Raw genomic sequence first — 55489 nt, 5'->3', positions numbered from 1 at the left:
CGCCCGCGCACCGCGGTGGGGAAGACCTCGCTGATATAGACCCAGATCACCGCGCCCGTGCTCGGCGCGAAGAAGGCGATGAAGCCGATCAGCGCGGGCAACACGATCCAGCCCGGCAGCGACCCGCCCAGCGCCAGCCCCGCCACGGTGAGGCACGCCGCCATACCGGCCGAGCCGACCATCAGCAGCGTCTTGCGCCCGAGCCGGTCGATCAGCAGCATGCCGACCGCGGTGAAGATGCCGTTGACGACGCCGATGATGATCGCCTGCACGTCGGCCGAGAGCGCACCGCCGGCCGCCGCGAAGATGTCGTTGAGATAATAGAGCAGGGCGTTGATGCCCGAGAGCTGGTTGAAGCCCGCCACCAGCAGCGCCAGCGTGATCGGCTTGCGGTGGCGCCGCCACGACAGTCGCTCGCCGCTCGGCTGGGCGGCGAAGCCGGCGTGGATCGCGGCCAGCTCGGTCTCGGCCTGCTCCTCGCCCATGCCGACGCGCGCGAGCGCGTCGCGTGCCTCGGCGGCGCGGCCCTTGGCCATCAGCCAGCGCGGCGAGTGCGGGATGCGCAGCAGCAGCAGCAGGAAGACGATCGCGGGCGCGGCCGAGACGCCGAACTTCCAGCGCCAGTCGTCCGCGCCCAGCGCGAGCGCGGCGATGATCGCGTTGGAGACATAGGCCAGCAGGATGCCGAGGATGATGTTGAACTGGAACGCCGCGACCAGCCCGCCGCGGCGCGCCGGCGGCGCGATCTCGGAGATATAGACCGGCGCCAGCACCGACGAGCCGCCCACCGCCAGCCCGGCGATCACGCGGAAGAAGACGAGCGACTCCCAGCTCCACGCCAGCCCGCAGCCGATCCCGCCCGCGACATAGAAGAGCGCGAGCACGCGCAGCGTGTCGCGGCTGCCGAAGCGGTCGCCCGGGATGCCCGCGAACAGCGCGCCGACCAGCGTGCCCCACAGCGCCGAGGAGACGGTGACGCCGAGCCAGAAGCTGTCGAGCCCGTACTCGCGCGTCAGCGACACGGTGGTACCCGAGATCACCGCGGTGTCGAAGCCGAACAGCAGCCCCGCCAGCGCGGCGGTGATGATGCAGGCGAGCAGCCCGGCGTTGAGCGGCGGCGCGCTGCCGCCGGTGTGGTCCGGGCCCATCGCCGTCACCGCCATACGTCCTGTCCTTCCATCACGTCGCGAACCCGCTCAGCAGGCTGGCGACATTGGCACCCAGCGCGTCCACCGCATAGCCGCCTTCCATCACGATCGCGCATGGCAGCCCGGTGGCGGCGATATCGCCCGCCAGCACCGCGTAATCGGCGGTGGTGAGGCGGAAGTGGCTGATCGTGTCGCGCTCCCAGGTGTCTGCCCCGAAGCTGAGCACGAGGAAGTCGGCGCCGAACGCCGCGATCGCGTCGAGCGCGCGCGCCTGCGCGGCGCGGAACGCGGCCAGCGCGGTGCCGCGCGGCAGCGGCAGGTTGAGCGTCGCGCCCTCTCCCTCGCCCGTGCCGCGCTCGTCGGCATGGCCCCAGTAGAAGGGATAGTCGCTCGCCGGGTCGGCGTGGACCGAGGCGTAGAAAACGTCGCCGCGCGCGTAGAAGATGTCCTGCGTGCCGTTGCCGTGATGATAGTCGATGTCGAGCACCGCGACCCGCGCGCGGCCCGCGGCGCGCGCCGCCTGCGCGGCCACCGCGGCGACGTTGACGTGGCAATAGCCGCCGCAATAGTCGCGGCCGGCGTGATGGCCGGGCGGGCGGCACAGCGCGAAGGCGACCCGCGCGCCATCGAGCACCGCGTGCGTGGCGGCGAGCGCGGTCTGCGCGCTCCAGTACGCGGCGTCCCAGGTATGGTCGGTGATCGGGGTGGTCGCGTCGAAGGCGTGCGCGCCGAGCAGCGCGTCGATGCGCGACAGCGCCAGCGGGCGACGGCCGACGATCGGGAAGGCGTAGGGGATGGCGTCGCCGGGCCGGCCCGCGGCGCGCCACAGCGCGGGCGCGTCGCGGAGGAAGTCGAGGTAGCGCGCGTCGTGCACCGCGGCGATCGGCGCGCGGCCGCGGTCCGGCGGCGGCTCCGCCCCACCGATGGCGGCGAGGATCATCGCGGCGCGCTGCGGCACCTCGGCATAAGCGGTGAAAGCGCCGTTGTGCAGCTCCAGCGCGGGCGCGTGCAGCGCCTGTCGCGGCGCGTAGAAGCGCCTCATCGCGGGCGTTCGTGGCTGACGGTCAATCGGACTCTCGCGCGACCTTCGGACGAGCTCCACGCCGTGCCGCCGGTACCGCGTCCGCGTCAAGTCGGTGGGAGGAATGTCCCAGATCCGATCCACTTCCGTTACGATCTCGTTTGACGGCGGCAGGGCGCTCGACGAGATTCCGCCGCGGCCCGCGGGGGCGGGCCGAAACGGGGGGTTCACATCATGATCTATATGTACGCCGCGGCCGCGGCGCTGTTGCTCGTGGGCGGCGCCGCCGGCGCGCAGACCGTCGCCGCGCCAGTGCAGCCGGAAGCCGTCGCGCCGATCGCCGCGCCGGTGACCGGGCAGGCGGTGCTGCGCACCGGCACCGAGGTGCCGCTCAAGCTCACCGAGGAGCTCACCACCAAGGGGAAGAAGCTCAAGATCGGCCAGCGCGTCCATCTCGAGACCGCCGAGCCGCTGCTGGTGCAGGGCACCACCGTCGTCCCGGCGGGCACGCCCGCGATGGGCGAGCTCACCGAGGTGCGCAACAAGGGCATGTGGGGCAAGTCGGGCCATTTCGCGGCGCGGCTGCTCTATCTCACCGTCAACGGCCGCCAGGTGCGGCTGTCGGGCGGCTTCGACGACAAGGGCACCGCCGGGGGCATCGGCGCCACCGCGGTGTCGGCGCTGGTGTTCCTGCCCGCGGGCTTCTTCATGACCGGCACCAGCGCGCATCTCGCGATCGGCACGCCGGTGAAGGGCTTCGTCGACGAGGACGTGCCGCTCGCCTTCGCCGCGGCGGGGCCCGCGCCGCTCGCGGTCACGCCGGCTGCCGCCACGCCGATCGTCGCCGCCGCGGCGGCCGCGCCGGTCGCCGCCGCGGTGCCCGTCGCCGCGGTCATGCCCGCCAAGTGAGTCGCGCCCGCGCCGCCTGGCTCATCCGGGCGGCGCGGGATACCGCCGCGCTTCCCCGCGGCCGCGACGCGGCCTAAGGGACGCGCCATGGACCAGCCGACCAGCGCCACCTCGCTCGCCGCGGCGCGCGCGCACCCGGAGACGGGCGCGGCGGCGTTCGTCGCGCTCGTGGTCGCCAACAGCGCGCTGGCCTTCGGGCCGCTCTTCGTCCGGCTCGCCGACGTCGGCCCCGTCGCCGCCGCCTTCTGGCGCATGGCGCTCGCGCTGCCGCTGCTCGGCGGCGCCGCGCTCATCGCCTCGCGGCGCGCGCGGGGGGCCGCCGCGCCCGGTCGCGCACCGGCGCGGCGCTGGTGGCTGCTCGCGCTCGCCGGGCTCGCCTTCGCCGCCGACCTCGGCACCTGGCATGCCGGGATCCTGCAGACCACGATGGCCAATGCCACGCTGCTCGGCAATTCGGCGACCTTCCTGTTCCCGCTGTGGGGCTTCCTGGTGGCGCGGGCGTGGCCGACGCGGTGGCAGGGCCTGGCGCTGCTGCTCGCCGCCGCGGGCGCGGCGCTGCTGATGGGGCGCTCGTACCAGCTCGACCCGCGCCAGCTCGGCGGCGACCTGCTGTGCGTCTGCGCCGGGGTGCTCTACGCGCTCTACTTCATCCTGATGTCGGACGTGCGCCGCGCGATGGCGCCGCTGCCCGCGCTGGCGCTGTCCTCGGCGGCGTCGCTGCTGCCGCTGCTGGTGTTCGCGCTCGTGCTGGGCGAGCGGATCGTGCCGGGGAACTGGACCCCGCTGCTGGGCGTCGCACTGGTGAGCCAGGTGATCGGCCAGGGCTGCATGATCTACGCGCTGGGACGCGCCGCGCCGCTGGTGATCGGGCTGGCGCTGCTGATCCAGCCGATGGTCGCCGCGGCGGTGGGCTGGGCCTGGTTCGGCGAGACGCTGGCCGGGCCCGACCTGGTCGGCGTGGCGATGATCGCGGCGGCGCTGGTGCTGGTGCGGCGCGAGCGCGAGGGTCGCGAACCGGCGGAGACGCTGCCGGCGGGCAACCCGGTGACGGAGGAAGCGTGATGAGTGACGACGCCGCGGCGACCGCGCCGCAGGACCTGACGCTCGACGAGGTGCGCGCGCTGCTCGCCCCCGCGATCGCCGCCAACGCCGCCTTCGACGGTTGGGGCGACGCCGCGCGCGACCTGGCCGCCGAGAGCCACGACGTCGACGCCGACGTCGCGCGGCTCGCCTTCGCCGACGGGCCGGTGGCGATGATCGACGCCTGGTTCGACCAGGTCGACGCCGCGATGGCGCGCGCGCTGCCGCCCGAGCGGCTCGGCGCGATGAAGGTGCGCGAGCGGGTGACCGCGCTGGTCGAGGCGCGGCTGGCGGTGCTCGCCCCCGAGCGCGAGGCGCTGCGGCGCGCGCGCGCGGTGCTGGCGCTGCCGCAGAACGTCGCGCGCGCGGCGCGACTCGGCTGGCGCAGCGTCGACCGGATGTGGCGGCTCGCGGGCGACCGGGCGACCGACTACAACCATTATACCAAGCGCGCGATGCTGCTGGCGGTCTATGCCGCCACCACCACGGTCTTCCTCGACGACGAGAGCGAGGCACATGGCGACACCAGCGCCTTCCTGGCGCGACGGATCGACGGCATCATGCGCTTCGAGAAGGGCAAGGCCGCGTTCCAGCAGCGCGCCCGGCACCGCCCGAGTCTGAGCCGCTTCGTCGGCCGGCTGCGCTACCCGGTGGTCTGACCCGGCGCGGCGATAGGCGACGGTGCTTATTGATAATCAGTTGCATGCGCCCTATACCGATGCGGTGACCTCGCCCCGCTCTCCTTCCCGCGCCCGCCACGAGGCTGATTCGCTGACGCTCGAGACGCTGCCGCGCCGCCGCGCGGCGACGGTGGGCGCGATCGAGTGGGCGCGACTCGCCTCGCCCGAGGCGCGCCGCCTGCGCGAGCTCGGCTTCGACGAGGGCGTCGCGGTGGAGGTGCTGCACCGCGCGCGGCTCGGCGGGGGGCCGATCGCCTGCCGCATCGGCCGGATGACGGTGGCGCTGCGCCGCGCCGTGGCGCGCGCGATCAGCGTCTCGCCCGATCCGATGCCGGCGGAATGACCCGCCGCTCCTGATGGAACTCCCGCCGCTGGTCGCGATGGTCGGCAACCCCAATGCCGGCAAGAGCGCGCTGTTCAACGCGCTGACCGGCGCGCGGCAGAAGGTCGGCAACTATCCCGGCGTCACCGTCGAGCGCCACTCGGGCCGGCTCGCGCTCGACGACGGCCGGCCGGTGGAGCTGGTCGACCTGCCCGGCGCCTACAGCCTCGACCCGGCCTCGCCCGACGAGCGCGTGACCCGCGACGTCGTCACCGGTGCGCAGGCGGGCGAGCGGCTGCCCGACGCGCTGCTGGTGGTGGTCGACGCCTCCAACCTCGACAATCACCTGCGCTTCGCGATGCAGCTGATCGCGCTGGGGCTGCCGGTGGTGGTCGCGCTCAACATGGTCGACCTCGCCGAGCGCGACGGGCTGGTGCTCGATCCCGCGGTGCTCGAGCGCGAGCTCGGCGTGCCCGTGGTGCCGACCGTGGCGGTGCGCCGCCGCGGCATCGACGCGCTGCGCGGCCAGCTCACCGCGCTGGTCGGCGGCTCGCCCGCGGCGGCGGGGCTGCGCCGGCTGCGCGCCTCGGACGGCAGCGTCGATGACGACATCGTCACGCTCCAGCGGCGCGCGCGCGTGATCGCCACCGCGGCGACGGTGAGCGAGACGCCGGTGCGACGCTGGAATCACATGCTCGACTCGGTCGCGCTCCATCCGTTCTTCGGCCCGGTGCTGCTGGTCGCTTTGCTGTTCGTGATGTTCCAGGCGGTGTTCAGCTGGTCGGAGGCGCCGATCGGCTGGATCGAGGGGGCGTTCGCCGCGCTGGAGGCGTGGCTCAAGGGCGCGCTGCCCGACGGCTTCCTGCGCTCGCTGCTGACCGACGGCGTGATCGCGGGGGTGGGGGCGGTGGTGGTGTTCCTGCCGCAGATCCTGATCCTGTTCCTCTTCATCCTGGTGCTCGAGGCGAGCGGCTACATGGTCCGCGCCGCCTTCCTGATGGACCGGGTGATGGCGCAGGTGGGCCTCTCCGGGCGCGCCTTCATCCCCCTGCTCTCCAGCTTCGCCTGCGCGGTGCCCGGGATCATGGCCACCCGCACGATCGAGGACGAGAAGGACCGGCTCACCACCATCCTGATCGCGCCGCTGATGACCTGTTCGGCGCGGCTGCCGGTCTACACGATCATCATCGGCGCCTTCATCCCCGCGCGTCAGGTCCTGCCCTTCGTCGGGCTGCAGGGGCTGGTGCTGTTCGCGCTCTACCTGCTCGGGATCGTCGGCGCGTTCGTCGCCGCGCTGCTGCTGCGGCGGACGGTGACCAAGGGCGAGTCGTCGGGCTTCATGATGGAGATGCCCAAATACCAGATGCCGCGGCTGCGCGACGTCGGGCTGGGGCTGTGGAGCCGCACCGAGATCTTCCTCAAGCGCGCCGGCACCACGATCGCGCTCACCACGGTGGTGCTGTGGGCGCTGCTCAGCTACCCCCAGGCGCCGGCCGGGCAGAAGCAGGTCGACTATTCGATCGCCGGGCGCATCGCGAGCGGGCTGGAAGTGATCGTCCGCCCGATCGGCTTCAATCACGACATCGCGCTGGCGCTGATCCCGACGATGGCGGCGCGCGAGATCGCGGTCGCGGCGATCGGCACCGCTTATGCGATCGACGACGTCGAGGATGCCTCCGGCGAGAAGGGGCTGGTCGACCAGCTGCGCGGGCGCTGGTCGCTGCCCACCGCATTGGCCTTCCTGATGTGGTTCGTGTTCGCGCCGCAGTGCATCTCGACGATCGCGGTGACGCGGCGCGAGACCAACGGCTGGCGCTGGCCGCTGTTCATGATCGGCTATCTCTTCGCCGCCGCCTATGTGATGGCGGGGATCACTTATTGGCTGGCGGTGGCGGCGGGGCTGTGACTATCTAGCCCATCGGTCGTTGACCCGCCGCGCGCGGGGACGCCGCGGGACGCCGGCGTCGGCCGGCAATCATGAGCATGCGCCGGCACCCCCGGCGGGCAGAGGATTCGATGGCAGGCAGCGTCAACAAGGTCATTCTCGTCGGCAATCTCGGGCGCGACCCCGAATCGCGCTCGTTCCAGAACGGCGGCAAGGTGGTGAACCTCCGCATCGCCACGTCCGAATCGTGGAAGGATCGCAACACCGGCGAGCGCAAGGAGAAGACCGAGTGGCACTCGGTGGCGATCTTCAACGAGGGGCTCGCCAACGTCGCCGAGCGGTTCCTGCGCAAGGGCAGCAAGGTCTATATCGAGGGCCAGTTGCAGACGCGTAAGTGGCAGGATCAGCAGGGCAACGACAAATATTCTACCGAGGTGGTGCTCCAGGGCTTCAACTCGGTGCTGACGATGCTCGACGGCCCGCAGGGCGGCGGTGGTGGCGGCGGCGGCCGCGACGACTTCGGCGGCGGTGACGACTTCGGCGGCGGCGGCGGCGGCGGCGCGCGCGGTGGCGGCTCGCGCGGCGCCGGCGCGGGCGGCGCCGGCGGCAGTCCGGGCGGCGGCGGCGGTGGCAGCCGCGGCGGCGGCTTCGGCGGCGGCTTCGCGGACGACCTCGACGACGACGTGCCGTTCTAGGCGCCGGGCCCATGGGCGAGCGCAGCGCCGACGCGGGTCAGACCGGCGTCGTCCACCCCGCACCGGCCGCGGCGGTCGGCGCGCGCGGGTGGCAGATCGACGAGGCGCGGCGGCGCGCCACGATCGACTCGCTCAATCTCGCCTCGCTGCGCCGCTCCGCCGCGCTGCGCCAGATCACCGACTTCGCCGCGCAGCTCTGCGCCGCTCCCGTCGCGCTGATCACGCTGGTCGAGGAGACCGACCAGGCGTTCCTCGCCGCCACCGGCACCGCGATGGAGGGCACCAGGCGGACCGATTCGTTCTGCTCGCACGCGATGTGGGAGGAGGACGTCACCGTCTTCCCCGACGTGGCGGCGGACGAGCGCTTCATCGGCAACGCGCTGCTGCGTGACCCCGGGGTCCGCTTCTACGCCGGCGCGCCGCTGGTGGCGGACGACGGCGTACCGCTCGGTGCCTTGTGCGTGCTCGACATGGCCCCGCGCCCCGAGGGGCTCACGACGCTCCAGCGCGACGGGCTGCGCGTGCTCGCCAGCAACGTGATGGCGCGGCTGCGCGGCTCGCGCGACGACGCCGCGTGGCGCGAGGCGGCGGGCGAGGCGCGCCGTGCCGCCGCGGAGAGCGAGACCCGCTTCCGCACGCTGGCGGACACGATGCCCCAGATGGTGTGGTCGACGCTGCCCGACGGCTACCACGATTATTACAACGCGCGCTGGTACGAGTTCACCGGCATGCCCGAGGGATCGACCGACGGCGAGGCGTGGAACGGCGTGTTCCACCCCGACGATCAGGCGCGCGCCTGGGCGGTGTGGCACCACTCGCTCGAGAGCGGCGAAGCCTATCAGATCGAGTATCGGCTGCGCCACGCCGACGGGACCTACCGCTGGGTGCTCGGCCGCGCGCTGCCGATCCGCGACCGTCACGGCGCGATCACGCGCTGGTTCGGCACCTGCACCGACATCCACGAGCAGAAGCTCGCCCTCGAGGAACGCGAGGTGGTCAGCCAGGAGCTGAGCCATCGCATCAAGAACATCTTCTCGGTGATCTCGGGGCTGATCCACTTCGCCGCGCGGGCGCATCCCGAGCTGGCCACGGTGGCCAACGACCTGCGTCAGCGCATCATCGCGCTGGGTCGCGCGCACGATTTCGTTCGCCCGCACAGCGCGGAGTCGCGCCCGCAGCTGGCGCAGAACAGCCTCCACGGCCTGCTCGCCGAGCTGTTCGCGCCCTATCAGCGCGCCGTGGGCGAGCGGATCGCGGTCACGGGCGACGACGTCGCGATCGACGACCGCGCCGCCACGCCGCTGGCGCTGCTGTTCCACGAGCTCGCCACCAACGCGAGCAAATATGGCGCGCTATCGGTCGAGCGCGGTCGGGTCGACCTCGCGGTGGCGCGCGGCGCCGGGACGGTGCGGCTCGAGTGGCGCGAGCGCGACGGCCCCCACCTCGACTCGCCCCCGCCGGGCGGCGGCTTCGGCAGCCAGCTGATCGAGCTGAGCGCGGTGCGCCAGCTCGGCGGCGCGGTGGCCCGCAGCTGGCACCATGACGGGCTGGAGCTGGTGGTGACGGTGCCGCTGCCGGCCTTCAGCCGCGCCGCGGCCACCTGACGAAGTCGGCGGGCGACGCCGCGTCGGCCGGCGCCATCTCCGCCGCGGTCAGCGCCGCGCTGAGGATCGCCTCGTCGTTGAACGGCTTGCGAATATAGCCGAGCGCGCTGCCGGGGTCGGTGATCTGGCCTGGGTTGGCGGTGACGAAGACGACCTTCACGCCGTGCTCGCGCGCGATCCGCTCGGCGATGACGGGGCCAGTCGCACCGTCGCGGAGGTTGACGTCGACGAAGGCGAACTGACAACCGGGGGCGGCGCGATAGGCGCTCTCGGCGTCCGCCGCGATCGCCGCCACGATGAACCCGGCGTCCTCGAGGATCCGCTCCAGGTCGAGCGCGACGAAGATCTCGTCTTCCACGATGAGCGCGGTCTTGGCCATGATCTCGGGTCGATTATTCCCTCGGGTTGGCTCGGGTTAACCCCGATCAATCGGCCGAGTTCCGGCGCAGCAGGAAAACCGCGTGCTCGGCGAGAAAATTGGCGGCGCCGCCGCCGGTGCGCTTGTCGCCCGAGAGGAACCAGGCGTTCTCGGTCGCGACGCCGCGCTCGGCGAGGTGCGCGCGGAAGTCGTCGACGGTGAGATGGTGGATGTTGGGCGTGTCGTACCAGCGCTCGGGCAGCAGCCGGGTCACCGGCATCCGCCCGCCCCACAGCAGCGACAGCCGCACCCGCCAGTGCGCGAAATTGGGGAAGCTGACGAAGGCGTGGCGCCCGATCCGCAGCAGCTCGTCGAGCACGCGGTCGGGCGCGCGCGCGGTCTGGAGCGTCTGGCTGAGGATGGCATAGTCGAAGCTCTGGTCGGGGTAGCCCGCCAGATCGGTGTCGGCGTCGCCCTGGATCACCGACAGCCCGCGCGACACCGCCGCGGCGACGTTGCGCGGGTCGAGCTCGAGCCCGCGCGCGTCGACGCCCCGGGAGTCGCGCAGCGCCTTCATCAGCTCGCCGTCGCCGCAGCCGACGTCGAGCACGCGCGCGCCCGGCGGCACGTGCGCGGCGATGATCGCCAGATCGGGGCGCAGGCTCACGCGCCGGTCCCGAGGAAGCCGGCGACCACGCGGTCGAGCTCGGGCGAGTCGAGCAGGAAGGCGTCGTGGCCGTAGGGGCTGGAGAGCTCGACGAAGCTGGCGGGCGCCCGCGCCGCCACCAGCGCCTGGACGATCGCGCGCGACTCGGCGGTGGGATACAGCCAGTCGGTGTCGAAGCTGACCAGGCAGAAGCGCGCGCGCGCGGCGCGGAAGGCGTGGGCGAGCAGCCCGCCATGCTCCTCGGCGAGGTCGAAATAGTCCATCGCGCGGGTGATGTAGAGGTAGCTGTTGGCGTCGAACCGGTCGGTGAAGGCGAGTCCCTGGTGGCGAAGGTAGCTCTCCACCTGGAAATCGGCGTCGAAGCCGAACGATTTCTGCTCGCGCGCCTGGAGCCGCCGGCCGAACTTCTCGGTCAGCCCGGCCTCGGACAGATAGGTGATGTGCGCCGCCATCCGCGCCACCGCGAGCCCCGCGGCGGGGGGGCTGCCATCATAATAGTCGCCGCCCGCCCAGTTCGGGTCGGCCATGATCGCCTGGCGCCCGACCTCGTGGAAGGCGATGTTCTGCGCGGTGTGGCGCGCGGTCGAGGCGATGACAAGACAGGCGTCGAGCCGCTCGGGGAAGGTCGCCGCCCAGCTCAGCGCCTGCATGCCCCCCATCGAGCCGCCGACGACCGCGGCGAGCCGCGCCACGCCGAGATGGTCGAGCAGCAGCGCCTGCGCGCGCACCATGTCGCGGATCGTGATGACGGGGAAGGCCATGGCATAGGGCCGCCCGGTCGCGGCGTCGGCGCTCGCCGGGCCGGACGTGCCCATGCAGCTGCCCAGCACGTTGGCGCAGATCACGAAGAAGCGGTCGGTGTCGATCGGGCGGCCCGGGCCGACCATGCGCTGCCACCAGCCCGGCTTGCCCGTGCGCGGGTGCGCCGAGGCGACGTGGTGGTCGCCGGTGAGCGCGTGGCAGATCAGCAGCGCGTTGTCGCCGTCGGGCGCGAGCGCGCCATAGGTCTCATAGGCGATCTCGACCGGCGCGAGCAGCGCGCCGCCGTCGAGCCGCAGCGGCCCCGGCAGCACGACGTGGCGCGACAGGCCGAGTCGCTGGTCGAGCGAGGAGGGCGTGGTGAGCATCGCGCCGCCGCTTTACGCGCGCGCCCCCGCCCAAGTCGAGCCGGACCCGCGCGCGCCCGCGCGGCGTTCTCGGGGATCAGGCGCCGCGCCCGGCGCGTGGGAGACACAGGCATGGCGGACGACGCCGAGGCGCGCGAGCGCGACATCGACCTCGACCCCGACGAGCGCGCCGCGGTCGAGCAGCGCCAGGCCGCCAGCCCGCGCGTGATCCACGAGGTGATCCGCCGCGCCGGCGACGAGGAGCTGGAGCGGCCGGGCTGGTCGCTGGTCTGGTCGGGGTTCGCGGGCGGCGTGGCGATCAGCGCCTCGGTGCTGGGCAAGTCGCTGATCGCGCGCGACCTGCCCGAGGCGGCCTGGGCGCCGCTGGTGACGAGCGTCGGCTACACGCTCGGCTTCCTGGTGGTGATCCTCGGCCGGCTCCAGCTCTTCACCGAGAGCACGCTGTCGGCGGTGATCCCGGTCGCGACCCATCCCAGCCTCGGCAACCTCGCGCGGCTGCTACGGCTGTGGGGGCTGGTGCTCGGCACCAACCTGCTCGGCACCTTGCTGATCGCGGGCCTGGTCCACTACCGCCTGATCGGCTCGCCCGAGGGCGGCGCGGCGATGCTGGAGACCGCGCGCGAGCTGCTGGCGCACGATTGGTGGGCGACGCTGCGGCTGGGCATCCCCGCCGGCTTCCTGATCGCGGCGGTGCCCTGGGCGCTGCCCTCGTCGCGCGGGCAGGAATTCTGGGTGGTGTTCGTGCTGACCTATTTCATCGCGCTCGGCGGCTTCGCGCACGTCGTCGCCGGCTCGGGCGAGGCGTGGCTGCTCGCCTTCGCCGGCGAGGTCTCGTTCGGGGGGGCGCTGGGCGGGCTGATCCTGCCCGCGCTGATCGGCAACGTGATCGGCGGCACCGGGCTGTTCGCGCTGCTGGCGCACGCGCAGGTGCGGCAGGAGCTGTGAGGGCGCCGCCCCCTTCCCCAGGCGCGCCACACCCGCTACCCGATCCGGCATGACCGACGCGCCCAGCCCCAAGCCCTGGATCATGGACATCGCCCCCTACGTTCCCGGGCGTTCCACCACCGACGACGGGCGCACCGTCGCCAAGCTCAGCTCGAACGAGAACCCGCTCGGCACCTCGCCCGCGGCGCGCGCCGCCTTCGCCTCGGCCGCCGACTCGCTCGAGCGCTACCCCGACGCCGGCGGCACCATCGTGCGCGAGGCGATCGCGGCGCGCTTCGGGCTCGACCCGGCGCGGATCATCTACGGCAACGGCTCGGACGAGATCCTCCACCTCGCCGCGGGCGCCTTCGCCGGACCGGGCGACGAGGTGATCTTCGTCCGCTACGGCTTCGCGGTGTACGAGATCGCGACGCGACGCGTCGGCGCGACGCCGGTGATCGCGCCCGACCGCGACTATGCCACCGACGTCGACTCGATCCTCGCCTCGGTCACCGAGCGCACGCGGATCGTCTATGTCGCCAACCCGAACAACCCGACCGGCACGTTCGCGCCGCGCGCCGAGATCGCGCGGCTCCATGCCGCGCTGCCGGCGACCGTGCTGCTGGTGCTCGACCAGGCCTATGCCGAATATCTCGCCGACGGCGACGACGACGGCGGGCTGGAGCTCGCCGCCACCGCGCGCAACGTGCTGGTGACGCGCACCTTCTCCAAGATCCACGGGCTCGCGGCGGAGCGTATCGGCTGGGGCTACGCGCACCCCGACATCGTCCAGGCGCTGCACCGCATCCGGCTGCCGTTCAACATCACGATCGGCGGCCAGCGTGCCGCGGTCGCCGCGATCGAGGACCGCGCGTTCGTCGCGCACACGCGCGCGCACAACGCCACCTGGCGCGCCTGGTTCGCCGACGAGATCGCCAGCTTGGGCAATGCCGGGCTGCGCGCGATCCCGAGCGAGGCCAATTTCGTGCTGGTGGTGTTCGAGGGTAAGCTGATCGCGGAGACTGCCTACAAGGGGCTGATGGACGCGGGCTATATCGTCCGCTGGCTGCCCGGCCAGGGGCTGGCGCAGGGCCTGCGAATCACCGTCGGGACCGAGGCCGAGACGCGCGGGGTCGCCGCGGCGCTGCGCGCGCTGGTCGAGCGCGGCGCGGCGCCGACGCACGCCGAGCCGGCGGACGCCGGGATCGAGCGCGGCTGATGCTGCCGTTCAGCCGCGTCGCCGTCATCGGGCTGGGGCTGATCGGCTCGTCGGTGGCGCGCGCGGTGCGCCAGTATCTGCCGACGGTGCGGCTGACCGGGCATGACTCGAGCGCCGCGGTGCGCGAGACCGCGCGGCGGATCGAGCTGGTCGACGACGTCGCCGACAGCGCCGCCGCGGCGGTGACCGACGCCGACCTCGTCATCCTGTGCGTGCCGGTCGGTGCCATGGCCGCGGTCGCCGCCGAGATCGCCGAGGAGCTGCCCGCCGACGCGATCGTCAGCGACGTCGGCAGCTGCAAGACCGCGGTGGCCCAAGCGCTCGCCGCCGCGCTGCCACCCGAGCGCGTGGTGCCCGCGCACCCGGTGGCGGGGACCGAGCAGAGCGGGCCCGAGGCGGGCTTCGCCTCGCTGTTCCGCGGGCGCTGGTGCATCGTCACGCCGCTGGCGGAGAGCGACGCGCTCGCGGTCGCGCGGGTCGAGGAATTCTGGCACCGGCTCGGCGCCGACGTCGAGCGGATGGCGCCCGACCATCACGACCGCGTGCTGGCGGTGACGAGCCACCTGCCGCACCTCATCGCCTATACGATCGTCGGTACCGCGGACGACCTCGGCCAGGTGACCGAATCGGAGGTGATCAAATTCTCCGCGGGCGGCTTCCGCGACTTCACCCGCATCGCCGCGTCGGACCCGGTGATGTGGCGCGACGTGTTCCTCGCCAACAAGGAGGCGGTGCTGGAGATGCTGCAGCGCTTCAGCGAGGACCTCAGCCAGCTCCAGCGCGCGATCCGCTGGGGCGACGGCGATGCGCTGCACGACCGCTTCGCGCGCACCCGCGCGATCCGCCGCTCGATCGTCGACCAGGGGCAGGACGACGCCGCCGCCGACTTCGGCCGCCGGCACGACTGAAAGCGCCCGAGGAGCCGCGCCAGCGCGCCGTGTGCGTCGACACTAAGTGACTGTCGCCGCGCCCGAACCGCATTTACTAAGCGTTTAACCATGGGCAGAGGCGGCGCATGCCCGCCTCCCCCTCGCGCGCGCTCGTCGCGCCCCTCGCCGCACTCGCGGCCCTCCTCCCCGCGCCCGCGCTCGCCTGGGGCAAGACCGGGCACCGCGTCGTCGCGCAGATCGCGGACGCGCGGCTCACCCCCCGCGCGCACCGCGCGGTGAAGGCGATCCTCGGGGTCGAGACGCTCGCCGAGGCGTCCAACTGGCCCGACACGATGCGCTCCGACCCCGCGCCCTTCTGGCAGCGCGAGTCGACGCCGTGGCATTATGTCACCGTGCCGCCGGGGAAGCGCTACGCCGAGGTCGGCGCGCCCCCGGAGGGCGACGCGGTCACCGCGCTCACCCGCTTCGGCGCCACGCTGCGCGACCCGCGCGCCTCGCTCGCCGACCGCCAGAGGGCGCTGCGGTTTGTGGTCCACATCGTCGGCGACCTCCACCAGCCGCTCCACGCCGGCGACGGCAGCGACCGCGGCGGCAACGACCGCAAGGTCACCTTCTTCGGCCGCGCCACCAACCTCCACTCGGTGTGGGACTCGGCGCTGGTCGACGACGAGCAGCTGTCCTTCACCGAGATGACCGCCTGGCTGAGCGCGCGGGTCACGCCCGTGCAGGCGCGCGACTGGGCGGTGACCGACCCGCGGGTCTGGATCGCGGAGAGCAGCGCGCTGCGCGACCGGGTCTATCCCGCCGCGGGCGAGGACGCTCTGTCCTACCGCTACGTCTACGAGAACACGCCGCGGATGGAGCTGCAGCTGGAGAAGGGCGGGGTGCGGCTCGCCGCCTATCTCAACGAGCTGTTCGCGGCACGGCGGCGCTGAGTCACAGCAGCGCCAGCGCGCTCAGCTCGGCGGCGAGCGCGGGCGGCAGCGCGGCGATCCCCTCGCCCGCCGCGCCCCCGAGATCGACCGGCGCGTCGCCCGCCTCGAGGTAGCGCCAGCCCTGGTGCGCGCGGCGCGGCAGGGCCAGCACCAGCCGCAGCTCGGGATCGATGTGGATCGCGACTCGCCCGCCCTCCGCCTCGCCGAAGCGCAGGATCGGCGAGCGCGCCACCAGCTGGTGCTTGATGATCCAGTAGAGCGAGCCCTGCCCCGCCACCTCCTCGTGGCGCTTGGGCAAATAGCGCGTGGTGAGGAACACGGGGCCGGCGGCGGCGCGCGCGCGGAGGCGCTCGGCGAGCAGGTCGACGCTCGCCGCGCCGAACGCGACCTTGGTGAGATGGAGCGGCATTCGGTCGCCGATGTGGGTCAGCCCCCCAGGCCCCACAAGGTGGCGAGGCCGAGGAAGGAGAGGAAGCCGCCGGTGTCGGTGAGCGTGGTGACGAACACCGCCGACGACACCGCGGGGTCGACGCGGAAGCGGTCGAGCGTCACCGGCACCAGCACGCCGCCCAGGCCCGCCAGCAGGTTGTTGATCACCATCGCCAGCGCCATCACCAGCGAGAGCTGCTCGTCACCGTAGACGACGTAGCTGCCCAGCCCGACCAGACAGCCCAGCGTCAGCCCGTTGACCGCGGCGATGCGCAGCTCGCGCACGATCATGCGCGCGGTGTTGCTGTCGGTCAGCTGGTTGGTCGCGATCGCGCGCACCACCACCGCCAGCGTCTGCGTCCCCGCGTTGCCGCCCATCCCCGAGACGATCGGCATCAGCACCGCCAGCACCGCGTAGCGCGCGATCGCGCCCTGGAAGAGCCCGACGACCGACGCCGCCAGCATCGCGGTGGCGAGGTTGACCACCAGCCAGGTCAGCCGCGTCTTCACGGTGAGCCGGATCGGCTCGTTGATGTCGCCCTCGCCCGCGCCCGACAGCAGCAGCGTGTCCTCGCCGGCCTCCTGCTGGATGATATGGACGACGTCGTCGACCGTGATCATGCCGACCAGCCGGCCCGCGCCGTCGACCACCGCGGCCGAGATCAGCGCGTATTTCTGGAAGCGGAGCGCGACCTCCTCCTGGTCCATGTCGACCGGGATCAGCGTCTGCTCGCGCTGCATCACGTCGGCGATCGCGACCGCGCGGGGCGCGCGCAGCACCCAGCTCAGCATGCAGGTGCCGACCGGGCGGTGCGCCGGGTCGACGACGTAGATCTCCCAGAAATCGGTGGTGAGCCCGTCGTCGCGGCGCAGATAGTCGAGCGCGTCGCCCACGGTCCAATGCTCCGGCACCGCGATCAGGTCGCGCTGCATCAGGCGGCCGGCGGACTCCTCGGGGTAGGACAGCGCCTCCTCGATCGCGGCGCGATCGTCCGGCTCCATCGCGCGGAGGACCTCGCGCTGGTCCTCCGGCTCCATGTCCTCGATGATCGCGACCGCGTCGTCGGTGTCGAGCTCGCTCGCGATGTCCGCCACCTGGCGCGCGTCGAGCGCGTCGATCAGGCTCTCGCGGACATAGTCGTTCATCTCCGCGAACACGTCGGCGTCGACCAGGTCGGCGATCGCGGCGGCGAGCTCGCGGCGGCAATTCTCGGGCGTCAGCTCGAACAGGTCGGCGATGTCGGCGGGGTGGAGCGGTTCGACCAGGGCGTGCGCCGCCGCCACGTCGCCGTCCTGCACCGCGTCGATCACCGCGCGGACGAACTCGGGCTTGAGCCGGTCGTCCTCGTCCATCCGGTCGTCGGCGGCCTCGATCGGGTCGGCCAGCTCGCTGTCGCTCATGCGCCGCCGCCTCCTGTTCGTGCCGGACCGCACCGCCCTACCGCGCGTTCGCACCATTTGCCAGCCGCGCGCCCAGCCACTAACGCGCCCGCATCGTACCGAAAGGATCTTCCATGGCCGATACTTACTCCACGCTGACGATGACGCTCGAGGGCGGCGACGTGACCATCCGGCTGCGCCCCGACCTCGCCCCCGAGCATGTCGCGCGCATCGCCGAGCTGGCCAACGACGGCTTCTACGACGGCGTCGTCTTCCACCGCGTGATCCCGGGCTTCATGGCGCAGGGCGGCGACCCGACCGGCACCGGCATGCACGGCTCGGACAAGCCCAATCTCCGCCAAGAGTTCAGCAAGGAGCCGCACGTGCGCGGCACCTGCTCGATGGCGCGGACGATGGACCCGAACTCGGCCAACTCGCAGTTCTTCATCTGCTTCGACGACGCGCGCTTCCTCGACGGCCAATATACCGTGTGGGGCGAGGTGACCGAGGGCATGGAGCTGATCGACGCGCTGCCCAAGGGCGAGCCGCCGGCGGACCCGGGCAAGATCGTGTCGATGAAGGCGGCGTAAGGCCGGCTTGGGGGCGAACGGGGCTCGGTGGGCGGTGGCACGTTATCGCGCTGTCCGTCGTCACGCGCGGTGCCGTTCCTTGCGCCCCCTTCCCGTCATCGCCGCGCGAGCGCGGATCCAGGAGCACTGAGCTCACGGGTGACATCGCGACGGTGGCGCGTCTGGACTTCTGCCTTCGCCGGAGTGACGAAGGGGAGGGCGGCGGGCGGCGGCGCGCGACCGGGCGCCAGAGGATGCGCCCTCTCCCTCACTCCTGCCGCAGCGTGCGGATCAGCCAGTCGCGGAACAGCCGCACCGGCTTGGTCTGCAGCGCGCGCGGGCGGCAGGCGAACCAGTAACTGTAGGGGCTGGTGACATCGATGTCGAAGAGCCGTGCCAGGCGCGGGTCGTTGGCGTCCTGGAAGTGGTTCTCGTGCATGAAGGCGATGCCGAGCCCCTGCGCCGCCGCCTCGAGGATCAGCGCGCCCGAGTCGAAATAGTCGATCGCGACCGAGTCGACCGCGGGCACGCCCGCCGCCTGCGCCCAGGCCGCGTAGGTGTCGGGCATGTCGCGGTGGAGCAGGATGGTATGCCCCTCCAGCTGCTCGGGCGAGCGCAGCGGCCGCGCGCCCTCCAGCAGCGAGCGCGCGCCGATCGGATAGACCATGTTGCGGTCGAGCCGCTCCGAGTAGAGAAGCGGATCGACGTCGCGCGCGACCACGATCACCGCGTCGAGCCCCTCGCCCAGCCGACCGAGCGCGTTGCCGCCGGTGTCGATGTCGAGGTGGAGCTCGGGGTGCGCGCCGCGCAGCTCGCCCAGCCGCGGGAACAGCCGCTGCGACGCGTAGAGCGGCAGCACGCCGAGCCGCAGCCGCAACACCTCGCTGCCGCTCGTCATCGCCTCGATCGCGTCGGACAGGCCGTCGAGCACGGGCGCGATCGCGGCGAGCAGCCGCTCGCCGTCGGCGTTGGGCACCATCGCCTGGTGGCGCCGATCGAACAGCGGTCGCGTGAGGAAGCGCTCCAGCGTCTGGATGCGGCGGCTGAGCGCGGGCGGGGACAGCGCCAGCTCCTGCGCCGCGGCCTTGATCGAGCCGAGGCGGGCGACGGCGACGAACGCTTCGATCGCGGTCAGGGGTGGCAGGCGGCGCATCGTCGATCCAAGTTCGGTGCTGCGCCGCATGATGCAACCCACACGGCCCGGCGCAAGCGTGCGGACAACTCGAAATGCAATTTCTGCAACTATAGCGCTATCATTCGCACTTGCACAACGGTTCGTACCCCCGCATCTTTGGCGTGCCTTTCAGGCATCCTCTCCTAAAAACTTTCATGGGCCGCTCCTCGTTGAGCGGCCTTTTTTTTCGTGCGCGTCAGGACGATGGCGGGGGCGCGTGGCCCTCGCAATCGGGAACCCCGGCCCTATCTCCTGCGCTCGACCGCGCGAGCGAGGAAGGGCAGCAGGATGGCGGACGCCGAAGCGAGAGTGATCAAGTTGCAGGTGGCGAACGCGCGCCCCGAGGACAGCGGGCGCGGCATCGCGCACCTGCCGCGCGCGGTGCTCTCCGCCCTCGGTCTCACCGACGGCGACGTGGTCGAGATCGTCGGCAAGAAGACGACGCCGGCACGCGCGGTCGGCCCCTATGCCGAGGACGAGGGGCTCGAGATCATCCGCATCGACGGCCTCCAGCGCGCCAATGCCGGGGTCGGTTCGGGCGACTTCGTCGAGCTGCGGCGGGTCGAGAGCAAGGCGGCGACTCGAGTCGTGTTCGCGCCGGCGCAGCAGAACCTGCGGCTCCAGGGCTCGACCACCGCGCTCAAGCGCACCTTCTTCGGGCGCCCGCTCTGCGCCGGGGACGTGGTCGCCACCGCTGGTCACCAGCGCGTCGCGAACATGCCGCCGGGGATGGAGCGCTACATCAACGCCCCCGCTTACGCGCTGCAGGAGATCCGCCTCTCGGTCGTGTCGGCCAGCCCCAAGGGCGTGGTCCACATCGACGAGAACACCGAGATCGAGCTCCGCCCCGAATATGAGGAGCCCGAGGCGGCGCGGCGCGCCGACGTCACCTACGACGATATCGGCGGAATGGCGGCGACGATCGACCAGCTGCGCGAGATGGTCGAGCTGCCGCTGCGCTATCCCGAGCTGTTCCAGCGGCTCGGGGTCGACCCGCCCAAGGGCGTGCTGCTCCACGGCCCGCCCGGCACCGGCAAGACGCGGCTGGCGCGCGCGGTCGCCAACGAGTCGGACGCGCAGTTCTTCCTGATCAACGGCCCCGAGATCATGGGCTCGGCCTATGGCGAGTCGGAGCAGCGGCTGCGCAGCGTGTTCGAGGAGGCGACCAAGGCGGCGCCCTCGATCGTCTTCATCGACGAGATCGACTCGATCGCGCCCAAGCGCGGGCAGGTCTCGGGCGAGGCGGAGAAGCGCGTGGTCGCGCAGCTGCTGACGCTGATGGACGGGCTGGAGGCGCGCGCCAACGTCGTGATCATCGCCGCGACCAATCGCCCCGAGGCGATCGACGAGGCGCTGCGCCGCCCCGGCCGCTTCGACCGCGAGATCATCGTCGGCGTCCCCGACGAGCGCGGGCGACGCGAGATCCTCGGCATCCATACCCGCGGCATGCCGCTGGGCGACAAGGTCGACCTCGACGAGCTGGCGCGCACCACCTTCGGCTTCGTCGGCGCCGACCTCGCCGCGCTGACGCGCGAGGCCGCGATCGAGGCGGTGCGGCGGATCATGCCGCGGCTCAACCTGGAGGACCGCAGCATCCCGCCCGAGGTGCTCGACACGCTGGCCGTGACGCGCGAGGACTTCATGGGCGCGATCAAGCGGGTCCAGCCCTCGGCGATGCGCGAGGTGATGGTGCAGGCGCCCACCACCCAGTGGAGCGACGTGGGCGGTCTCGACGACGCGCAGATGCGGCTCAAGGAAGGCGTCGAGCTGCCGCTCAAAGACCCCGACGCGTTCCGCCGGCTGGGCATCCGCCCGGCCAAGGGCTTCCTGCTCTACGGCCCGCCCGGCACCGGCAAGACGTTGCTCGCCAAGGCGGTGGCGCGCGAGGCGGAGGCCAATTTCATCGCCACCAAGTCGAGCGACCTGCTGAGCAAATGGTACGGCGAGAGCGAGCAGCAGATCACCCGCCTGTTTCAGCGCGCGCGCCAGGTGGCGCCCTGCGTCATCTTCATCGACGAGCTCGACAGCCTGGTCCCCGCGCGCGGCGGCGGGCTGGGCGAGCCGCAGGTGACCGAGCGCGTGGTCAACACCATCCTCGCCGAGATGGACGGGCTCGAGGAGCTGCAGTCGGTGGTGGTGATCGGCGCGACCAACCGGCCCAACCTGATCGACCCCGCGCTGCTGCGGCCGGGGCGGTTCGACGAGCTGATCTACGTCGGCGTGCCCGATCAGGCCGGGCGGCGGCGGATCCTCTCGATCCAGACGCAGAAGATGCCGCTCGCCGAGGACGTCGACCTCGACACGGTCGCGCGCCGCACCGAGCGCTTCACCGGCGCCGACCTGGAGGACGTGGTGCGCCGCGCCGGCCTGATCGCGCTGCGCGAGTCGCTCCAGTCGCGCCAGGTGACCGCGGCGCACTTCGACCGCGCGCTGGAGGAGAGCCGCGCCAGCGTCACCCCCGAGGTGGAGCGCGACTATGAGCAGATGGCGGCGCGGCTGAAGCAGGACGCCAACGCGATCCAGCCGATCGGCTTCATCGCGCCGGGCCAGCTCACCCCGCGCGGGCCGAAGGGGACAGACTAACGGATAAATCCTCCCCGGAACGGGGAGGGGGACCGCCCGGCGCAGCCGGGTGGTGGAGGGGGTTCCCCACGCAGCGCGACGGCCGCGGACAGCCCTCTCCACCACGCCCTACGGGCGCGGTCCCCCTCCCCGCCGAGCGGGGAGGACCTCACTCGCTCGCTGCCGCCCAGCGATACTCCCGCGTTACGGTCGCTACCGTCACCGCGTAATCGTCATACCAGCGCTCCCGCCCCCGCTCACGCGTCGCGGCATGTTCGGGATGGTCGCGCCAGGCGATCGCGCTCGCCTCGTCCGCCCAGTAGCTCACCGTGATCCCCAGCCCGTCCGCGTCGCGCACGCTGTCGACCCCGCGATAGCCCGGCTGCGCCGCGGCGAGCGCGTCCATCCGCTCCGCCGCCGCGGCATAGCCCGCCGAGTCGCGGCCGTTGCGGCGCGAGACGAAGGTCACCGCCACCTGCCCGACCCGCTCGCCGCCGTCCCGCATGCCACCGCCCCCGCGCCGCCAACGCCCGGGCGAATAGGCGCTTGGGGCGGGCGTGCAACCCCGCTATGGCAACCGCCGCGCTTGCAAGGCGTTCGTCATCGTGGTGACACAAGGCTGTCACCGTCAGGGTTCGGGAGCGACAACTTTCCACATGCCTAGTTCGACCAACGCCATGCGGCGCAGCCGCAGCAGAGCCGCCGGCGTGCCCGGTCCCTGGCAGATGTTCTTCGCCGGCTTCCTCAAGCACCCGGTCATGGTGGGGTCGATCATCCCCTCGTCGGATCGGTTGATCGCCAGGATGCTCGGCCCGGTGGACTGGGCGAACTGTAAGCTCTTCGTCGAGTACGGCCCCGGCGTTGGCACCTTCTGCCGGCCCATCCTCGAGAAGATGGCCCCCGACGCGACGCTGATCGCGATCGACACCAACCCGGATTTCATCCGCTACCTCAACAACACGATCACCGACTCGCGCTTCGTCGCGGTCCACGGTTCGGCCGCCGACGTCGAGGCGATCGTCGCCGAGCACGGCCATGACTCGGCCGACTACGTCCTCTCCGGCCTGCCCTTCTCGACCCTGCCCGACGGCGTCGGCCCCGCGATCGCGGCGGCGACGCAGCGCGTGATCCGCACCGGCGGCGCCTTCCTCGTCTATCAGTTCAGCCCCAAGGTCCGCGACTTCATCGCGCCGCATTTCGAGCGGATCGACCATGACATGGAATGGTGGAACGTCCCGCCCGCTCAGCTCTACTGGGGCTGGAAGGACTGATCGGGGGCAGCATCCCGCTACCCTCCCTCGCATCGGCGTCATCCTGAACTCGTTTCAGGATCTACCCTTTCGCGAGCACCACCGGTCCTTGAGTGTGCGGCACGGTGGATCCCGAGACGAGCTCAGGATGACGCCCGCGCTTCGGGAAGCACCTGCGCCCTCACTCCCCGTACGTTGGCTTCACGTGGAACAAGCCGCGCTCACCGCTCCCGCGTGGCGGCGAACCGCACCTTCGCGTAGCGATCCGCGATATAGCCGACCTCCCAGGCGCTCTTCGCCAGGAACACCGGGTTACCGTCGCGGTCCTTGGCCATCGCGCCGCGGTTGAGGTCCATGAAATCCTTGAGCGCGGCGGGCTCTTCCGCCGAGACCCAGCGTGCGGTGTCGTACGGCGCGGGCTCCAGCGCCGCCGCCACCTTGTACTCCACCTCGAGCCGCGACAGCAGCACCTCGAGCTGGAGCTGCCCCACGACGCCGATGATCCAGTTGGACCCGATCTCCGGGTAGAAGACCTGGGTCACGCCCTCCTCGGCCATGTCGTCGAGCGCCTTGCGCAGCTGCTTGGTCTTGGTCGGGTCCTTGAGCTGGACTCGGCGCAGGATCTCGGGCGCGAAATTGGGCAGGCCGGTGAAGCGCACGTCGGCGCGCTCGCTCAACGTGTCGCCCACGCGCAGCGTGCCGTGGTTGGGGATGCCGATGATGTCGCCGGGGAAGGCCTCGTCCGCCACCTCGCGGTTCTGCGCGAAGAACAGGATCGGCGAGTGGACCGCGATCGGCTTGCCATGGCCGGTCGGGGTCAGCTTCATGCCGCGCTTGAAGGTGCCCGAGCACAGCCGCATGAAGGCGATCCGGTCGCGGTGGTTGGGGTCCATGTTGGCCTGGACCTTGAAGACGAAGCCGGTCACCTCGTCATTCTCGGGTGCCACCGGGGCGGGCTCGGCCGGCTGCGGGCGCGGCGGCGGCGCGTGCTCGGCCAGCGCGGCGATCAGCTGCGCGACGCCGAAGTCCTTGAGCGCCGAGCCGAAATACACCGGGGTGAGGTCGCCGTGGCGGTATGCCTCGGGGTCGAAGGCGGGGTAGCCGATCTGCGCCAGCTCGATCTCCTCCTGCCAGCGCTCCGACAGGACGGGCGAGTCCTCGACCGTGCCGAGGAAGGCGCGGCTGTCGCCCTCGGGCCGGCTGATCCGGTTCGACGCGAGATCGAGCACGCCCTCGAACTCGCCGCCCATGCCGATCGGCCAGCTCATCGGCGACACGTCCAGCGCGAGCATGTCGGCGATCTCGTCGAGCAGCTCGAACACGGGCCGGCCCTCGCGGTCGACCTTGTTGACGAAGGTGATGATCGGTACCGAGCGCAGCCGGCACACCTCGAACAATTTGCGCGTCTGCGGCTCGATCCCCTTGGCGGCGTCGATCACCATCACCGCCGAGTCGACCGCGGTCAGCGTGCGATAGGTGTCCTCCGAGAAGTCCTCGTGGCCCGGCGTGTCGAGCAGATTGAAGGTGATGCCGTCGTGCTCGAACGTCATCACCGAGGAGGTGACCGAGATGCCGCGCTGCTGCTCGATCTTCATCCAGTCCGAGCGCGCGCGCCGGTTCTGCCCGCGCGCCTTCACCTCGCCGGCGAGATGGATCGCGCCGCCGAAGTACAGCAGCTTCTCGGTGAGCGTGGTCTTGCCCGCGTCGGGGTGGGAGATGATCGCGAAGGTGCGGCGGGGGGAGGTCATGCGGTGATCCGGATCGGGCGCTGGCAGCGCGAATGTTGCGAATGTTGAGTCGGTGGGCGGTATGGCGCGAGGGTTGAGACCGACGTTGGTGCGAATGGTGACGATATGGGGTCGCTGGCGGATAAGCGGCGGTGGCGGAGCGGGACGGTCTGGCGAGGGAGCGCCCCGCGGGGTGCCGATAGCAAAGCGCGGCGACGTGGGACAGGGGCGGGTGGCGCCTAGAGTCTGATCCACCTCCATCGATCCGTGCTCCGGCGAGGGCCGGAGCCCAGGGCCGCAGGCGTGACGCTCGCGGCTCTGGGCTCCTGCGTCCGCGGGAGCACGGCGGGGTCAGAGCAGAAGATGTCGTCTGCCGGCGCGGCGTGGGGTGAAGCAGGACGATATCACCGCACCGGATCGCGTCGCCCGCCCCTGCCGCCTCACTCCTCCGCCGGCTCGCCGCGTCCCTTGAAGCCCTGCGCCACGACGAACCACTCGACCGAGCCCTTGCGGCTCGCCGGCGGCTTGGCGTGCTTCACCGCGGTGAAGTTGCGCTTCATCTCCGCCACCAGCGACGAATCGGCGCCCCCCGCGAAGACCTTGGCGACGAACGTCCCGCCCGGGCGCAGCACGTCGACCGCGAAGGCCAGCGCGGTCTCCACCAGCGCCATCGTGCGCAGCGCGTCGGTCTGCGGGTGGCCCACGGTGTTCGCGGCCATGTCGGACAGCACCAGGTCGGGCGCGCCGCCCAGCGCCGCCATCAGCTCGCCCGGCGCGGCGTCGTCCATGAAGTCCATCTCGAAGATCGTGACGCCGTCGATCGGATCGACCGGCAGCAGGTCGATCCCCACCACCGCGGCGCCCGGCGCCTGGCGGCGCACCACCTGGCTCCACCCGCCCGGCGCGATGCCGAGATCGACCACGCGTCTGACGCCCTTGAGCAGCCCGAAGCGCTCGTCCAGCTCGATCAACTTGTAGGCGGCGCGGCTGCGATAGCCCTCGGCCTTGGCACGGCGGACATAAGGGTCGTTGAGCTGGCGCTCGAGCCAGCGGGTGGATTGCGCGCTGCGGTTGCGCGCGGTCTTGACGCGTTGGCGCCCCGCCCCGGTGCCCCTCACGCTCCGCTACGCCCGGTCACGCGAGTCACGCCTCGGTCTCCATCAGCCGGCGCAGGATGCCCTCGCGGATGCCGCGGTCGGCGACGCCGAGCCGCTCCGCCGGCCACAGGTCGAGGATGCCCTCGAGGATGGCGCAGCCCGCCACCACCAGGTCGGCGCGCTCGCGCCCGATGCACGGCAGCTGCGCGCGCTCGCCGAGCGACATCGCCGCCAGCTCCTGGCTGATCTGGCGCATCGCCGCGGCGGGCGCGATCAGCCCGTCGACCTGCGCGCGGTCGTAGCGCTCCAGCCCGAGATGGACGCTCGCCAGCGTCGTCACCGTGCCCGAGGTGCCGAGCAGTCGCGGCGGCGTGGCGGGGCGGGGCAGCCGCGCCGCGAAGGGCGCGAAGCTCTCCGCCACCAGCGCGCGCATCCGCTTGTAGGCGCGCTCTCGCTCCTCGGCCGAGCCGCCGCCGCCCGCGCTCTCGGTCAGCGAGACGACGCCCCAGGGCGCGCTGTGCCAGTCGCGCACCACCGGCACGGTCGCGTCGGCGTCGACCAGCACCAGCTCGGTCGAGCCGCCGCCGATGTCGAACACCAGCGCCGGGCCGGTGCCCGGCTCGAGCAGCGCGTGGCAGCCGAGCACCGCCAGCCGCGCCTCCTCCTCGGCCGAGATGATGTCGAGGTGGATGCCGGTCTCGGCGCGGACGCGCGCGATGAAATCGGTGCCGTTGCTGGCGCGGCGGCAGGCCTCGGTCGCGACCGAGCGCGCCAGCGTGACGTTGCGGCGGCGCAGCTTGTCGGCGCAGACTCGCAGCGCGGCGATGGTGCGCTCGATCGCGGCGTCGGACAAGGCGCCGGTGTGCGCCAGCCCCTCGCCGAGCCGGACGATGCGCGAGAAGGCGTCCACCACCGCGAAGCCGTCGCCGTGCGGCCGCGCGATCAGCAGCCGGCAGTTGTTGGTGCCGAGGTCGAGCGCGGCATAATGTCGCGCACCGCCGCGCGCGGGGCGCGGCTGGGGTCGGGCCGAACGGGCAGGATCGGGCTCCTGCCGGCGCGGCAATTGGGCGGGAAAGTCCACCATTGCCGTCACACTCTCTCATCTTCTTCCGGACGCGACCCGCGCGCGGCGCGCGGTCACCCGGTGCTTGATGGTAACGCTACACGCTGCGGCGACGAGCGGCAAGGCGGCCATTGACAGGGGCGGCGCCGCCTTCTAGTTGCGCCCCCCTGTTGCCCCGTCGTCTAACGGCAAGACTACGGACTCTGACTCCGTCAATCGTGGTTCGAATCCACGCGGGGCATCCAGCTTCCGCCGCGTCGACGGCGATGACCGGTCGGCCGTCCGCGCCATCTCGGCAGCGATGCGGGCCCGGGCCATGCCCATGGCGTCTCTCGCGTCCGGATCGCCTCGCCCGTCCGCCGTCGTCCTGTCGGGCGGGCGGTGGGGCCGACACCTTCCTCCACCTTAGGCGCCGCATCCTCGAGGTCCGGCGTCGGCGCGGCGTGACTCGCCTCGGCGCGCGCGCGGCTTGCATTTGCGCCCCGGCGCGACGAACGAGGCCGCAGCCTCACCCTAGGAGACCGACGTGGCGCGTATCCTCATCACCGGCGGCTGCGGCTTCGTCGGCCGGCACCTGGTCGCGCGGCTCGCGCGCGAGGGCGGGCACGAGCTGTGGATCATCGACGATCTCTCCACCGGCAAGCCGCCGGCCGAGTGGGAGGTGCCGCGGCTGCGCGCGCTCGGCGAGGAGGGCGGGGTGCAGCGCCACGAGCTGGTCGGGCTCGACCAGCAGGTGCGGCTGATCCGCGCCGACTTCGTCGCGGTGGCGCAGGCCGAGCTGGGCATGACCCCGTCGCTCGGGCTCGCGCCGCTGCCGCGCTTCGACGAGATCTACCATCTCGCCTCGGTGGTGGGCGGGCGCAACGTGATCGACAACGACCCGCTCGCGGTCGGCATCGACCTCGCGGTCGACAGCAGCTTCTTCCTCTGGGCCGCCAAGAAAGCGCGGCCCGAGCGCATCCTCTACGCCTCGTCGAGCGCGGCCTATCCGATCGACCTGCAGGGGGCGGGCGAGAGCCGCGCGCTGCGCGAGGACGACATCTCCTTCGACAAGCGCCTCGGCCTGCCCGACTATACCTATGGCTGGAGCAAGCTGACCGGCGAGTATCTCGGCCGCATCGCGCATGAGAAATACGGGCTGAGCGTCGGCGTGGTGCGTCCCTTCTCGGGCTATGGCGAGGACCAGGACGTGGTCTATCCCTTCCCCGCGATCGCGCTGCGCGTGGCGGCGCGACGCGACCCGGTGCGGGTGTGGGGCTCGGGCGAGCAGACGCGCGACTTCGTCCACATCGACGACGCCTGCGACGCCTGCGTCCTGGTGTGCCGCGGCGTGAGCGACGCGCGCGCCTTCAACATCGGCACCGGCACGCCGACGCGCTTCCTCGACCTCGCCGCGCGGATGGTGGCGATCGAGGGCTATGACGCGCCGGTGATCGGCACCGCGGGCAAGCCGGTGGGCGTGGCGGAGCGCTACAGCGACCCGTCGCGGATTCGCGACGCGCTCGGCTGGCGCCCGACGATCGCGCTCGACGACGGCATCCGCCGCGCGCTCGACTATGCGCGGGGGCGGCTGGCGCGGGGGATCGCGCCGGAGATGTGAGGTGGTCGTCGCTTCTCTTCTGTTCCCCGGCGAAGGCCGGGGGCCAAGTGGGATCAAGGTGGCGGGCCTCGTCAGCGTCCCCCAACTGGGCCCCGGCCTTCGCCGGGGAACGATGAAGGTCGCGCCAGGCCCTCACCAGCCTCGCCCCAACATGCGTCATGATTTGGAGGGGGCATGCGGCTATGTCCTCCGGCATCACCCCCGCCCGCTGATCTCCGCGCCCGCTTTGGGGTCGAACCGCAGGTTGACGAACAGCGCCCCCAGCGAGATCGCGGTCACCGTCCAGAACGCCGCGGAGAAATCGGGGAAGTCGGGCCGGGTCCGGCCCCCCGCCGCCATCGACACGTGCAGCGCGGTCGCTCCCGCGCAGATGCCGAGCGACAGCATCAGCTGCTGGAAGGTCGAGTAGAAGCTGGTCGCCGCGCTCATCCGCTCCTTGGCGATCTCGTCGTAGGCGATCGTGTTATAGGCGGTGAACTGGAACGACATCAGGAAACCCGACACCAGCATCACCGCGAACACCGCGGGCAGCGGCCAGTCGGGGCGGAACAGCCCGCACAGCGCGTAGCTCGCGCTCGACAGCAGCCCAAGCCACACGAGGCTGGTGCGGAAGCCGAAGCGGCGCAGCAGCCGCGGCGCGGTGCCCTTCATCGCGAACGAGCCCATCGCGGTGGCGAGCGTCATCGACCCGCTCTCCGCCGCGCTCAGCCCGAAGGCGAGCTGCATCACCAGCGGCAGCAGGAAGGGCTGTGCGCCCTGGGTGATGCGGGTCAGCGAGCCGCCCAGCACCGAGAGGCGGAAGGTCGGCACGCGCATCAGCGAGAGATCGAGGATCGGGTGCGGCACGCGCGCGGCGTGGCGCCAGTAGAGCATCGCCGCGACCGCGCCGACGAGGATCAGCGCCGCCGCGAGCGCGCCCTCGCCGGCGCGGCTGGCCAGTTCGAAGCCGAACAGCAGGCAGCCGAGCGCCACGGCGGAGAGCAGGAAGCCCGGCCAGTCGAAGGCGTGCACCCCGGGCTCGCGCACGTCGACGATGAAGCGGCCGACCAGCAGGATGCCGAGCGCGCCGATCGGCAGGTTGAGCCAGAAGATCCAGCGCCAGTCGAGATAGGTGACGATGAAGCCCCCCACCGGCGGGCCGATGATCGGACCGATCAGCGCGGGCATGATCAGCCAGGACATGGCCGAGACCATGTCGCGCTTCGCCACCGAGCGCAGCAGCACCAGCCGGCCGACCGGCATCATCATCGCGCCGCCGATCCCCTGGAGAAAGCGCGCCAGCGCCATCGTCGTCAGCGTCGGTGCCAGGCCGCAGGCGAGCGAGCCGAGCACGAACACGGCGATCGCGGCGCGGAACACGTTCTTCGCCCCGAACCGGTCCGCGACCATGCCCGAGGCGGGGATGAACATCGCCAGCGCCACCAGGTAGGAGGTGAGCGCGACGCTCATCTCGGGCGCGCGCACCGCGAAGTCGCGCGCCATCGTCGGCAGCGCGGTGGCCAGCACGGTGGCGTCGAGATGCTCCATGAACATCGCGCAGGCGATGATCAGCGCCACGGTACGGTAGCGCGGGTTGTGCGGCTCGCCGCCGTCATGGTCGGCGGTGGTCGCCACCGCGTCGCCGGCGGGAACGATGCCGTCGCGCACCTCCGAGTTGACCGAGGCGATGCCGCGGCGGCGCGGGCGGAGCAGCGGGGGCAGGAGGTTCATCGCGGACGCTAGTGCGCCTCCGCGCCGCGGCGATCAACCGCACCCGCCAGGATCCTGCCGCATCGCACAAAAATGCTTGATTGTCGTGACCCTCGTCACTATTGTGCAGTGCAACAAGAGGAGCGGTCCTGATGTCGGATGAGACCCTGCCCGCGGCGGAGACCCCGTCGATCCGGCGCGCCCGCGCGCCCAAGCGCTCCCAGCCGGCCGCCGCGGCGGCCTCCTCCACGGCTGCCCCGGCGCTCGCCGTCGCGGCACCGCCCACGCCGGCTGCCGCCGACGCGGAACCGCTGCCGGCGGACGACACCGCCGGCCAGCCCCAGCCGCCGGTGGAGCAACCCGCCGGCCCGACGCCGCCGGCAGAAGCCGCGGCCCCGATCGCAGCGAAGGAAGCCGACATGACCGACACGATGACGTCGTTCGCCGACAAGGCGCAGCAGGACACCCGCTCGGCCTTCGCCGCCGCGGGCGAGCAGGGCCGCTCGACCCTGGAGAAGGGCCGCAAGGTCGCCGAGGACATGGCCGATTTCGGCAAGGGCAACGTCGAGGCGATGCTCGAGTCGGGGCGGATCGCGGCGCAGGGGCTCGAGGCGATGGGCCATGAGGTCGCCGCCTTCGTGCGCGAGCGTTTCGACAGCACCGCCACGACGGTCCAGTCGTTCGCCTCGGTGAAGTCGCCGACCGAGCTGATGCAGCTCCAGGCCGATTACTGGCGCGGCGCCTTCGACGCGATGGTCAAGGAGGCCTCGCGCTCGACCGAGGCGACGCTGAAGCTGGCGGGCGACGTCGCCAAGCCGCTGCAGAACCGCTTCGCGCTCGCGGCCGAGAAGATCAAATCGGCCGCCTGACACGGGACGATCCCGCGATGGACGATACGGGGCGGGCGGTCGCGGCGACGCGGCCGCCCGCTCGCGTCCGGCTCGCACCGCCTCCGCTGCGATTCCGCGCGCAACGGTCTTGCCCTCACCCGAGTCGATGCCATATCCCGCCCCTGGCGATGCAGCAGCACAGCTTCCCGATGATGGTCGACCCCCGGCTGGTGGGTGAGGACAATGACGCGGAGAACGGCGGGACCGGTCTCGGCGTCGCCACGCGCACGCGCGCGCGCACGAAGAAGCCCACGCCCTATCGCGTGCTGATGCTCAACGACGATTACACCCCGATGGAGTTCGTCGTCCTCTGCCTGCAGCGCTTCTTCCGCATGTCGACCGAGCAGGCCACCCAGGTGATGCTCCACGTCCATCAGAAGGGCGTCGGCGTCTGCGGCGTGTTCAGCTACGAGGTCGCCGAGACCAAGGTCAGCCAGGTGATCGACTTCGCCCGGCAGAACCAGCACCCGCTGCAATGCACGCTCGAGAAGGCCTGAGCGCCTAGCGCGCCGCACCGACCGCGTCACCTGTGTTCCCGGCGCCACGCTGCCGGCCCGCGCCGCCGCAAAGCGACGCCATGGTAACCACTTCTCCACCGCTGCACGGTTAACCAGCCGCCTCAGACATTAGCTGTCTTCGGGGAATCGCATGTTCGCGGGTATCGGCCTGGTCATCCTTCTGGGAATGGTGTTCGGCGGTTTCGCCATCACCGGCGGCGCGCTCGGCCCCGTGTTCGAGGCGATCCCGCACGAGATGCTGATCATCGGCGGCGCCGCCGCGGGCGCGCTGATCATCGGCAACTCGGGCAAGGAGCTCAAGGCCATGGGCGGCGGCATCGCCAAGGTCTTCAAGGGCCCGAAGTACAAGAAGCAGGATTATCTCGACGTCATCTTCCTGGTGTCGAAGCTGATGAAGATGCTGCGCATGGAGGGCCCGATCGCGCTCGAGCCGCACGTCGAGGATCCGAAGTCGTCCGCGGTGTTCGCCGAATATCCCAAGCTGCTCAAGGATCACACGCTGGTCAACCTGATCGCGGACACGCTGCGACTCGTCGTGGTGTCGTCGGGCACGCTCGACGTCCACGCGGTCGAGGACGTGATGGACAATGCGATCAAGACCCACCACCACGAGGTCGAGGGGCCGCATCACACGCTGCAGAGCCTCGCCGACGCTTTGCCCGCGCTCGGCATCGTCGCCGCGGTGCTCGGCATCGTGAAGACGATGGGCTCGATCGACAAGCCGCCGTCGGTGCTGGGCGGGATGATCGGCTCGGCGCTGGTCGGCACCTTCATGGGCGTGCTGCTGGCCTATGGCATCGTCAACCCGCTCGCCAGCCGGCTCCAGCAGGTGATCGCCGCGGACGGCGCGATCTACCACGTCGTCAAACAGATCATCATCGCCTCGCTGCACGGCCACCCGCAGCCGCTGGTGATCGAGGCGGCGCGCTCGGGGATCGACCACAAGAACCAGCCCGGCTTCGCCGAGGTGTTCGACGGCCTGCGCGGCAAGTAAGGCGGGGAGCGACTGAGCCATGGCCAAGGCCCCGCACGGCGCGAACGTCCCGCCGAAGATCATCTACAAGAAGATCTACATCGAGGGCGGCGGCGGCCACCACGGCGGCGCGTGGAAGGTCGCCTACGCCGATTTCGTCACCGCGATGATGGCCTTCTTCCTGCTGCTGTGGCTGCTCGGCGCCACCACCGAGAAGCAGCGCAAGGGCATCGCCGACTATTTCGCGCCGACGCTGATCGACAAGAAGCGCGTCGGCATCGGCGGCAACGGTCTGTTCGGCGGCGAATCGCTCACCTCCAAGATGAAGATGGGCCCCAAGGCGGGCATGTCGGACATCCGCGCGGTGGCGATCGTCACCTCCACGCCGCAGAACGCCGAGGTGAAGGGCTTCGGGCCGAAGGGCTCGCTGCGCAGCGCGGCGCAGGCGACCAAGGAGGACGCCAGGAACTTCGCCAAGCTGCGCGACGAGGTGATGAAGCGCATCGCCGAGACCAAGGAGCTGGCGCGGCTGGCCAAGCACATCCGCTTCACGATGACGCCGCAGGGCCTGCGGATCGACCTGGTCGACGACGCCGATTACTCGATGTTCGCGCTCGGCACGACCGCGCTCGAGCCCGAGGCGGCCGAGCTGATCGGGCTGGTGGCGCGCGGCATCAAGGATATGCCGAACCCGATCATGATCCGCGGCCACACCGACAGCCTCGCCTGGGGCGACCCGCGCGCGATGAACAATTGGATGCTGTCGTCGGGCCGCGCCGAGGCGACTCGCCGCCGGCTCGCGTTGGCGGGGCTGCCCGAGACGCGCTTCAACCGGATCGAGGGCGTGGCCGACCGCGAGCCGATGGTGGCGGACAACCCGCAGGACCCACGCAACCGCCGCGTCGCGATCACGCTGCTGTACCGCGCGGGCACGTTCGGCGACTGAGGCGCCGTCGCCGAGCTGAACGGAGATCGCAGCGCCGCGACAGTCGGTTACACTTTCGTCCGCGCGCTGGGACACTTTCGCCAAGGACGAGTTCTATCTCTCTCTTCACCGGGCCGCGACCCAGCGGCCGAGTGTAAAGGAGCGTGACATGAACCGTCTCAAGACCGTGATCGCCGGGCTCGGGCTCGCCGCCGTCGTCGTGCCGGGGATCGCCAGCGCGGCGCCGTGGCAGTCGATCAACCAGCGCCAGGCGCGGCTCGACCAGCGCATCGACCAGGGCATCCGCTCGGGCGCGCTGACCCGCGTGGAGGCGCGCCGCGTCCGCGCCGAATCGCGGCAGCTCGCCGCGCTCGAGGGTCGCTACCGCCGCGACGGCCTGTCGATGTCGGAGCGCCGCGACCTCGACCGCCGCTTCGACGCGCTGAGCGCGCGGGTGCGCTACGACAAGCACGACCGGCGCCAGTATCGTCGCTGAGGCGACATGGGCCTGCTCCCCGCCCGGGTGGGGGCCCATCGGCGGAGCGGACGGTTCGGTCCTCCCGAACTGTCCGCGCCACGCGGCGCGGTCGCGCCGCTCCTCGCCACCCCCTCGGCCCCGGCCTTCGCCGGGAAAAAGTGAAAAGGGGAGCGTGGCGCCGTCGCTACTTCCCCTTGAGCAGCGCCTCGTCGATGTCGTTGGCGCGCTGCCACGCCGGGCGGGCGCGCACGCGGTCGAGATAGGCCATGAAGGTCTCGCGCGGCTCGAGCAGCCCGAAACCGGTGAAGAAGCCCACCGCGCTGCCCACGAACACGTCCGCCGCGGTGAAGCGGTCGCCGGCGACATAGTCGCGCTCGGCCAGCGCCTGCTCGAACGCGTCGACCGCGCGCGCGAAGCTGGCATAGCCCACCATCCCCTCGCGCTCCTTGGGCACCTGCACGCCGAGCGCCTTGTCGACCATCGCCGCCTCGAGCGGGCCCGACGCGAAGAACAGCCAGCGGTAATAGGCGGCGCGCTCGTCGCCGCGCGGCGCGAGCCCGGCCGCGGGGAAGGCCTCGGCGAGATAGGCGCAGATCGCCGCCGCCTCGCTCACCACCTGCCCGTCGTGGACGATCACCGGCACCTTGCCGAGCGGGTTGGCCTCGAGCAGCGCGGCGGGTTTCTTGTCGAAGTCGATCACCACCGACTCATAGGGCGCGCCGATCTCCTCGAGCATCCAGCGCGCGCTGCGGCTGCGCGACCGCGGGTGGGTGAAGAAGGTGAGAGTCATCGGTCAGGCGTCCAGATGCTGGTGGAGGAAGGCGGTGGTGCGCTGCCAGGCGAGGTCGGCGGCCGCCTTGTCGTAGCGCTCCGCCGAGGTGTCGTTGTTGAAGGCGTGGTCGACGCCGGGATAGGTGAAGGCCTCGAACGGCTTGCCGGCGGCGCGCAGCGCGGCGACCCAGGGCTCGGCGGTCTGCGCCACGCGGGCGTCCTTGCCGGCATAGTGGAGCAGCAGCGGCACCTGGAGCCTGGTCGCCTCGGCGGGGTCCGGGGCGGGGCCGTAATAGCTCACCCCCGCGGCCAGCGCCGGCCCGGCGGCGAGCGCGACCCGGTCGACGAGCGCGCCGCCCCAGCAGAAGCCCACCGTGCCGACCTTGCCGTTGCCGTTGGCACGCCGACCCAGCCGGGTCACCACCGCGACCGCGGTGGCGATCGTGGCGTCATAGTCGAGCCGGCCGATCAGCTCACGCGCCTTGTCCTCGTCCGTCGGCGTGCCGCCCGCGCTCGACAGGAAATCGGGCGCGAGCGCGAAGAAACCGGCGAGCGCGACGCGGCGCGCGACGTCCTCGATATGCGGTTGCAGCCCGCGATTCTCGTGGATCACCATCACCGCGCCGAGCTTGCCCGCGGCCTGGCGGGGCGCGGCGAAATAGCCGGTGATGCTGCCGCCGCTCGCCAGCTTGAAGCCGCCCTTGCGCGTGATCAGTCGCTTGTCCGCCGGGTCGACCTGCGCCGCGCTGGCGGGGCTGGCGGCGATGCCGAGGATCAGCGCCTCCGCCGCCGCCGCCGAGCCCGCCAGCGCGGTCATCTGGCGCAGCAGCGTGCGGCGGTCGCGATGCTCGTGCGTGAAGTCGTCGTACAGCCGCACCGCGGCGTCGCGCAGCCCAGGGTCGTTCCGGTCCATCGCCCGCTCCCGTGATTCGTCGCTTCTCGGGCAGGAGCCTAGCGGGGCGGGCGCGCCGGGGCCATGCGCGAGTGGCGCTGCTGGCGTGGCCCGCCCGGTCGGGCTAGAGCGTCGCTCCCTCCTGCTCGGGCGCGCGGGCCGGCCGGCGCCGTCCCCCGGCCGCGAGCGGTCGCGGGGCCCGGCGCGTCGCCGCGGGCGGGACGATGGCACGACGATGGCACGACAGGGAGATCCGTTGCTCGACCGCCGCTCCTTCCTGCTGGGCTCGGCCGCGACGCTCGCGCTCGCCCCCGCCGCCCGCGCGACCGCGGTGTCGGTGCCGCGCCCGACTCGCGCGCCCGGCCTCGCCGCGCCGGTCGAGATCGTCGACGACGTCCACGGCGTGCCGCATGTCCGCGCGGCGACCATCCCCGACGCCTTCCTGGGCCAGGGCTATGTCGTCGCGCGCGACCGGCTCTTCCAGATCGACCTCGCGCACCGCCGCGCGCTCGGCCGGCTCGCCGAGGCGTTCGGCGCCGACTTCGCGCCGCACGACGCCAGCGCGCGGCTGTTCCACTATCGCGGCGACCTCGACGCCGAGCTGGCGCGGGTGCCGGCCGATGTGCTCGCCTGCGCGCGCGCCTATGTCGCCGGGATCAACGCGCGCGTCGACGAGGTGGCGCTCGACGGCGCGCTGCTGCCGCCCGAATACGCCATCCTCGGCGTGACCCCGCTGCGCTGGGACGTGCGCGACCTCGTGCTGGCGCGCGGGGCGGCCGCGGGCAACGTCGACGACGAGCTGCGCCGCGCCCAACTCGCCGCGCTGGGTCTGCTCGCGCTCGACGCGGTGATGGCGCCGCTGCGCCCCGCCGCGGCCTTGCGCGTGCCCGAGGGGCTCGACGTCGCCGCGGTGAGCGACGCCGATCTCGCCGCGCTCGACCTCGGCGACCCGCCCTTCGGTCCGGACACGCCGACGCGCGACGAGCGGCTCGACGCCGCCAACGCCGGGAGCAACGCGTGGACGGTCGCGCCCTCGCGCAGCGCGACCGGCCGCGCGATCCTCGCCAACGACCCCCATCTGGGGCTCGGTGGCTTCGGGCCGCGCCATGTCGCGCACCTCAGCGCACCCGGGCTCGACGTGATCGGCGCGGGCGCACCGGGGCTGCCCGGGATCATGCAGGGCCATACCGACCGCTACGCCTTCGGCCGCACCAACTTCCAGATCGACCAGGAGGACCTGTTCGTCCTCGAGCTCCACCCGGCCGATCCCGAGCGCTATCGCCACGGCGGCGGGTGGAAGGCGTTCGACACGCGCGCGGTCGCGATACCGGTGAAGGGTGGGGCGCCGCACCGCGCGACGCTGCGCCACTCGGTCCACGGCGCGGTGGTGAGCCACGACCCGGCGAGGCGCCGCGCCACCGCGCTCGGCTCGATCGCGCTCCAGCCGGGCGCGAGCGGCGCGTTCGCGATGATCGCGATCAATCTCGCGCGCGACTGGCGGGAACTGGACGCGGCGTTCGCGCTCCACCCCGCGCCGACGAACTTCCATTATGCCGACGTGGCGGGGAACCACGGCTGGCGGGCGATCGGCTTCACCCCGCAGCGGCGACGCGGCGACGGGCTGCTGCCGGTGCCGGGTGACGGCCGCTACGACTGGACCGGCTATCGCGACCACCGCGCGCTGCCCAGCGTCTATGACCCGCCCGAAGGCTGGTTCGCCTCCGCCAATCAGGACAATCTGCCCGCGGGCTGGCCGCGTGACCGCGTGCCGGCGCACTCCTTCCGCGATCCCTATCGCTACGAGCGGATCGCCGCGGTGCTCGCGACGCAGCCGCGCCACACGCTCGCCGACAGCGTCGCGCTCCAGCACGACACGCTGTCCGCCCCGGCGCGGCAGCTGCTGGCGCTGTTGCCCGCTGGCGCCTCGCCCGCGCTGGCGCTACTGCGCGGCTGGGACGCGCGGGTCGACGGCGACAGCGCCGCCGCCGCGCTGTTCGAGATCCTGTGGCGCGAGCTCGGTCGGCGCGCGCTCGCCGCGATCGTGCCCGCGCGCGCGCGCCACCTCGTCACCGCGATCGCGCCCGCGGTGCTGCTCGACCTGCTCGCGCACCCCGACCGGCGACTCGGCGCCGACCCGGTCGGGGCGCGCGACGCGCTGCTCGCCGCCGCGCTGGCCAGCGCCTGGGACCGCGCCGCGGTGCTGATGGGACCGGACGCGCGGACGTGGCGCTGGGACCGACTTCACCGCGTGACGATCCGGCATCCGCTGGCCCGCATCCCCGCGATCGCCGCCGCTTTCCCGCCGATCGCGGGCGCCGGCTCGGGTGGCGACGATTATACCGTGATGGCGCGCTGGCCCGGCGACGGGCCGGACTGGCGCACGCGCGGCGGCGCGAGCTATCTCCAGGTGATCGACGTCGGGGAGTGGGATCGCTCGCTGATGCTCAACCTGCCCGGCCAGTCGAACGAGCCGCGGTCGCCGCACTACGGCGACCATTACGGTCCCTGGGTCGCGGGTCGCATGCTGCCGATGCTGTTCGGTCGCGCCGCGGTCGACTCGCACGCCGCGGCGCGCCACGTGCTGCTGCCCGCGGGGGCGCGGTGAGGGCGTGCGCGATCGTCGCCGTTCAGACCAGCGCGGGCCGCGGGTCGACATGGGTGCGGCGCGAGGCGTGTCGGCGCAGCCCGATCAGCGGGCGCAGCGGCCCGATCGCGCGGCCGATCAGGTAGAAGGCCCAGCAGCCCGCGACCGTCGCCGCCACCAGCAGCGCGAACTCGGCCCAGCCCGGCAGTGCCAGCGGCCGCAGCGCGTCGGCGGCGAGCACGATGATCGACTGGTGGACGATATAGAAGGGGAACACCGCCTCGGTCAGCATCGGGCGCCAGCGCTGGTCGCGGTTCCAGTGCGAATCGGCATAGCCGATCAGCGCCGCCACCGCGCTCCATCCCTCGACCGCGCGCGCGATCGCGAAGACATTGCCCCAGGGCGGGGGCATGGTGTTGCCCGGCCAGCGGATCTCGATGCCCGCCACCAGCGCGTAGGCGGCGAGCGCGAGCGCCGCCGTCGGCTTCCACTGCCGCACGAAGGCGGCGAGCGTGGCCGGCGCGCGGGCGAGCGCGTAGCCGAACAGGAAGGCGGGGAAGTAGCTGGCGTGCGCGACCCAGTCGTCGACCAGCGCGTGGGTCTCGCGCGCGCCGGGGAAGAGGGCGAGATTGACCAGCACCATCCAGCCCATCGGCAGCGCCAGCAGCGCGGGCCCGCGCATGACGAAGGCGAAGCCGCGCTGCGCCGCCGCGGTGACGGCGGGCGGCAACAGCCCGGCGGCGAGCGCCAGCACCAGCGTGTAGACCCACAGATAGCCGACGAACCACAGGTGGTTCCAGGTCGGCAGCACGATCGGCCCCAGCATCGCGAAGCGCCAGTAATCGTGCCGGTAGAAATGGAGGAAGCCGTGCGGGTAGCCGAACTTCTCGCCGAGCTCGACCCAGGGCTGCACCGGCACGATCACCGCCACGCCGAAGACGAGCGGCACGAGCAGCCGCAGCGAGCGCTGGCGCGCGAAGCGCCACGGTTTCCTGTTGCGGATCATCAGCGCGCGGCTGGCATAGCCCGAGACGACGAACAGCAGCGCCAGTCGCCACGGGTTGGACGCCATCATCGGCACCGCCACCCACCAGGCGCCGGGCAGCTTGGCGTGGAAGTCCCACGGCACGAACACCATCCCGACATGGTAGAGGATGAGGATCGCGAACGCCCCGATGCGGAGCCAGTCGAGGCCGTAATGCCGCTGCATCGCGGCGCGCCTAGCATTAACGCCGCGTTTGCGCGAGGTGGCGGTGGCGCCGCGGGGAGGCGACCCGTGGCAGCGCGCCCCTTGGCGACGCGCACGCCAGCCCTATTCCTCAGGCGAGGCAGGAAGTCGTACATTCCCCTCGCCCTCGGGGGATCGTCGCGAGAGCCTTTTTCGTGCTCCTGCGCGCGCAGGAGCCCAGGCCTCGCTCCCCATCAGGCGCAGTGTCGCTCGGCGCCGGATCCCGGCTCTCGCCGGAACACAATGGCGAGGGACGTGGGTCGAGCGGGGCCGCGACGACCTCCGTCGGGGGCGGGGCTTCCCCGCGATCCCGCCGCCTTCCAACCGTCACGCCGCGCATGTATATGGGGCGCCATGTCCATCCGTCCGTGGCGCGACATCGCGCGCCGAGAGAGCCGCCAGATCATGGTCGGCAACGTCCCCGTCGGCGGCGGCGCGCCGGTCACCGTGCAGACGATGACCAACACGCCCACCGACGACGCGCGCGCGACGATCGATCAGATCCGCCGCTGCGAGGAGGCGGGCGCTGACATCGTCCGCGTCAGCTGCCCGGACGTGGCCTCCACCGCCGCGCTCGGCCAGATCGTCCGCGCCGCCAAGGTGCCGATCGTCGCCGACATCCATTTCCACTACAAGCGCGCGCTCGAGGCGGCGGACGCGGGCGCGGCGTGCCTTCGTATCAACCCGGGCAACATCGGCTCGTCCGACCGCGTCGCCGAGGTGGTGCGTGCCGCCAAGGCCAACGGCTGCGCGATCCGCATCGGCGTCAACGCGGGCAGCCTCGAGAAGGACCTGCTCGAGAAATACGGCGAGCCCTGCCCCGAGGCGCTGGTCGAGAGCGCGCTCGACCATATCAAGCTGCTGCAGGACCACGACTTCCACGAATATAAGGTGGCGGTGAAGGCGTCCGACGTGTTCCTCGCGGTGGCGGCCTATCAGCAGCTGGCGGACGCGGTCGACTGCCCGCTCCACCTCGGCATCACCGAGGCGGGCGGGCTGATCGGCGGCACCGTGAAGTCGTCGATCGGCATGGGCTCGCTCCTGTGGTTCGGCATCGGCGACACGATCCGCGTCTCGCTCTCGGCCGAGCCCGAGGAGGAGGTGCGCGTCGGCTTCGAGATCCTCAAGGCGCTCGGCATCCGCAACCGCGGCGTGCGCGTGGTCAGCTGCCCGAGCTGCGCGCGCCAGGGTTTCGACGTGATCCGCACGGTGCAGACGCTGGAGGAGCGGCTCCAGCATATCCGCACGCCGATGTCGCTGAGCGTGCTCGGCTGCGTGGTGAACGGCCCGGGCGAGGCGCGCGAGACCGACATCGGCATCACCGGCGGCGGCAACGGGCGCCACATGGTGTACCTGTCGGGCGTGACCGACCATCACGTCCAGGACGCCGACATGGTCGAGCATATCGTCCGGCTGGTCGAGGCCAAGGCGGCCGAGATCGAGGCGCGCGACGCGGCGGCGGCGCTCGCGGCGGAATAGGGCGGGTGCTATAAGTCAGGCCCTGGAGGGCCTGACATGACCTATCACGCCAAGGTGATCGCGGGCGGCAAGATCGTCATCCCCGCGGATCTGCGTCGAGAATTCGGGATCAAGGACGGCGACAGCGTCGCGCTAGAGAGTGACGGCGAGCGGATCGCGATGCGGCGCGACGACCCGGCAGCGGCGCTCGCGCAGCTGCGCGAGGCGATGAAGGGCTATACCGTCGACCAGTTCCTCCGCGAGCGGCGGGAGGACTGCGGCGAGTGAGGGGGGTCGTCGACTCGTCGGTCGTCCTCGCCTACCTTCTCGACGAACCGGGCGGTGAGCTGCTAGCCGGCCACGACGGTCCTTTCCTTCTCTCCACGGTCAATCTGACCGAGGTGTTGACCGTGACGATGGAGCATGATCTCGCCCCGGAGCTGGTGCTCCGCATCCTGAACTCGCTGTCCCTCGATCATGTCGAGCATGGCGAGGACGATGCGATCCGCGCGGCGCGGCTGCGTCCGCTCAGCCGCCATCTGGGTCTTTCGCTCGGTGATCGAGTCTGCCTGGCCCTGGGACAGCGGCTGGACATGCCGGTACTGACGTCGGATCGTCGATGGGCCGATCTCGATCTCGGCATCGACGTCCGCCTGATCCGTTGACCGCCGCGCGCGCGCTGTCGCCCGCGCTCGCCTTCGCGGTGGCGGCGGCGGGGATCGGGCTGTTCTCGATCATGGACGCCTTCATGAAGGCGCTCACCCTCGCGATCGGCGTCTACAACGCGCTGTTCTGGCGCGCGCTGCTCGCCGCGCTGATCGGCGGCGCGGTGTGGCGCGCCGGGGGCGGGCGGCGCCCGACGCCGCGCGCGCTGCGGCTGCACCTCACCCGCGGCGCGATCACCACCGCGATGGCGCTGCTGTTCTTCTGGGGGCTCGCGCGCGTGCCGATGGCGCAGGCGATCGCGCTGACCTATGTCGCGCCGCTGCTCGCGCTGCTGCTCGGCGCGCTGTTCCTGCACGAGCGGGTGGGAACGCGAGTGGTCGCCGCCTCGCTCGCCGCGCTCGTCGGGGTCGGCGTGATCCTCGCGGGGCACGCGCGGCTCGCGCTCGGGCCCGAGGGGCTGCACGGCGCCGCCGCGATCCTCGCCTCGGCGGTGCTGTACGCCGCCAACCTCGTCGTCGCGCGGCTGCAGAGCCAGGCGGCGGACGCGCGCGAGATCGCCTTCGTCCAGTCGGCGGTGCTCGCCGCGCTCCTCGCGCTCGCCGCACCCTGGCTCGCGGCGGTGCCGCCCGTGGCGCACTGGTGGCAGATCGCGGTCGCGGCGGCGCTGGCGACGGGCTCGCTGTTCCTGCTCGGCTGGGCCTATGCGCACGGCGAGACGGGGTTCCTGGCGACGACCGAATACACCTCCTTCGTCTATGCCGCGCTGCTCGGCTGGGCGGTGTTCGGCGAGCGAGTCGCGACCACCACGCTGGCGGGCGCGGCGATCATCGTCGCGGCATGTCTGTACGGCGCGCGGCGTCGCGCCGCGCCGCGTCCCGCGCTAGAGGGGACGGCATGACCGTCTCGATCCGCCCCGCCGCGCCCGCCGACGTCCCCGTGATCCTGCGCTTCGTGCGCGAGCTCGCCGCGTTCGAGCGCGCGCCCGACGCGGTGGAGGCGACCGAGCCGATGCTCCGCGCCGCGCTGTTCGATCAGCCCCCCGCCGCCGAGGCGCTGATCGCCGAGCGCGACGGCGCGGCGGTGGGCTTCGCGATCTTCTACGTCACCTTCTCGACCTGGACCGGGCGGCGCGGGCTGTGGCTCGACGATCTGTACGTCGCGCCCGAGGCGCGCGGCCATGGCGTGGGCGCGGCGCTGCTGGCGCGGCTGGCGGGGATCGCGCTCGACCGCGGCTATGCGCGGTTCGAATGGTGGGTGCTCGACTGGAACACGCCGGCGATCGACTTCTACCGCGCCAAGGGGGCGATCGCGCAGGACGAGTGGACGGTGCAGCGGGTCGAGGGCGCGGCGCTGGCGCGGCTGGCGGGGCGCGGCTGAGGTGGCGTGGCTGTGGCTGATCGCGGGCGGGCTGTTCGAGGTGGGCTTCACCACCTGCCTGCGCAACGTCGAGGGGTTCCGGCACCTCGGTTGGACGCTGGGCTTCCTCGCCTCGGTGTCGCTGTCGATGCTGCTGCTCGAACATGCGGCGCGGTCGATCCCGATGGGAACCGCTTATGCGGTGTGGACCGGGATCGGCGCGCTCGGCACGGTGCTGATCGGGATCGTCTGGTACGGCGAGCCGGCGACGCCGGTGCGGCTGCTGCTGATCCTGGGCGCGGTGGCGTGCATCGCGGGGCTGAAGCTGCTGGGCTCGGGCGCGTGACGCTCGATCGCGACCTGGTCGACTTGGTCGCGGAGGCGATGGCGCCGCTCGGCGCGGTGAGCCACCGGCGCATGATGGGGGGCGCGGCGCTGTACCTCGACGGCGTGATCTTCGCGCTGGTCACCGGGGACGGCGCGCTGTGGTTCAAGGCCGACGCGGCGAGCGACGCGGCATGGGACGCGGCCGGGTGCGAGCGCTTCCACTACGCGCGCGCGGGGCGGACCGCCTCGATCGATTATCGTCGCGCGCCCGAGGAGGTCCACGACGACGCCGAGGCGATGCGCGCCTGGGCGATGCTGGGGGTAGCGGCGGGGCGGCGCGCGGCGGGGTAGGGCGCGTCTCGCCGACCCAGTCGCTCACGGGACGTCACGGTGATGCTCGACGGCTTCTCTCCCAACGTCCCGTCATCCCGCGGAGGCGGGGATGACGGGACGTGGGGAAAACGCCGGGACAGGCGAGGGCCGCGGCCCTGAGCGGCGGTTCAGCCGCCGGCCCCATCCACTCCTCGCGTCCGCTCAGCCGCGCCCGGGCACGGCGAAGTCGTGCGGCTCCTCGCCCTCGGCCTTCGCCTCATTGTAGCGCGCGATCGCCTCGAGCGTGATGCGGCGCGCTTCCTCGCGGCCGCCCCAGGTGCCGATGCGCACCCACTTCATCTTCTCCAGATCCTTGTAATGGGTGAAGAAGTGCTCGATCTGCTGGAAGACGATCTCAGGCAGATCGTCCTTCTCGCCGACGTTGGCATAATAAGGGAAGGTCGAGTCGACCGGCACGCAGACCAGCTTCTCGTCGCCGCCGGCCTCGTCCTCGAGGTTGAGTACCGCGATCGGGCGGGCGCGCACGACACAGCCCGGGATGAACGGCGAGCGGGCGACCACCAGCGCGTCGAGCGGGTCGCCGTCGGGCGAGAGCGTGTGCGGCACGAAGCCGTAATTGGCCGGGTAGCGCATCGGCGTGTGGAGGATGCGGTCGACGAACAAGGCGCCCGAGGCCTTGTCGAACTCATATTTCACGGGCTCGCCGCCGGTCGGCACCTCGATCACCACGTTGAGATCGTCGGGCGGATCCTTGCCGACGGGAATCAGATCGATACGCATGCGCTTCCCCTTACTAGCGGCAACGCCCCGCGAGTCAGCGGGGCGCCAGGAGACGATCGAGGCCACCGTCGCCGGTGCCGATCTTCTGCAACCGCGGGTAGCGCAGCCCGCCGTGATAGTCGAGCGCTGCACTGCGGAATCTATCCGACGCCTTAACCATCAGCTGGATGGGTGTCTTGCTCGTCTTCGCGGCGGTGATCGCGGCCTTGAGCTTGTCGGCCGAATAGGCGTCGCCGTTCACCGCGACGACCTGGTCGCCCACGGTGAGCCCCGCGGCGAAGGCGGCGCTGTCCCAGGTGACGCCGGTGAGATTGCCCGACGCGTCCAGGATCATCCCGCCCGAATAGGTCAGGTTGGTGTTGTGCGCGCTCGTCTCGGCCGACTTGAACGACGAGGTCGGTGTCTCACTATAGGTCAGGCGATAGCCGTTGCGCGCGAATCCCTCGATCGGCGCGCCCTCGGCATGTTCGGTCAGCCGGCGCCGGAGGTAACCCGCCCAATCCCAGGGCACGAGGCCGTCGAGCGTCTTGGCGACGTCGTCGAACGTATAGGTCAGCTCGCCCCAGTCGCCGTCGCGCACGCCGAAGAAGGCGCGCGCGAAGTCGTCGATCGACTTGGTGCCGCCCGACTTCTCGCGCAGCAGCGAGTCGACGTCCATCCAGACGAGCAGCCCCTCGTTGTAATAGTCCTCGCTGCGCTGCCAGCTGGTCCAGCCCTTGGGGCGGCGCGACGAGATGATCGGGTCGTTGGTGGTGTCGATGAGGTCGCGCCACTGTCGGGCGGGTTGGCTGTCGTACAGCGCCATGACCGCCGCATATTGGTCGAGCGTGTCCTGCTTGCTCACCAGCCCCGACCGCGCCTGGAGGACATAGCCCCAGAACTGCGTCTGCCCCTCGTACACCCATAGCAGCGAGTCGCGCATCGGCGTGCGGAAGTCGGGGGTCCACAGGTCCGCGCCGCGGCGGAACTTGCCGTCCCAGCTGTGGGTGAACTCGTGCGGCAGCAGGTTGCGGCGGCCGGGGCCGTCGTTCCACTTGGTGAAATAACCCGGCGTCACGCCGTTCTCGCTCGAGCGGTGATGCTCCAGCCCGATGCCGCCGAGCTGGTCGGTGATCGAGAGCAGGAACTCGTAGTGATCGTAATGCTGCGCACCGAACGTCTTCACCGCCTGGTCGACCAGCCGCTGATGTCCCGCGATCTGCTCGGGCGTCGCGGCGAGCTCGGCGGGGTCGTCGGCGAAGACGTTGAGGTTCACCTTGGGTGACAGCGGCCAGGTCTTGCCGTAGCGGCCGGCGAGGATCGGGCTGTCGACCAGTACCTCGTAGTTGGTGGTCTCATAGGCGTAGGTCGAGCCGGTCGCCTTCGCCTGGAGCGCGCCCGCCGCGGTCCAGCCGTCGGGGTATCTCACCGTCATCTGGATCGGGATCTGCCGCGTGAACCAGCCGGCGGGATAGAGGCTCACCGAGTTGGGCTGGAGCGAGATCATCGTCGGCGTCACCGCGATTCGGCCCTGGTTGGCCGCGGTGGCGGAGATGAACTGGAACTTCGCCTCCACGCTGCGCGCCCCGGCGGGGACGTCGAGGTGGAAGGCGAAGACGTCGACCGGGTCGCGCGTCCACTCGATCCGCTTGCCGCCCGCGGTGACGATCAGCCCGGCGAGCTTCTCGATCTCGCCGCGCGGGCTGTGCGCGCCGGGTAGCCACTTGGGGAAGAGCAGGACGAGATGGCCCGCCTGCGCCACCGGGATGGTCTCGGTGACGCGGAGGATGCCGCGCGTGGTGTCGGTCGCGTCGACGCTCAGGCGGATCGTGCCGGGATAGGGCGTGTCGCGCGGCGCGGGGATCGTGTCCTCGAAGGGGACCGGCTGCGGCGCGCTGTTGCCCGCGGGCACCTGCGCGGCGGCGCCGACCGGGGCGAGGACGGTGGAGGCCAGCAGCGCGGCTGCGGCGAAGCGACGGATCATGGCGGCGTCCCGATGTGCTGTTGTCACATCGGGCGTAGCGAGCGCGCGCGGCGCTCGTCCAGCCCTTCGCCAGAAAAAAGGTCAGTCTTGGTGACGGGTCTCGCCGCGCGGGACGGCGCGAGGCCGCCCCGCGTCGGTCAGATCATCCCCGCCTTCATCTGCTTCACCGCATGGTCGGCGGCGCGCGCGGTCATCGCCATGAAGGTGAGCGACGGGTTGACGCACGACACCGACGCCATCTGCGACCCGTCGGTGACGAACAGGTTGGGCGCGTCATGCGCCTGGTTGAAGCCGTTGAGCACCGACGTGCCGGGATCGCGCCCCATGCGCGCGCCACCCATCTCGTGGATCGCCTCACCGGGCACGTGCGCGCCGCGGCCGCCGGTGACGTTGGTCAGCCCGGCCTGGCGCAGCATCAGCTGGCCCTGCTCGAGCGCGTCGTCCATCATCTTGATCTCATTGTCGCGGAACGTCACGTCGAAGCGCAGCAGCGGGGTGCCGAAACGGTCTTTCTTGTCGAAGTTGAGCATGACGCGATTGTCGTCGTACGGCAGGCACTCGCCGAACGCGCCCATCGAGAAGCGCCACGGGCCATACTCGCGCATGGCGTGCTTCATCCCCGCGCCGAAGCCCTCGGGCGCGGCGGCCTGGCGGAATGCCTGGCCCTGATAGCCGTAGCCGCGCTTGAACGGCAGCTCCTCGGCGACGAGGTTGCGGAAGCGCGGGACGTAGACGCCGCCGGGGCGTCGGCCGAACTCGACGAGATCGGTCATGCCCGGGATCTCGCCCGAGACGCCGACTCGGAAGATATGGTCCATCACGCCGCTGCCGAGCGCGCCGTTGGAGTGGAACCAGCTGCGCTGGCTGTCGGCCGGGCGCGAGTTGAGCAGCACGTGCATCGAGCTCATCGCCGAGGCGCAGAGGAACACCATGCGCGCCGGCACCACCTCGGCGCGCCCGGTCTTGGCGTCGACCAGCCGCACCCCGGTGACTCGCTTGCGCTGGGGATCATATTCGACGTTGGTCGCCCATGTGTCCGAGCGCAGCGTCAGCCGGCCGGTCGCGCGCGCCGCGGGCAGCGTGACCGCCTGGGTCGAGAAATAGGCGCCGAAGCTGCAGCCGTGGCTGCACTGCGCGCGCTTCTGGCAGCGCGAGCGGTTCTGCTCGGGCTTGTCCTCGGTGATGTTGCTGAGCCGCGCGTTGATCAGCTTGCGGCCCGGGAACTCGCGCTCCAGCCGCTCCTTCAGCCACACTTCCGCGACGTTCATCGGGAAGGGCGGCATGAACTCGCTGTCGGGCAGATAGGGCAGGTTCTCCTTGCCGCCCGAGACGCCGATATACCTCTCGACATATTCGTACCAGGGCGCGACGTCGTCGTAGCGGATCGGCCAGTCGGTGCCGACGCCCTCGCGCTTGTTCGCCTCGAAGTCGGCGGGGCTCCAGCGGAAGCTCCACCGGCCCCAGGTCAGCGACTTGCCGCCGACCACCGAGGGGCGCACCCAGTTGAACTTGTTGGGCGCGTCATAGTCGTAAGGGTTGAGCCGGTCGTTGATGAAGAAGGGCTGGGTGGCGGGCGAGACCCAGCCGTTGAGCGCGAAATAGTCGCGCTTGGCGAGCGCGGCGGGCATCTTGTCGCGCGCCGGTATCTCATAGGCGGGCTTGCCGTCGAAGGGATAATCCTCGCCGTGCTCGACCATGCGGCCGCGGTCCACCATCAGGACTCGCAGCCCCTTCTCGGTGAGCTCCTTGGCGGCCCAGCCGCCGCTGACGCCGGAGCCGATGACGATGGCGTCGAAGCGATCTGTTGCTGCCATGATGTGCGAGTCCACGGGATCGAGGGTCGGGTAAGCCGGGGCGGCGCTGGCCGCCGCGCGGTTCAGGACGAGAAGATGCGCTTGACCTTGGAATAGGGATAGGCGCCGTCATAGTCGCCCGGGACCGGCAGATAGTGCCGCTCCTGCGTGATCCCGACCTCGGAGGTGTAATAGCCCGAGATGACGAGCTGGCGGAACGCGGTGAAGAAGGGCAGCCCGCCGGTCAGCTGGTCGTTCATCGCCAGCGTCAGCAGCGCGTCCTGCTGCGCCGCGGTCGCCTTGGCGGCGGGTACTTTATAATCGGCCATGCTGCGCGCGTCGATCGCGGCCAGGCCGCCCAGGATCGTGGCGCGATCGTCGTCGACCGCCCAGTCGCCCATCATGTGCTCGATATACTCGGGCACGCCCGCGGCGATCGCGCCGGGCGTGTCGGTGGTGGGCAGCACGCGCTCGCTGAGCGCGGCGACCGCGGCGCGCTGCGCGGCGGTGAAGACGGGGGCGGGCGGCCCCGTGTTGATCACCGGGTTGGGCTGATAGGCGGCGGCGCGGGCGAGCGGGGCGAACAGGTTCGCACCGAACACCGCGACCACGCCGGCGAGCGCCTCGCGACGGTCGATCATCGCCGTGGCCCGCGCGCACGGAGTCCGTGAGTGACGCGCATATCCTCTCCCACCCCTATCTGTCGTTGGGGCGGATGTTTCCACGTCGGGCGGTCGCCGTCAATGCGTTTAAGGTAGCGGTACCACGCGGCCCGCCCGCTCAGCTCGATCCCAGGACGTTGATGCTGAAGGCGATCACCCCGAGGTTGAAGACGAAGCCGGCGAGGCATTGCCCCAGCACCACGCGGCGCACGGTGGCCGAGGCGACCGTCACGTCCGAGGTCTGGAAGGTCATCCCCAGCGTGTAGCTGAAATACAGGAAATCCCAGTAATCGGGCGCGCTCGTGCCGGGGAAGTCGATCCCCTTCGAGTCGCCCCCCGCCTTGGCCGGCATGTAGAACAGGTGCGCATAATGCAGCGCGTAGACCATGTTCGAGAACAGCCACGCGAGCACCAGCGTGCCGATCACCAGCAGCTTGCCCGGCCCGCTCTCATTGCCCTTGAGCTCGGAGTCGACCGCGACCAGGATCGCCAGCGTTACCGCGCCGGTCACCGCCAGCAGCAGCGCGCGGTTGGCGTCGTTGGCGCGCGAGGCGCGGCGCATCTGCGCGGGCGTGTCGTGGCGGAACAGCGGCATCAGCGAGACCAGGAACACCGCCGCGGCGAGGTCGAACGCCGCCATCACCCCGCGGCCCTTGCCCAGGTGCGGGATCGCCGCGGCGAGCGCGCCCGCGAACACCAGCACGAACAGGACGAAGCGCGGCGGCGCCAGCTTGCGGCCGATCCCCCACCAGCGCGGGGGGAGCGGGTGGGCGACGGAGTCGCGCGACGGGTCGGTGCTCATGCGACGATTGGCTAGCGCTCGCGCGGCCGCTCGCCTAGATACGCCGACCCATCATGAGCCGTATCCAGCCACCCGCCCGTGTCCGCGGCACCCAGGACATCTTCCGCGGCGAGCAGCGCCGTTTCGCGCGCGTGCTCGACGCCTTCGACCGAGTCCGCCGCCTCTACTGCTTCGAGCGGGTCGAGGTGCCCGTGTTCGAGGACACGCAGGTGTTCGCGCGCTCGATCGGCGAGACCACCGACGTGGTGTCGAAGGAGATGTACTCTTTCCCCGACAAGGGTGGCGACTCGCTGACGCTGCGCCCCGAGTTCACCGCCGGGATCGCGCGCGCCTATATCGGCAACGGCTGGCAGCAGTACGCGCCGCTCAAGCTGGTCACCTCGGGCGCGGTGTTCCGCTACGAGCGGCCGCAGAAGGGGCGCTACCGCCAGTTCCACCAGATCGACGCCGAGATCCTCGGCGCGCCCGAGCCCGCCGCGGACGTCGAGCTGCTGACGCTGGCCGACCAGCTGCTCCACGAGCTGGGCGTGGCCGGGGGCGTGACGCTCAAGCTCAACACGCTCGGCGACGCGGCGACGCGCGAGGCGTGGCGCGCCGCTCTGGTGGCGCATTTCGACGCGCATCGCGGCGAACTGAGCGAGGACAGCCTAACGCGGCTGGAGAAGAACCCGCTGCGGATCCTCGATTCGAAGGACCCGCGCGACCGGCCGATCGCCGACGGCGCGCCCGACATCGACGCGTACCTGACCGACGAGGCGCGCGCCTTCTTCGACGCGGTGACCGCCGGGCTCGACGCCGCGGGCGTGCGCTGGGAGCGCGACGCGCGGCTGGTGCGCGGGCTCGATTATTACCGGCACACCGCGTTCGAGTTCGTCACCGACCGGCTGGGCGCGCAGGGGACGGTGCTGGCGGGCGGGCGCTACGACGGGCTGGTCGAGAGCCTGGGCGGCCCCGCGACCGCGGGCGTGGGCTGGGCCGCGGGCGTGGAGCGGCTGGCGATGCTGCTGGAGGAGCCCGAGGCGGAGCGGCCCGACGTCGCGGTGGTGGTCGAGGATGAGCGCGCCGGCGGCGCGGCGGTCGCTGCGCTGGCGACGCTGCGGCGCGTCGGGCTGGCGGCCGAGCTGGTCGCGACCGGCTCCCCCAAGAAGCGCTACGACAAGGCGCTGAAGCTCGACCCGGCCGAGACATTGGTGTTCGGGCACGATGGCGCGGCGATGACGACGCGCGCGCGGCTGCTGCGGGGCGAGGTGGCGCGCGCCGAGGAGGCGCTCGCGTGAGGGCCCTGCCGATCCTCCCCGGGACGGGGAGGGGGACCATGCGCAGCATGGTGGAGGGGGGGCTCCGCGAACGCTGCGCTGCGTGGAGAGCCCCCTCCACCACGCCGCTTCGCGTCGCGGTCCCCCTCCCCGTGCCGGGGAGGATTGGCCGATGACCGCGATCTCGCTCGACCGCATCCGGCAGATCGAGGCGCGGCGCGACGAGCTCGCCGCGATGATGGCGAGCGGCGCGCTCGACGGCGACCGCTTCGTCCAGGTCTCGAAGGAATATGCCGAGCTCGAGCCGGTCGCGCTCGCCGCGGGCGAGGTGCGCCGGCTGCGGCAGGAGGCCGAGAGCCTGTCCTACATGACAGGGGACGCCGACGCCGAGCTGCGCGCCATGGCCGAGGAGGAGCTGCGCGACAATCGCGCCGCGCTCGCCGACGCCGACCGCCGTCTCGCGCTGGCGCTGCTGCCGCGCGACGCCGCCGACCAGCGCTCGGCGATGCTCGAGGTGCGTGCCGGCACGGGCGGCGACGAGGCGGCGCTGTTCGCGGGCGACCTGTTCCGCATGTACCAGCGCTACGCCGAGCGGCAGGGCTGGCGCGTCGAGCTGATCTCCGCCTCGGACAGCGACGCGGGCGGCTACAAGGAGGTGGTCGCCAGCGTCACCGGCGCGGGCGTGTTCGCGCGGCTCAAGTTCGAGAGCGGGGTGCACCGTGTCCAGCGCGTGCCGGTCACCGAGAGCGGCGGGCGGATCCACACCTCGGCGGCGACCGTCGCGGTGCTGCCCGAGGCGGAGGAGGTCGACGTCCAGATCGACGAGGCCAAGGACCTGCGCATCGACGTCTATCGCTCGTCGGGTCCGGGCGGCCAGTCGGTCAACACCACCGACAGCGCGGTGCGCATCACCCACCTGCCGACCGGGCTGGTGGTGATCCAGCAGGACGAGAAGTCGCAGCACAAGAACAAGGCCAAGGCGCTCAAGGTGCTGCGCACGCGGCTGTACGAGGCCGAGCGCGAGCGGCTGGCGAGCGAGCGTTCGGGCACGCGCCGGGCGATGGTCGGCTCGGGCGACCGCTCGGAGCGGATCCGCACCTACAACTTCCCGCAGGGGCGCGTGACCGACCATCGCATCAACCTCACCCTCCACCGTCTGCCCGAGATATTGCAGGGCGACATGGACGAGCTGATCGGCGCGCTGGTGGCGGAGGACGAGGCCGAGCGGCTCGCGACGCTGGATGCGGCGTAGCGCGGCGACGGGCATCGTGCGGCGGGGTGGCGCCGAGCGCCGCCGGTCGAGCGGGTCTTCCGCTGTGACGGCGCGGTGCCGCGACGGGCGGGTGATCGGCGTCGCGCGGGCCCGGTGGCGCGCTGGGGGCGAAGCAGCGCGCGAGGGGGGGCACGCGAGGACGCGAGGACGCGAAGGTGGTCGCCTCCGGGCGGGCGGGGCGGCCTCGCGCCGAGCCGCGGGGGCGCAGGGGTGTCGGACCCGGTCGCGCGGCGGCCGATCGCCTCGCGACGCCGCGTCGCTCGGCGCGCGCCGCCCCCGCGCCTTCTCCGCGGCCCCGTGCCTCCGCGTGAACGATCTTGCTCCTCGCGGCGTCGCGTCGTCGCGTGAACCAACCCCTGAGTTCCTGCGAACGCAGGAACCCCGGGGCGGACACGTCGCGCGACATGGCCCTGGGCTCCATCGTCCCGGGCTCCTGCCCGCGCGGGAGCACGCCGCGCCACCGGCCGAGGCACGCCACCGCCACGCTCGCTCCCCCTCTGCGCCCCCGCACGCCGGCGCGGCCCCGATGTCCCGACCCCGTCGCGCATGACCGCCCGCGACGCCCTGCGCGCGGCCGCGGCGCGCTTCGCTTTCTCGGACACGCCGCGGCTCGACGCCGAGCTGCTGCTCGCGCACGCGCTCGGCATCACGCGCGAGCGGCTGCTGCTCACGCTCGACGATCGGGACGCGCCGCCGGGCTTCGCCGCGCTGGTCGAGCGCCGCGCGCGGCACGAGCCGGTCGCCTATATCACCGGTCGCCGTGGCTTCTGGACGATCGAGCTGGCGGTCGCCCCCGGCGCGCTGATCCCGCGCCCCGACAGCGAGACGCTGCTCGAGGCCGCCTCGGCCTGCCTCGGCGAGCGGACGCCGGCGCGCGTGCTCGACCTCGGCACCGGCCCCGGCACGCTGCTGCTCGCCGCGCTCGCCGAGTGGCCGGGCGCGACCGGACTCGGCGTCGACCGTTCCGACATCGCGCTCGACCAGGCGCGCGCCAACGCCGACGCGCTGGGGCTGACGCGCCGCGCCGTGTTCGCGCGCGGCGACTGGGGCGCAGGGATCACCGAGCGCTTCGACCTGGTGCTCGCCAACCCGCCGTACGTCGCGACCGACGCCGCGCTGCCCGACGAGGTGCGGTGCTACGAGCCCGCGGGCGCGCTGTTCGCGGGCGAGGACGGGCTGGACGACTATCGCGTGATCGCGCCGCAGCTGCCCGGGCTGCTCGCGCCGGGCGGGATCGCCTGCGTGGAGATCGGGGCCGACCAGGGCGAGAGCGCCGCGGCCCTGTTCCGTGCCGCCGGGCTCGCCGCGGCGCTGCGTCGGGACCTGGCCGGACGCGATCGCTGCCTCGTCCTCACGGCTTGATTCGGGGCGGCGCGCGCCCATATTTCGCTTTGAGAACGCCGCCCGAGCCGTTACAGACTGCGTCGGGGCACGCGAACTCAACGACATTCGTTGTGTTGGATGGGCGCACGGCCCTCCCTTCGTCATCAGCCGCTGCAGTCCGGCGGCATGGCAGGCCTGCGGTGCTCGGCACACGCGGCGCCGGGGAACGACTGCAACCCGTTGCATCGGGAGCAAGTGCCGGTTTTGGTTCCAGGACGAGGACAGTGATTTGATCAACAACCGTCAGAACGGTCGCCGTCGCGGCCGTGGTGGTGGCCAGCGTCAGGGTGGCGGCGGCCAGGGGCAGCGTGACAGCGGCAATCGGATCGACAGCCGCGCACGCGGCAACGCGGCGCAGCTGCACGAGAAGTACCGCAACATGGCGCGCGACGCGCAGATGGCCGGCGACCGCGTCAACACCGAATATTATCTCCAGTTCGCGGACCATTATTTCCGGGTGCTCGCCGACCAGCGCGGCCGCTCCGACGACCAGCCCTATCAGCGTCGCCAGCGCGACGATTTCGACGGCTTCGACGACGCCGACGATTTCGGCGACGAGGGTGAGCCGATCCGCGCCGACGAGCAGCAGCGTCTCAGCGAGATCGAGCCGCGCCGCGAGCGCGACGGTAACCGTCGCGAGGAGGGGCGCCGCGACGAGGGGCGCCGTGACGACGGGCGTCGCGATGAGGGTCGCCGCGAGGCGCGCGACCAGGGCGAGCCGCGCCGCGAGAGTCGCCGCGACGAGCGCCGCCCGCAGCGCGAGGCCGCCGAGATGGACGCGACACCGCGTGAGACCGCCGCGCCGGCGAACGACCTCGCCGCGGGCGAGGGGGACGAGGGCGCGCCGCGTCGTCGCCGCGCGCGCAAGCCGCGCGACGAGGCGGCGGTCGAGGCCGCGGTGAACGGCGCGCGGGACGAGCGCGAGCCCGAGCTCGGCATCGACCGGCTGCCACCCGCGCTCGGGGCGCCGGCCGAGCCGGTGGAGGGCGACGAGCCCGTCGCGAAGCCGCGCCGCCGTCGCGTCCGCGCCGCCGCGGAGGCCTCGCCGGCCGAGTGAGCGCCGCGCGCTTTTAGGTGATCGCGAGGGGCCGGTGTCCGAGGGGATGCCGGCCCTTCGTCGTTCCTGCGCCTGACGGGTGGCAGGCGCCGATCGTCTCGCGCGACGAGGCGACCGGGCTCGCCCGCGGAGTAAGGGTGTTCGGTCCCGCGCCGACGTGACGAGACGCGGCGGCGTCAGGGTCGCCCGGGACGGTCTCCCCACGTCACCGCGGCCGATCGCCGACGAGCGCCGACGCGACCGACCCCGCGCTGCCTCACCGCGCCGCGGCGCGACGATCCCGCATCCTCCTGCTCGCACCTTCGTGCCCCCGCCTAGGGCCGGCCTCGTCCGGCCGCTTGCATTGCCTCCGGAAGAGAGGATGATGCGGCGAGGAGCGGTCACCCGCGTCGGGGCCGACCGACGGAGGAGAGGGTCATGACCATCGCAGCCATCCTGCGCGGCAAGGGCGCCGCGCTCGTCGCCGTCAGTCCCGAGACGACGGTGGCGCGCGCGATCGCGCTGCTGGCGGAGCACCGGATCGGCGCGCTGCCGGTGGTCGAGGCGGGTGCGGTGCGCGGCATGTTCTCCGAGCGCGACGTGGTGCGGCTGCTCGCCGGCGGCGACAGCGGGGTGCTCCAGGCGCGCGTGGACGCGGTGATGACCGCGCCCGCGGTGACCGCGGCGCCGGCGGACCCGGTACTCGCCGCGCTGTCGCTGATGACGCAGCGGCGCATCCGCCACCTCCCCGTGATCGAGGACGGCGCGCTGCGCGGGATCGTCTCGATCGGCGACCTGGTCAAATATCGCATCGAACGGATCGAGGCCGAGGCCGCGGCGATGCGCGACTATATCCAGCAGGTCTGACCGACGGCGCAGCGAGAGCGACGATTCGGCCGCGAGCGTGAGTCGCCGCGCCCCGCACCGGTATGGTGCGTAAAAGCCGCGTGTTTATAAGTGCTTACCGGCGCCGCGACATAAAATTGCAAAAAGTGTTTGACCCATTTGTGCGTGCTGCATATATGCGTCGTCACCGGACGGGGCGGGCTGCTGAGGCAGCGTTGCTTGGTCGGTCGTCAGATAGGAAGGACGCTGTTCTCCCCGGTAGGGATACGGGGGATGGGCGGTTGTCCGGTTT

54 protein-coding genes and 1 tRNA gene (1 of these 55 cut by a window edge) are annotated in these 55489 nt (G+C 71.9%); 34 read left to right on the top strand and 21 right to left on the bottom strand.

Annotated elements, in window-relative coordinates:
• Nucleotides 1–1148 carry the 5' portion of a sugar porter family MFS transporter gene (locus KZ813_RS14090; protein WP_219755622.1) on the bottom strand. Its footprint begins 208 nt before the window's first position, so 1148 of the gene's 1356 nt are visible here — the first part of the coding sequence; the start codon lies at nt 1146–1148; its stop codon lies beyond the left edge, outside the window.
• 31 nt (nt 1149–1179) lie between these two features.
• A complete protein-coding gene (locus KZ813_RS14085; protein WP_219755621.1) occupies nt 1180–2190 on the bottom strand; it encodes a histone deacetylase family protein in 1011 nt (336 codons plus the stop codon).
• Between the two features lie 213 nt (nt 2191–2403).
• Here KZ813_RS14085 and KZ813_RS14080 point away from each other — a divergent pair, with 213 nt between their 5' ends.
• The 7 genes from KZ813_RS14080 (at nt 2404) to KZ813_RS14050 (ending at nt 9344) form a co-directional block, all read left to right on the top strand.
• Nucleotides 2404–3078: a hypothetical protein gene (locus tag KZ813_RS14080; protein ID WP_219755620.1), complete on the top strand. Its 675-nt coding sequence runs from the start codon at nt 2404–2406 to the stop codon at nt 3076–3078.
• Between the two features lie 87 nt (nt 3079–3165).
• Nucleotides 3166–4140 (top strand): DMT family transporter, encoded by a 975-nt coding sequence (locus KZ813_RS14075; protein ID WP_219755619.1) that lies wholly within the window; start codon nt 3166–3168, stop codon nt 4138–4140.
• Nucleotides 4140–4817, top strand: a complete 678-nt coding sequence (locus tag KZ813_RS14070) for a COQ9 family protein (RefSeq protein WP_219755618.1) — start codon at nt 4140–4142, stop codon at nt 4815–4817. Before KZ813_RS14075 ends, KZ813_RS14070 begins: the two co-directional genes overlap by 1 nt.
• Before the next feature lie 64 nt (nt 4818–4881).
• Complete coding sequence (locus tag KZ813_RS14065; protein ID WP_308461898.1) at nt 4882–5181, top strand: FeoA family protein; 300 nt, start codon at nt 4882–4884, stop codon at nt 5179–5181.
• A 13-nt stretch (nt 5182–5194) separates the two neighbouring features.
• Complete coding sequence (gene feoB, locus KZ813_RS14060) at nt 5195–7066, top strand: ferrous iron transporter B (protein WP_219755617.1); 1872 nt, start codon at nt 5195–5197, stop codon at nt 7064–7066.
• Nucleotides 7067–7176: 110 nt separating this feature from the next.
• Nucleotides 7177–7740, top strand: a complete 564-nt coding sequence (gene ssb, locus KZ813_RS14055) for a single-stranded DNA-binding protein (protein WP_219755616.1) — start codon at nt 7177–7179, stop codon at nt 7738–7740.
• 11 nt (nt 7741–7751) lie between these two features.
• Complete coding sequence (locus tag KZ813_RS14050) at nt 7752–9344, top strand: sensor histidine kinase (protein ID WP_219755615.1); 1593 nt, start codon at nt 7752–7754, stop codon at nt 9342–9344.
• On the opposite strand, the gene KZ813_RS14045 is transcribed toward KZ813_RS14050, so the two are convergent.
• From KZ813_RS14045 to metX, 3 genes are read right to left on the bottom strand one after another with little or no spacing between them, the layout of a single operon-like run.
• On the bottom strand, nt 9322–9723 hold the full coding sequence (locus KZ813_RS14045) for a response regulator (protein WP_219755614.1): 402 nt from the start codon (nt 9721–9723) through the stop codon (nt 9322–9324). The genes KZ813_RS14050 and KZ813_RS14045 overlap by 23 nt on opposite strands.
• A gap of 46 nt (nt 9724–9769) precedes the next feature.
• Nucleotides 9770–10369 (bottom strand): methionine biosynthesis protein MetW, encoded by a 600-nt coding sequence (metW, locus tag KZ813_RS14040; RefSeq protein WP_219755613.1) that lies wholly within the window; start codon nt 10367–10369, stop codon nt 9770–9772.
• Nucleotides 10366–11496, bottom strand: coding sequence for a homoserine O-acetyltransferase MetX (gene metX / locus KZ813_RS14035; RefSeq protein ID WP_219755612.1), 1131 nt, complete (start codon nt 11494–11496; stop codon nt 10366–10368). Before metX ends, metW begins: the two co-directional genes overlap by 4 nt.
• 111 nt (nt 11497–11607) lie before the next feature.
• Between metX and KZ813_RS14030 the strand changes: the two genes are divergently transcribed.
• The 4 genes from KZ813_RS14030 (at nt 11608) to KZ813_RS14015 (ending at nt 15464) form a co-directional block, all read left to right on the top strand.
• Nucleotides 11608–12441 carry a formate/nitrite transporter family protein gene (locus KZ813_RS14030; RefSeq protein WP_219755611.1) on the top strand — a complete coding sequence of 278 codons (834 nt, stop codon included), beginning with the start codon at nt 11608–11610 and terminating at the stop codon, nt 12439–12441.
• A 49-nt stretch (nt 12442–12490) separates the two neighbouring features.
• The gene (hisC, locus tag KZ813_RS14025; RefSeq protein ID WP_219755610.1) at nt 12491–13639 is read left to right on the top strand and encodes a histidinol-phosphate transaminase; all 1149 of its coding nucleotides are present in this window, start codon (nt 12491–12493) and stop codon (nt 13637–13639) included.
• The gene (locus tag KZ813_RS14020; protein WP_219755609.1) at nt 13639–14547 is read left to right on the top strand and encodes a prephenate/arogenate dehydrogenase family protein; all 909 of its coding nucleotides are present in this window, start codon (nt 13639–13641) and stop codon (nt 14545–14547) included. The genes hisC and KZ813_RS14020 overlap by 1 nt, the downstream gene beginning before the upstream one ends.
• 107 nt (nt 14548–14654) lie before the next feature.
• Entirely contained in the window at nt 14655–15464 is an 810-nt protein-coding gene (locus KZ813_RS14015) for a S1/P1 nuclease (RefSeq protein WP_219755608.1), read from the top strand.
• A 1-nt stretch (nt 15465) separates the two neighbouring features.
• Here the strand turns inward: KZ813_RS14015 and KZ813_RS14010 are convergent, their stop codons facing one another.
• Nucleotides 15466–15873, bottom strand: coding sequence for a DUF1489 family protein (locus tag KZ813_RS14010; protein WP_219749779.1), 408 nt, complete (start codon nt 15871–15873; stop codon nt 15466–15468).
• Between the two features lie 17 nt (nt 15874–15890).
• Nucleotides 15891–17294 (bottom strand): magnesium transporter, encoded by a 1404-nt coding sequence (gene mgtE, locus KZ813_RS14005; RefSeq protein WP_219755607.1) that lies wholly within the window; start codon nt 17292–17294, stop codon nt 15891–15893.
• A 113-nt stretch (nt 17295–17407) separates the two neighbouring features.
• Here mgtE and KZ813_RS14000 point away from each other — a divergent pair, with 113 nt between their 5' ends.
• Nucleotides 17408–17863: a peptidylprolyl isomerase gene (locus KZ813_RS14000; RefSeq protein ID WP_219755606.1), complete on the top strand. Its 456-nt coding sequence runs from the start codon at nt 17408–17410 to the stop codon at nt 17861–17863.
• Nucleotides 17864–18110: 247 nt separating this feature from the next.
• On the opposite strand, the gene KZ813_RS13995 is transcribed toward KZ813_RS14000, so the two are convergent.
• Nucleotides 18111–18995 (bottom strand): LysR substrate-binding domain-containing protein, encoded by an 885-nt coding sequence (locus KZ813_RS13995; RefSeq protein ID WP_219755756.1) that lies wholly within the window; start codon nt 18993–18995, stop codon nt 18111–18113.
• Between the two features lie 309 nt (nt 18996–19304).
• Between KZ813_RS13995 and KZ813_RS13990 the strand changes: the two genes are divergently transcribed.
• A complete protein-coding gene (locus tag KZ813_RS13990; RefSeq protein ID WP_219755605.1) occupies nt 19305–21599 on the top strand; it encodes a CDC48 family AAA ATPase in 2295 nt (764 codons plus the stop codon).
• Between the two features lie 148 nt (nt 21600–21747).
• On the opposite strand, the gene KZ813_RS13985 is transcribed toward KZ813_RS13990, so the two are convergent.
• A complete protein-coding gene (locus tag KZ813_RS13985; RefSeq protein ID WP_219755604.1) occupies nt 21748–22083 on the bottom strand; it encodes an antibiotic biosynthesis monooxygenase family protein in 336 nt (111 codons plus the stop codon).
• Nucleotides 22084–22234: 151 nt separating this feature from the next.
• On the opposite strand from KZ813_RS13985, the gene KZ813_RS13980 reads away from it, so the two are divergent.
• Nucleotides 22235–22849 (top strand): class I SAM-dependent methyltransferase, encoded by a 615-nt coding sequence (locus KZ813_RS13980; protein ID WP_219755603.1) that lies wholly within the window; start codon nt 22235–22237, stop codon nt 22847–22849.
• 200 nt (nt 22850–23049) lie between these two features.
• Here the strand turns inward: KZ813_RS13980 and KZ813_RS13975 are convergent, their stop codons facing one another.
• The 3 genes from KZ813_RS13975 to KZ813_RS13965 all read right to left on the bottom strand — a co-directional run bounded on the left by KZ813_RS13975 (nt 23050) and on the right by KZ813_RS13965 (nt 26736).
• On the bottom strand, nt 23050–24576 hold the full coding sequence (locus KZ813_RS13975) for a peptide chain release factor 3 (protein ID WP_219755602.1): 1527 nt from the start codon (nt 24574–24576) through the stop codon (nt 23050–23052).
• A 419-nt stretch (nt 24577–24995) separates the two neighbouring features.
• Nucleotides 24996–25673, bottom strand: a complete 678-nt coding sequence (locus KZ813_RS13970; protein WP_219755601.1) for an RlmE family RNA methyltransferase — start codon at nt 25671–25673, stop codon at nt 24996–24998.
• 25 nt (nt 25674–25698) lie between these two features.
• A complete protein-coding gene (locus KZ813_RS13965) occupies nt 25699–26736 on the bottom strand; it encodes a Ppx/GppA phosphatase family protein (protein ID WP_219755600.1) in 1038 nt (345 codons plus the stop codon).
• A 150-nt stretch (nt 26737–26886) separates the two neighbouring features.
• Between KZ813_RS13965 and KZ813_RS13960 the strand changes: the two genes are divergently transcribed.
• Both KZ813_RS13960 and KZ813_RS13955 read left to right on the top strand, forming a co-directional pair.
• Nucleotides 26887–26960, top strand: a tRNA-Gln gene (locus tag KZ813_RS13960).
• A 281-nt stretch (nt 26961–27241) separates the two neighbouring features.
• Complete coding sequence (locus KZ813_RS13955; RefSeq protein ID WP_219755599.1) at nt 27242–28315, top strand: NAD-dependent epimerase/dehydratase family protein; 1074 nt, start codon at nt 27242–27244, stop codon at nt 28313–28315.
• Between the two features lie 195 nt (nt 28316–28510).
• Here KZ813_RS13955 and KZ813_RS13950 read toward each other — a convergent pair whose 3' ends face one another.
• The gene (locus KZ813_RS13950) at nt 28511–30025 is read right to left on the bottom strand and encodes an MDR family MFS transporter (protein WP_219755598.1); all 1515 of its coding nucleotides are present in this window, start codon (nt 30023–30025) and stop codon (nt 28511–28513) included.
• Between the two features lie 131 nt (nt 30026–30156).
• Here KZ813_RS13950 and KZ813_RS13945 point away from each other — a divergent pair, with 131 nt between their 5' ends.
• The 5 genes from KZ813_RS13945 (at nt 30157) to KZ813_RS13925 (ending at nt 33806) form a co-directional block, all read left to right on the top strand.
• Complete coding sequence (locus tag KZ813_RS13945) at nt 30157–30873, top strand: phasin family protein (RefSeq protein WP_219755597.1); 717 nt, start codon at nt 30157–30159, stop codon at nt 30871–30873.
• 170 nt (nt 30874–31043) lie between these two features.
• Nucleotides 31044–31391, top strand: coding sequence for an ATP-dependent Clp protease adapter ClpS (gene clpS / locus KZ813_RS13940; protein WP_373369283.1), 348 nt, complete (start codon nt 31044–31046; stop codon nt 31389–31391).
• A 151-nt stretch (nt 31392–31542) separates the two neighbouring features.
• Nucleotides 31543–32406 carry a flagellar motor stator protein MotA gene (gene motA, locus KZ813_RS13935; protein ID WP_183922857.1) on the top strand — a complete coding sequence of 288 codons (864 nt, stop codon included), beginning with the start codon at nt 31543–31545 and terminating at the stop codon, nt 32404–32406.
• 19 nt (nt 32407–32425) lie between these two features.
• On the top strand, nt 32426–33331 hold the full coding sequence (locus tag KZ813_RS13930) for a flagellar motor protein MotB (RefSeq protein ID WP_219755596.1): 906 nt from the start codon (nt 32426–32428) through the stop codon (nt 33329–33331).
• A 148-nt stretch (nt 33332–33479) separates the two neighbouring features.
• Nucleotides 33480–33806, top strand: a complete 327-nt coding sequence (locus KZ813_RS13925; protein WP_219755595.1) for a hypothetical protein — start codon at nt 33480–33482, stop codon at nt 33804–33806.
• Nucleotides 33807–33972: 166 nt separating this feature from the next.
• On the opposite strand, the gene KZ813_RS13920 is transcribed toward KZ813_RS13925, so the two are convergent.
• On the bottom strand, nt 33973–34578 hold the full coding sequence (locus KZ813_RS13920; protein ID WP_219755594.1) for a glutathione S-transferase family protein: 606 nt from the start codon (nt 34576–34578) through the stop codon (nt 33973–33975).
• Between the two features lie 3 nt (nt 34579–34581).
• A complete protein-coding gene (locus KZ813_RS13915; protein WP_219755593.1) occupies nt 34582–35472 on the bottom strand; it encodes a dienelactone hydrolase family protein in 891 nt (296 codons plus the stop codon).
• 214 nt (nt 35473–35686) lie between these two features.
• Here KZ813_RS13915 and KZ813_RS13910 point away from each other — a divergent pair, with 214 nt between their 5' ends.
• Complete coding sequence (locus tag KZ813_RS13910) at nt 35687–38056, top strand: penicillin acylase family protein (RefSeq protein WP_258046799.1); 2370 nt, start codon at nt 35687–35689, stop codon at nt 38054–38056.
• 22 nt (nt 38057–38078) lie between these two features.
• On the opposite strand, the gene KZ813_RS13905 is transcribed toward KZ813_RS13910, so the two are convergent.
• Nucleotides 38079–39245 (bottom strand): acyltransferase family protein, encoded by a 1167-nt coding sequence (locus tag KZ813_RS13905; RefSeq protein WP_219755592.1) that lies wholly within the window; start codon nt 39243–39245, stop codon nt 38079–38081.
• A 372-nt stretch (nt 39246–39617) separates the two neighbouring features.
• On the opposite strand from KZ813_RS13905, the gene ispG reads away from it, so the two are divergent.
• The 7 genes from ispG to KZ813_RS13870 are packed head-to-tail and all read left to right on the top strand — an operon-like array spanning nt 39618 to nt 43421.
• The gene (gene ispG, locus KZ813_RS13900) at nt 39618–40742 is read left to right on the top strand and encodes a flavodoxin-dependent (E)-4-hydroxy-3-methylbut-2-enyl-diphosphate synthase (RefSeq protein WP_219755591.1); all 1125 of its coding nucleotides are present in this window, start codon (nt 39618–39620) and stop codon (nt 40740–40742) included.
• Between the two features lie 36 nt (nt 40743–40778).
• A complete protein-coding gene (locus tag KZ813_RS13895) occupies nt 40779–41009 on the top strand; it encodes an AbrB/MazE/SpoVT family DNA-binding domain-containing protein (RefSeq protein WP_219755590.1) in 231 nt (76 codons plus the stop codon).
• The gene (locus tag KZ813_RS13890; RefSeq protein ID WP_219755589.1) at nt 41006–41386 is read left to right on the top strand and encodes a type II toxin-antitoxin system VapC family toxin; all 381 of its coding nucleotides are present in this window, start codon (nt 41006–41008) and stop codon (nt 41384–41386) included. The genes KZ813_RS13895 and KZ813_RS13890 overlap by 4 nt, the downstream gene beginning before the upstream one ends.
• A complete protein-coding gene (locus KZ813_RS13885; RefSeq protein WP_258046798.1) occupies nt 41383–42285 on the top strand; it encodes a DMT family transporter in 903 nt (300 codons plus the stop codon). Before KZ813_RS13890 ends, KZ813_RS13885 begins: the two co-directional genes overlap by 4 nt.
• Entirely contained in the window at nt 42282–42764 is a 483-nt protein-coding gene (locus KZ813_RS13880) for a GNAT family N-acetyltransferase (protein WP_219755587.1), read from the top strand. The genes KZ813_RS13885 and KZ813_RS13880 overlap by 4 nt, the downstream gene beginning before the upstream one ends.
• Nucleotide 42765: 1 nt before the next feature.
• A complete protein-coding gene (locus KZ813_RS13875; protein ID WP_219755586.1) occupies nt 42766–43089 on the top strand; it encodes a DMT family transporter in 324 nt (107 codons plus the stop codon).
• Nucleotides 43086–43421, top strand: a complete 336-nt coding sequence (locus KZ813_RS13870) for a TfoX/Sxy family protein (RefSeq protein ID WP_219755585.1) — start codon at nt 43086–43088, stop codon at nt 43419–43421. The genes KZ813_RS13875 and KZ813_RS13870 overlap by 4 nt, the downstream gene beginning before the upstream one ends.
• A 183-nt stretch (nt 43422–43604) precedes the next feature.
• Here KZ813_RS13870 and ppa read toward each other — a convergent pair whose 3' ends face one another.
• From ppa to KZ813_RS13845, 5 genes are all read right to left on the bottom strand, one after another.
• On the bottom strand, nt 43605–44183 hold the full coding sequence (gene ppa, locus KZ813_RS13865; protein ID WP_219755584.1) for an inorganic diphosphatase: 579 nt from the start codon (nt 44181–44183) through the stop codon (nt 43605–43607).
• Between the two features lie 34 nt (nt 44184–44217).
• Entirely contained in the window at nt 44218–46146 is a 1929-nt protein-coding gene (locus KZ813_RS13860; protein ID WP_219755583.1) for a M61 family metallopeptidase, read from the bottom strand.
• 137 nt (nt 46147–46283) lie between these two features.
• Entirely contained in the window at nt 46284–47960 is a 1677-nt protein-coding gene (locus KZ813_RS13855; RefSeq protein WP_219755582.1) for a GMC oxidoreductase, read from the bottom strand.
• A gap of 62 nt (nt 47961–48022) precedes the next feature.
• Nucleotides 48023–48580 (bottom strand): gluconate 2-dehydrogenase subunit 3 family protein, encoded by a 558-nt coding sequence (locus KZ813_RS13850; protein WP_219755581.1) that lies wholly within the window; start codon nt 48578–48580, stop codon nt 48023–48025.
• A gap of 139 nt (nt 48581–48719) precedes the next feature.
• Entirely contained in the window at nt 48720–49403 is a 684-nt protein-coding gene (locus KZ813_RS13845) for a DUF1345 domain-containing protein (protein WP_219755580.1), read from the bottom strand.
• A gap of 53 nt (nt 49404–49456) precedes the next feature.
• Here KZ813_RS13845 and hisS point away from each other — a divergent pair, with 53 nt between their 5' ends.
• From hisS to KZ813_RS13820, 5 genes are all read left to right on the top strand, one after another.
• Nucleotides 49457–50680 carry a histidine--tRNA ligase gene (gene hisS, locus KZ813_RS13840; protein WP_219755579.1) on the top strand — a complete coding sequence of 408 codons (1224 nt, stop codon included), beginning with the start codon at nt 49457–49459 and terminating at the stop codon, nt 50678–50680.
• Between the two features lie 151 nt (nt 50681–50831).
• Nucleotides 50832–51911 carry a peptide chain release factor 1 gene (gene prfA, locus KZ813_RS13835; protein WP_219755578.1) on the top strand — a complete coding sequence of 360 codons (1080 nt, stop codon included), beginning with the start codon at nt 50832–50834 and terminating at the stop codon, nt 51909–51911.
• Nucleotides 51912–52478: 567 nt separating this feature from the next.
• Nucleotides 52479–53294, top strand: a complete 816-nt coding sequence (gene prmC / locus KZ813_RS13830; RefSeq protein WP_219755577.1) for a peptide chain release factor N(5)-glutamine methyltransferase — start codon at nt 52479–52481, stop codon at nt 53292–53294.
• 250 nt (nt 53295–53544) lie between these two features.
• A complete protein-coding gene (locus KZ813_RS13825; RefSeq protein WP_219755576.1) occupies nt 53545–54372 on the top strand; it encodes a DUF4167 domain-containing protein in 828 nt (275 codons plus the stop codon).
• 417 nt (nt 54373–54789) lie between these two features.
• Nucleotides 54790–55218 carry a CBS domain-containing protein gene (locus tag KZ813_RS13820; protein WP_219755575.1) on the top strand — a complete coding sequence of 143 codons (429 nt, stop codon included), beginning with the start codon at nt 54790–54792 and terminating at the stop codon, nt 55216–55218.
• Nucleotides 55219–55489 lie beyond the last annotated feature (271 nt).

This window comes from Sphingomonas folli, from assembly GCF_019429525.1.
Lineage (GTDB): Bacteria > Pseudomonadota > Alphaproteobacteria > Sphingomonadales > Sphingomonadaceae > Sphingomonas > Sphingomonas folii.
The sequence above is the reverse complement of the archived record's forward strand: the minus strand, read 5'-3'. Positions and strand labels throughout refer to the sequence as shown.

What these genes read in the sequence shown, in the direction of transcription:
- KZ813_RS14075 (WP_219755619.1), top strand. Translation starts at nt 3,166, where the DNA reads ATGGACCAGCCGACCAGCGCCACCTCGCTCGCCGCGGCGCGCGCGCAC.
- KZ813_RS13910 (WP_258046799.1), top strand. Translation starts at nt 35,687, where the DNA reads ATGGCACGACAGGGAGATCCGTTGCTCGACCGCCGCTCCTTCCTGCTG.
- KZ813_RS13880 (WP_219755587.1), top strand. Translation starts at nt 42,282, where the DNA reads ATGACCGTCTCGATCCGCCCCGCCGCGCCCGCCGACGTCCCCGTGATC.
- prfA (WP_219755578.1), top strand. Translation starts at nt 50,832, where the DNA reads ATGACCGCGATCTCGCTCGACCGCATCCGGCAGATCGAGGCGCGGCGC.
- hisS (WP_219755579.1), top strand. Translation starts at nt 49,457, where the DNA reads ATGAGCCGTATCCAGCCACCCGCCCGTGTCCGCGGCACCCAGGACATC.
- KZ813_RS13975 (WP_219755602.1), bottom strand. Translation starts at nt 24,576, where the DNA reads ATGACCTCCCCCCGCCGCACCTTCGCGATCATCTCCCACCCCGACGCG.
- KZ813_RS13860 (WP_219755583.1), bottom strand. Translation starts at nt 46,146, where the DNA reads ATGATCCGTCGCTTCGCCGCAGCCGCGCTGCTGGCCTCCACCGTCCTC.
- motA (WP_183922857.1), top strand. Translation starts at nt 31,543, where the DNA reads ATGTTCGCGGGTATCGGCCTGGTCATCCTTCTGGGAATGGTGTTCGGC.
- KZ813_RS13925 (WP_219755595.1), top strand. Translation starts at nt 33,480, where the DNA reads ATGAACCGTCTCAAGACCGTGATCGCCGGGCTCGGGCTCGCCGCCGTC.
- KZ813_RS14015 (WP_219755608.1), top strand. Translation starts at nt 14,655, where the DNA reads ATGCCCGCCTCCCCCTCGCGCGCGCTCGTCGCGCCCCTCGCCGCACTC.
- KZ813_RS13845 (WP_219755580.1), bottom strand. Translation starts at nt 49,403, where the DNA reads ATGAGCACCGACCCGTCGCGCGACTCCGTCGCCCACCCGCTCCCCCCG.
- KZ813_RS13850 (WP_219755581.1), bottom strand. Translation starts at nt 48,580, where the DNA reads ATGATCGACCGTCGCGAGGCGCTCGCCGGCGTGGTCGCGGTGTTCGGT.
- KZ813_RS13985 (WP_219755604.1), bottom strand. Translation starts at nt 22,083, where the DNA reads ATGCGGGACGGCGGCGAGCGGGTCGGGCAGGTGGCGGTGACCTTCGTC.
- KZ813_RS13995 (WP_219755756.1), bottom strand. Translation starts at nt 18,995, where the DNA reads ATGCGCCGCCTGCCACCCCTGACCGCGATCGAAGCGTTCGTCGCCGTC.
- KZ813_RS13820 (WP_219755575.1), top strand. Translation starts at nt 54,790, where the DNA reads ATGACCATCGCAGCCATCCTGCGCGGCAAGGGCGCCGCGCTCGTCGCC.
- KZ813_RS13930 (WP_219755596.1), top strand. Translation starts at nt 32,426, where the DNA reads ATGGCCAAGGCCCCGCACGGCGCGAACGTCCCGCCGAAGATCATCTAC.
- KZ813_RS14030 (WP_219755611.1), top strand. Translation starts at nt 11,608, where the DNA reads ATGGCGGACGACGCCGAGGCGCGCGAGCGCGACATCGACCTCGACCCC.
- ssb (WP_219755616.1), top strand. Translation starts at nt 7,177, where the DNA reads ATGGCAGGCAGCGTCAACAAGGTCATTCTCGTCGGCAATCTCGGGCGC.
- KZ813_RS14085 (WP_219755621.1), bottom strand. Translation starts at nt 2,190, where the DNA reads ATGAGGCGCTTCTACGCGCCGCGACAGGCGCTGCACGCGCCCGCGCTG.
- KZ813_RS13945 (WP_219755597.1), top strand. Translation starts at nt 30,157, where the DNA reads ATGTCGGATGAGACCCTGCCCGCGGCGGAGACCCCGTCGATCCGGCGC.
- KZ813_RS14050 (WP_219755615.1), top strand. Translation starts at nt 7,752, where the DNA reads ATGGGCGAGCGCAGCGCCGACGCGGGTCAGACCGGCGTCGTCCACCCC.
- KZ813_RS14020 (WP_219755609.1), top strand. Translation starts at nt 13,639, where the DNA reads ATGCTGCCGTTCAGCCGCGTCGCCGTCATCGGGCTGGGGCTGATCGGC.
- mgtE (WP_219755607.1), bottom strand. Translation starts at nt 17,294, where the DNA reads ATGAGCGACAGCGAGCTGGCCGACCCGATCGAGGCCGCCGACGACCGG.
- metX (WP_219755612.1), bottom strand. Translation starts at nt 11,496, where the DNA reads ATGCTCACCACGCCCTCCTCGCTCGACCAGCGACTCGGCCTGTCGCGC.
- KZ813_RS13950 (WP_219755598.1), bottom strand. Translation starts at nt 30,025, where the DNA reads ATGAACCTCCTGCCCCCGCTGCTCCGCCCGCGCCGCCGCGGCATCGCC.
- KZ813_RS13920 (WP_219755594.1), bottom strand. Translation starts at nt 34,578, where the DNA reads ATGACTCTCACCTTCTTCACCCACCCGCGGTCGCGCAGCCGCAGCGCG.
- KZ813_RS14045 (WP_219755614.1), bottom strand. Translation starts at nt 9,723, where the DNA reads ATGGCCAAGACCGCGCTCATCGTGGAAGACGAGATCTTCGTCGCGCTC.
- KZ813_RS13905 (WP_219755592.1), bottom strand. Translation starts at nt 39,245, where the DNA reads ATGCAGCGGCATTACGGCCTCGACTGGCTCCGCATCGGGGCGTTCGCG.
- KZ813_RS13965 (WP_219755600.1), bottom strand. Translation starts at nt 26,736, where the DNA reads ATGGTGGACTTTCCCGCCCAATTGCCGCGCCGGCAGGAGCCCGATCCT.
- KZ813_RS13895 (WP_219755590.1), top strand. Translation starts at nt 40,779, where the DNA reads ATGACCTATCACGCCAAGGTGATCGCGGGCGGCAAGATCGTCATCCCC.
- KZ813_RS14010 (WP_219749779.1), bottom strand. Translation starts at nt 15,873, where the DNA reads ATGCCGCTCCATCTCACCAAGGTCGCGTTCGGCGCGGCGAGCGTCGAC.
- ppa (WP_219755584.1), bottom strand. Translation starts at nt 44,183, where the DNA reads ATGCGTATCGATCTGATTCCCGTCGGCAAGGATCCGCCCGACGATCTC.
- KZ813_RS14070 (WP_219755618.1), top strand. Translation starts at nt 4,140, where the DNA reads ATGAGTGACGACGCCGCGGCGACCGCGCCGCAGGACCTGACGCTCGAC.
- hisC (WP_219755610.1), top strand. Translation starts at nt 12,491, where the DNA reads ATGACCGACGCGCCCAGCCCCAAGCCCTGGATCATGGACATCGCCCCC.
- KZ813_RS14080 (WP_219755620.1), top strand. Translation starts at nt 2,404, where the DNA reads ATGATCTATATGTACGCCGCGGCCGCGGCGCTGTTGCTCGTGGGCGGC.
- prmC (WP_219755577.1), top strand. Translation starts at nt 52,479, where the DNA reads ATGACCGCCCGCGACGCCCTGCGCGCGGCCGCGGCGCGCTTCGCTTTC.
- clpS (WP_373369283.1), top strand. Translation starts at nt 31,044, where the DNA reads ATGATGGTCGACCCCCGGCTGGTGGGTGAGGACAATGACGCGGAGAAC.
- feoB (WP_219755617.1), top strand. Translation starts at nt 5,195, where the DNA reads ATGGAACTCCCGCCGCTGGTCGCGATGGTCGGCAACCCCAATGCCGGC.
- ispG (WP_219755591.1), top strand. Translation starts at nt 39,618, where the DNA reads ATGTCCATCCGTCCGTGGCGCGACATCGCGCGCCGAGAGAGCCGCCAG.
- KZ813_RS13990 (WP_219755605.1), top strand. Translation starts at nt 19,305, where the DNA reads ATGGCGGACGCCGAAGCGAGAGTGATCAAGTTGCAGGTGGCGAACGCG.
- KZ813_RS13980 (WP_219755603.1), top strand. Translation starts at nt 22,235, where the DNA reads ATGCCTAGTTCGACCAACGCCATGCGGCGCAGCCGCAGCAGAGCCGCC.
- KZ813_RS13915 (WP_219755593.1), bottom strand. Translation starts at nt 35,472, where the DNA reads ATGGACCGGAACGACCCTGGGCTGCGCGACGCCGCGGTGCGGCTGTAC.
- KZ813_RS13855 (WP_219755582.1), bottom strand. Translation starts at nt 47,960, where the DNA reads ATGGCAGCAACAGATCGCTTCGACGCCATCGTCATCGGCTCCGGCGTC.
- KZ813_RS14000 (WP_219755606.1), top strand. Translation starts at nt 17,408, where the DNA reads ATGGCCGATACTTACTCCACGCTGACGATGACGCTCGAGGGCGGCGAC.